Source organism: Methylocystis sp. B8 (assembly GCF_005771425.1).
In the GTDB taxonomy this organism is placed as follows: domain Bacteria; phylum Pseudomonadota; class Alphaproteobacteria; order Rhizobiales; family Beijerinckiaceae; genus Methylocystis.
In genome coordinates this window covers 1-57,671 of record NZ_VBTZ01000009.1, presented here as the reverse complement: position 1 = coordinate 57,671, position 57,671 = coordinate 1, and the positions used below count along the sequence as shown (strand labels likewise).

At 61.1% G+C, this 57,671-nt stretch carries 48 protein-coding genes, 1 tRNA gene, 1 pseudogene and 1 riboswitch; of the genes and pseudogenes, 16 read left to right on the top strand and 34 right to left on the bottom strand.

What is annotated here, in order from left to right; all coding sequences use genetic code 11:
* Window positions 1-159: 159 nt before the first annotated feature.
* The gene (locus FEV16_RS13745; RefSeq protein ID WP_246657344.1) at window positions 160-636 is read right to left on the bottom strand and encodes a L,D-transpeptidase; all 477 of its coding nucleotides are present in this window, start codon (window positions 634-636) and stop codon (window positions 160-162) included.
* Window positions 637-973: 337 nt separating this feature from the next.
* Here FEV16_RS13745 and FEV16_RS13740 point away from each other — a divergent pair, with 337 nt between their 5' ends.
* Window positions 974-1,843: a methyltransferase domain-containing protein gene (locus tag FEV16_RS13740; protein ID WP_138168195.1), complete on the top strand. Its 870-nt coding sequence runs from the start codon at window positions 974-976 to the stop codon at window positions 1,841-1,843.
* 2 nt (window positions 1,844-1,845) lie between these two features.
* On the opposite strand, the gene FEV16_RS13735 is transcribed toward FEV16_RS13740, so the two are convergent.
* Together FEV16_RS13735 and FEV16_RS13730 are read right to left on the bottom strand one after the other, a co-directional pair.
* Window positions 1,846-2,205, bottom strand: a complete 360-nt coding sequence (locus tag FEV16_RS13735) for a protease inhibitor I42 family protein (protein WP_138168194.1) — start codon at window positions 2,203-2,205, stop codon at window positions 1,846-1,848.
* A 47-nt stretch (window positions 2,206-2,252) separates the two neighbouring features.
* Window positions 2,253-2,912 carry an isoprenylcysteine carboxylmethyltransferase family protein gene (locus tag FEV16_RS13730; protein WP_138168193.1) on the bottom strand — a complete coding sequence of 220 codons (660 nt, stop codon included), beginning with the start codon at window positions 2,910-2,912 and terminating at the stop codon, window positions 2,253-2,255.
* A 656-nt stretch (window positions 2,913-3,568) separates the two neighbouring features.
* On the opposite strand from FEV16_RS13730, the gene FEV16_RS13720 reads away from it, so the two are divergent.
* Window positions 3,569-4,327 (top strand): DJ-1/PfpI family protein, encoded by a 759-nt coding sequence (locus FEV16_RS13720; protein WP_138168192.1) that lies wholly within the window; start codon window positions 3,569-3,571, stop codon window positions 4,325-4,327.
* Window positions 4,328-4,413: 86 nt separating this feature from the next.
* Window positions 4,414-5,400, top strand: a complete 987-nt coding sequence (locus FEV16_RS13715; RefSeq protein ID WP_138168191.1) for a GlxA family transcriptional regulator — start codon at window positions 4,414-4,416, stop codon at window positions 5,398-5,400.
* A gap of 279 nt (window positions 5,401-5,679) precedes the next feature.
* Here the strand turns inward: FEV16_RS13715 and FEV16_RS13710 are convergent, their stop codons facing one another.
* From FEV16_RS13710 to petA, 8 genes are all read right to left on the bottom strand, one after another.
* Window positions 5,680-6,099 carry a YciI family protein gene (locus FEV16_RS13710; RefSeq protein ID WP_246657339.1) on the bottom strand — a complete coding sequence of 140 codons (420 nt, stop codon included), beginning with the start codon at window positions 6,097-6,099 and terminating at the stop codon, window positions 5,680-5,682.
* Window positions 6,100-6,135: 36 nt separating this feature from the next.
* The gene (gene guaA, locus FEV16_RS13705) at window positions 6,136-7,740 is read right to left on the bottom strand and encodes a glutamine-hydrolyzing GMP synthase (protein ID WP_138168190.1); all 1,605 of its coding nucleotides are present in this window, start codon (window positions 7,738-7,740) and stop codon (window positions 6,136-6,138) included.
* 8 nt (window positions 7,741-7,748) lie between these two features.
* Window positions 7,749-9,050: an RsmB/NOP family class I SAM-dependent RNA methyltransferase gene (locus tag FEV16_RS13700; protein ID WP_138168189.1), complete on the bottom strand. Its 1,302-nt coding sequence runs from the start codon at window positions 9,048-9,050 to the stop codon at window positions 7,749-7,751.
* 27 nt (window positions 9,051-9,077) lie between these two features.
* A complete protein-coding gene (gene glpX, locus FEV16_RS13695) occupies window positions 9,078-10,067 on the bottom strand; it encodes a class II fructose-bisphosphatase (protein ID WP_138168188.1) in 990 nt (329 codons plus the stop codon).
* Between the two features lie 6 nt (window positions 10,068-10,073).
* Entirely contained in the window at window positions 10,074-11,372 is a 1,299-nt protein-coding gene (locus FEV16_RS13690; protein ID WP_138168187.1) for a homoserine dehydrogenase, read from the bottom strand.
* A gap of 173 nt (window positions 11,373-11,545) precedes the next feature.
* Window positions 11,546-12,502, bottom strand: coding sequence for a cytochrome c1 (locus tag FEV16_RS13685; RefSeq protein WP_246657338.1), 957 nt, complete (start codon window positions 12,500-12,502; stop codon window positions 11,546-11,548).
* On the bottom strand, window positions 12,495-13,733 hold the full coding sequence (locus FEV16_RS13680) for a cytochrome b N-terminal domain-containing protein (RefSeq protein ID WP_138168186.1): 1,239 nt from the start codon (window positions 13,731-13,733) through the stop codon (window positions 12,495-12,497). The genes FEV16_RS13685 and FEV16_RS13680 overlap by 8 nt, the downstream gene beginning before the upstream one ends.
* Before the next feature lie 56 nt (window positions 13,734-13,789).
* Complete coding sequence (gene petA, locus FEV16_RS13675; protein WP_138168185.1) at window positions 13,790-14,320, bottom strand: ubiquinol-cytochrome c reductase iron-sulfur subunit; 531 nt, start codon at window positions 14,318-14,320, stop codon at window positions 13,790-13,792.
* 200 nt (window positions 14,321-14,520) lie between these two features.
* Here petA and FEV16_RS13670 point away from each other — a divergent pair, with 200 nt between their 5' ends.
* The 3 genes from FEV16_RS13670 to hemF all read left to right on the top strand — a co-directional run bounded on the left by FEV16_RS13670 (window position 14,521) and on the right by hemF (window position 16,772).
* Entirely contained in the window at window positions 14,521-14,997 is a 477-nt protein-coding gene (locus FEV16_RS13670) for a tRNA (cytidine(34)-2'-O)-methyltransferase (RefSeq protein WP_138168184.1), read from the top strand.
* A 101-nt stretch (window positions 14,998-15,098) separates the two neighbouring features.
* Window positions 15,099-15,758, top strand: coding sequence for an rRNA methylase (locus tag FEV16_RS13665; protein WP_138168183.1), 660 nt, complete (start codon window positions 15,099-15,101; stop codon window positions 15,756-15,758).
* A 63-nt stretch (window positions 15,759-15,821) separates the two neighbouring features.
* Entirely contained in the window at window positions 15,822-16,772 is a 951-nt protein-coding gene (gene hemF / locus FEV16_RS13660; RefSeq protein ID WP_138168182.1) for an oxygen-dependent coproporphyrinogen oxidase, read from the top strand.
* A gap of 163 nt (window positions 16,773-16,935) precedes the next feature.
* Here the strand turns inward: hemF and FEV16_RS13655 are convergent, their stop codons facing one another.
* Together FEV16_RS13655 and FEV16_RS13650 are read right to left on the bottom strand one after the other, a co-directional pair.
* Window positions 16,936-17,310, bottom strand: a complete 375-nt coding sequence (locus FEV16_RS13655; RefSeq protein ID WP_138168181.1) for a GtrA family protein — start codon at window positions 17,308-17,310, stop codon at window positions 16,936-16,938.
* A 2-nt stretch (window positions 17,311-17,312) separates the two neighbouring features.
* Window positions 17,313-17,651: a cytochrome c gene (locus FEV16_RS13650; protein WP_246657337.1), complete on the bottom strand. Its 339-nt coding sequence runs from the start codon at window positions 17,649-17,651 to the stop codon at window positions 17,313-17,315.
* 418 nt (window positions 17,652-18,069) lie between these two features.
* Here FEV16_RS13650 and carB point away from each other — a divergent pair, with 418 nt between their 5' ends.
* From carB to FEV16_RS13620, 5 genes are all read left to right on the top strand, one after another.
* Complete coding sequence (gene carB, locus FEV16_RS13645; protein WP_138168180.1) at window positions 18,070-21,408, top strand: carbamoyl-phosphate synthase large subunit; 3,339 nt, start codon at window positions 18,070-18,072, stop codon at window positions 21,406-21,408.
* Between the two features lie 164 nt (window positions 21,409-21,572).
* On the top strand, window positions 21,573-22,049 hold the full coding sequence (greA, locus tag FEV16_RS13640) for a transcription elongation factor GreA (RefSeq protein ID WP_138168179.1): 477 nt from the start codon (window positions 21,573-21,575) through the stop codon (window positions 22,047-22,049).
* Window positions 22,042-23,055, top strand: coding sequence for a mitochondrial fission ELM1 family protein (locus tag FEV16_RS13635; protein ID WP_138168178.1), 1,014 nt, complete (start codon window positions 22,042-22,044; stop codon window positions 23,053-23,055). Before greA ends, FEV16_RS13635 begins: the two co-directional genes overlap by 8 nt.
* Before the next feature lie 86 nt (window positions 23,056-23,141).
* Window positions 23,142-23,217, top strand: a tRNA-Thr gene (locus FEV16_RS13630).
* A gap of 1,188 nt (window positions 23,218-24,405) precedes the next feature.
* On the top strand, window positions 24,406-25,275 hold the full coding sequence (locus FEV16_RS13620; protein WP_138168176.1) for a hypothetical protein: 870 nt from the start codon (window positions 24,406-24,408) through the stop codon (window positions 25,273-25,275).
* A 704-nt stretch (window positions 25,276-25,979) separates the two neighbouring features.
* Here FEV16_RS13620 and FEV16_RS13615 read toward each other — a convergent pair.
* From FEV16_RS13615 to FEV16_RS13565, 11 genes are all read right to left on the bottom strand, one after another.
* A complete protein-coding gene (locus FEV16_RS13615) occupies window positions 25,980-29,180 on the bottom strand; it encodes a CusA/CzcA family heavy metal efflux RND transporter (RefSeq protein WP_138168175.1) in 3,201 nt (1,066 codons plus the stop codon).
* Window positions 29,177-30,598: an efflux RND transporter periplasmic adaptor subunit gene (locus FEV16_RS13610; RefSeq protein ID WP_138168174.1), complete on the bottom strand. Its 1,422-nt coding sequence runs from the start codon at window positions 30,596-30,598 to the stop codon at window positions 29,177-29,179. The genes FEV16_RS13615 and FEV16_RS13610 overlap by 4 nt, the downstream gene beginning before the upstream one ends.
* Window positions 30,595-31,839, bottom strand: a complete 1,245-nt coding sequence (locus FEV16_RS13605) for a TolC family protein (RefSeq protein WP_246657336.1) — start codon at window positions 31,837-31,839, stop codon at window positions 30,595-30,597. The genes FEV16_RS13610 and FEV16_RS13605 overlap by 4 nt, the downstream gene beginning before the upstream one ends.
* A gap of 14 nt (window positions 31,840-31,853) precedes the next feature.
* Entirely contained in the window at window positions 31,854-32,258 is a 405-nt protein-coding gene (locus tag FEV16_RS13600) for a FixH family protein (protein WP_138168173.1), read from the bottom strand.
* 863 nt (window positions 32,259-33,121) lie between these two features.
* Complete coding sequence (locus tag FEV16_RS17300) at window positions 33,122-34,054, bottom strand: KTSC domain-containing protein (protein WP_246657335.1); 933 nt, start codon at window positions 34,052-34,054, stop codon at window positions 33,122-33,124.
* A 113-nt stretch (window positions 34,055-34,167) separates the two neighbouring features.
* Window positions 34,168-34,830, bottom strand: a complete 663-nt coding sequence (locus FEV16_RS17060) for an HGGxSTG domain-containing protein (RefSeq protein ID WP_281404859.1) — start codon at window positions 34,828-34,830, stop codon at window positions 34,168-34,170.
* A gap of 264 nt (window positions 34,831-35,094) precedes the next feature.
* The gene (locus FEV16_RS13585; RefSeq protein WP_348639990.1) at window positions 35,095-37,530 is read right to left on the bottom strand and encodes a YfjI family protein; all 2,436 of its coding nucleotides are present in this window, start codon (window positions 37,528-37,530) and stop codon (window positions 35,095-35,097) included.
* A gap of 438 nt (window positions 37,531-37,968) precedes the next feature.
* On the bottom strand, window positions 37,969-38,646 hold the full coding sequence (locus FEV16_RS13580) for a hypothetical protein (RefSeq protein WP_138168171.1): 678 nt from the start codon (window positions 38,644-38,646) through the stop codon (window positions 37,969-37,971).
* Window positions 38,643-38,861: a helix-turn-helix domain-containing protein gene (locus FEV16_RS13575; protein ID WP_210234891.1), complete on the bottom strand. Its 219-nt coding sequence runs from the start codon at window positions 38,859-38,861 to the stop codon at window positions 38,643-38,645. Before FEV16_RS13575 ends, FEV16_RS13580 begins: the two co-directional genes overlap by 4 nt.
* Before the next feature lie 101 nt (window positions 38,862-38,962).
* A complete protein-coding gene (locus tag FEV16_RS13570) occupies window positions 38,963-39,610 on the bottom strand; it encodes a hypothetical protein (RefSeq protein WP_138168170.1) in 648 nt (215 codons plus the stop codon).
* Window positions 39,607-40,923, bottom strand: coding sequence for a site-specific integrase (locus FEV16_RS13565; RefSeq protein ID WP_138168169.1), 1,317 nt, complete (start codon window positions 40,921-40,923; stop codon window positions 39,607-39,609). Before FEV16_RS13565 ends, FEV16_RS13570 begins: the two co-directional genes overlap by 4 nt.
* Before the next feature lie 378 nt (window positions 40,924-41,301).
* On the opposite strand from FEV16_RS13565, the gene FEV16_RS13560 reads away from it, so the two are divergent.
* Entirely contained in the window at window positions 41,302-43,296 is a 1,995-nt protein-coding gene (locus FEV16_RS13560; RefSeq protein WP_138168168.1) for a hypothetical protein, read from the top strand.
* A 108-nt stretch (window positions 43,297-43,404) separates the two neighbouring features.
* Here FEV16_RS13560 and thiC read toward each other — a convergent pair whose 3' ends face one another.
* Window positions 43,405-45,273 (bottom strand): phosphomethylpyrimidine synthase ThiC, encoded by a 1,869-nt coding sequence (thiC, locus tag FEV16_RS13555; protein WP_138168167.1) that lies wholly within the window; start codon window positions 45,271-45,273, stop codon window positions 43,405-43,407.
* A 98-nt stretch (window positions 45,274-45,371) separates the two neighbouring features.
* Window positions 45,372-45,465: riboswitch (TPP riboswitch) on the bottom strand.
* An 80-nt stretch (window positions 45,466-45,545) separates the two neighbouring features.
* Here thiC and FEV16_RS13550 point away from each other — a divergent pair.
* Together FEV16_RS13550 and FEV16_RS13545 are read left to right on the top strand one after the other, a co-directional pair.
* On the top strand, window positions 45,546-48,083 hold the full coding sequence (locus tag FEV16_RS13550; protein ID WP_138168166.1) for a cation-translocating P-type ATPase: 2,538 nt from the start codon (window positions 45,546-45,548) through the stop codon (window positions 48,081-48,083).
* A 190-nt stretch (window positions 48,084-48,273) separates the two neighbouring features.
* A complete protein-coding gene (locus FEV16_RS13545; RefSeq protein ID WP_138168165.1) occupies window positions 48,274-49,665 on the top strand; it encodes an outer membrane protein transport protein in 1,392 nt (463 codons plus the stop codon).
* Between the two features lie 88 nt (window positions 49,666-49,753).
* Here FEV16_RS13545 and FEV16_RS13540 read toward each other — a convergent pair whose 3' ends face one another.
* The 7 genes from FEV16_RS13540 to FEV16_RS13510 all read right to left on the bottom strand — a co-directional run bounded on the left by FEV16_RS13540 (window position 49,754) and on the right by FEV16_RS13510 (window position 55,927).
* Window positions 49,754-50,869 carry an Mrp/NBP35 family ATP-binding protein gene (locus FEV16_RS13540; RefSeq protein WP_138168164.1) on the bottom strand — a complete coding sequence of 372 codons (1,116 nt, stop codon included), beginning with the start codon at window positions 50,867-50,869 and terminating at the stop codon, window positions 49,754-49,756.
* A 52-nt stretch (window positions 50,870-50,921) separates the two neighbouring features.
* Entirely contained in the window at window positions 50,922-51,146 is a 225-nt protein-coding gene (locus FEV16_RS13535; RefSeq protein ID WP_138168254.1) for a GDCCVxC domain-containing (seleno)protein, read from the bottom strand.
* Between the two features lie 44 nt (window positions 51,147-51,190).
* Window positions 51,191-51,577, bottom strand: coding sequence for a VOC family protein (locus tag FEV16_RS13530; RefSeq protein ID WP_246657334.1), 387 nt, complete (start codon window positions 51,575-51,577; stop codon window positions 51,191-51,193).
* 53 nt (window positions 51,578-51,630) lie between these two features.
* A complete protein-coding gene (locus tag FEV16_RS13525; RefSeq protein ID WP_138168162.1) occupies window positions 51,631-52,566 on the bottom strand; it encodes a 2-oxo acid dehydrogenase subunit E2 in 936 nt (311 codons plus the stop codon).
* A gap of 2 nt (window positions 52,567-52,568) precedes the next feature.
* Entirely contained in the window at window positions 52,569-54,041 is a 1,473-nt protein-coding gene (locus FEV16_RS13520) for a pyruvate dehydrogenase complex E1 component subunit beta (RefSeq protein WP_138168161.1), read from the bottom strand.
* Window positions 54,042-54,053: 12 nt separating this feature from the next.
* Window positions 54,054-55,055, bottom strand: coding sequence for a pyruvate dehydrogenase (acetyl-transferring) E1 component subunit alpha (gene pdhA / locus FEV16_RS13515; RefSeq protein ID WP_138168160.1), 1,002 nt, complete (start codon window positions 55,053-55,055; stop codon window positions 54,054-54,056).
* Window positions 55,056-55,150: 95 nt separating this feature from the next.
* Window positions 55,151-55,927 carry a DUF1499 domain-containing protein gene (locus FEV16_RS13510; RefSeq protein ID WP_138168159.1) on the bottom strand — a complete coding sequence of 259 codons (777 nt, stop codon included), beginning with the start codon at window positions 55,925-55,927 and terminating at the stop codon, window positions 55,151-55,153.
* Between the two features lie 199 nt (window positions 55,928-56,126).
* Between FEV16_RS13510 and FEV16_RS13505 the strand changes: the two genes are divergently transcribed.
* The gene (locus FEV16_RS13505) at window positions 56,127-56,339 is read left to right on the top strand and encodes a hypothetical protein (RefSeq protein ID WP_138168158.1); all 213 of its coding nucleotides are present in this window, start codon (window positions 56,127-56,129) and stop codon (window positions 56,337-56,339) included.
* A 108-nt stretch (window positions 56,340-56,447) separates the two neighbouring features.
* Complete coding sequence (locus tag FEV16_RS13500; protein WP_138168157.1) at window positions 56,448-56,750, top strand: TonB-dependent receptor; 303 nt, start codon at window positions 56,448-56,450, stop codon at window positions 56,748-56,750.
* 55 nt (window positions 56,751-56,805) lie between these two features.
* On the opposite strand, the gene FEV16_RS13495 is transcribed toward FEV16_RS13500, so the two are convergent.
* Window positions 56,806-57,375 (bottom strand): NUDIX domain-containing protein, encoded by a 570-nt coding sequence (locus FEV16_RS13495; protein WP_138168156.1) that lies wholly within the window; start codon window positions 57,373-57,375, stop codon window positions 56,806-56,808.
* A gap of 118 nt (window positions 57,376-57,493) precedes the next feature.
* Window positions 57,494-57,671, bottom strand: a pseudogene (gene tuf / locus FEV16_RS13490) (elongation factor Tu); the annotation flags it as partial.

Sequence of the window (57,671 nt, the reverse complement as noted above, 5' to 3'; positions counted from 1 at the left end):
TCGCACGTCGACGTCCACGGCGCAGCGGACTCTTCCACAGGGACTCGCTTCAAAAAAATAGCTTTGGATAAAACGACGAGTCGCCGATACGTCGCGCGCAAAGAAAAACCTCGCCCGCTCAGCCGCGGACGAGGCTTGCGTTTTTTGAGCCCGCTTCTCCTAGCGTGTCATCATCACCGGAGACCCGACGCTCACGCGATTGTAAAGGTCGGAGACATCCTCGTTCAACATTCGGATGCAGCCGTAGGAGGCGGCGGTGCCGATCGATGCGCGCATCTTGGCCGTCGTGCCGTGAATCGCCACTTCGCCATGACTAAGGGTCAGCGCGCGCACTCCCATCGGGTTGCGCGGAGATCCGCCAGGAATGAAGTTCGGCAATTCAGGATGGTCGGCCTTCACCACCGCTGGCGGAACCCAGTCCGGATTCACATATTTTCCCTCGATGGACGTCTCGCCCGACCATTCTTTGCCGCGCTTCGGGACCGCCACGGGATAGCTGATGGCCACGCCGGTATCGACGACATAGAAGAGCCGACGCCGACCGGCGCTGATGACGATGGTCCCGGGGGCGACGCTTGGCGAAAAGGCGACGATGTTGCGCGCCGTCGCATTCTGTGGAAGCGCGGTCAGCGCCATTCCGCCGACCGCCGCAAGTATGAGTAATTTGAACACCCCCGCCGGCTTTGCGCTGCGGGATCGACGCGAAAGAGCAAACAGGTTACGCATGACGCTCACACCCTACTTACTGAAGCCTCGGCAGCGACTCGAACGCGCGCAGTCTAACTTTCGCCATGATCCTGTCGAAATCTTTCGCATTTTCAGGTTAGGGTTTAACGTTAAGATACTTCGTGAATTTCTAACCTTACGACCTCTCGCTTCAGATCATCGCGTCGTGATTGCGCCATCCTTTCGTCGAAATTCATGCGCGTTGCGCACTTGCTTTAGCTATCTGGCGCAGGCGTGGTCGTAAGGAATGAGCGAGACGGTGGGACCGCCAAAAATTTTTGATCGCGCACTGCTGCGCAGGCGGCTCAGTCGGGCGTTAACCAAGGGCGCGCCGGATTTTCTGATGAAGCGCGCCGGCGATGATTTGCTCGATCGTCTGCTGACGGTGAAACGCGAATTTCCGCGTTCGCTCGATCTTGGTTCGCCGAGCGCACATTTCTCGGAAGCCGTCGTGGCGAGCGGCCGTGCGCCGCCCTTGCGCGCCAGCGGCTTCGGAGGCGCCGCCATCATCGATGAAGAAGTTCCGCCCTTTGCGCCCGGCTCCTTTGATTTGATCGTCTCCGGCATGGCGCTGCAATGGGTCAACGACCTGCCCGGCGTGCTTGCACAGGCGAGACGCATGCTCGCGCCCGACGGGCTGCTCCTCGCCTGCCTCGTTGGCGGCGCCAGTCTTGTGGAGCTTCGCGCCGCGCTTGCTCAGGCCGAAGAAGAAATCACCGGCGGCGCAAGTCCGCGCGTGTCGCCTTTCGTCGACGTTCGCGATATGGGCGCACTGCTGCAGCGCGCCGGCTTCGCCCTGCCCGTCGCCGACGTCGACAGCTTCACGCTGCGTTACGACTCGATGTTTGCGCTAATGGGCGATCTGCGGGCCATGGGCGCCGCCAACGTCCTCGCAAAGCGCGCGCGCAGACCGTTGCGGCGCGACGTCGTCGCGCGCGCCGCGCAGATCTATGCCGAGCGCTTCTCGGACGCCGGCGGACGCGTGCGCGCGACATTCGAGATCGTCTGGGCGTCGGGCTGGGCGCCGCATGAGAGCCAGCAAAAGCCGGCGAAGCGCGGCTCTGCCACGATGCGTCTCGAGGACGCGATGAAGTCCGCGCGCGAGAGCGACGCCTGAGGCTAAGGCGTGACCTCAACGTCGACGCTGCGGGTTTGAACCGGCGCGGGCTCCCATGGCCGCTGATAGACGAAGATGATTTCGGCGCGGCCAGGCTTGAGCGCTTGAATCTTCCAGTGTCGGATGCTGGGGCTTCCGACCATACGTCTCTGGCCGCTGCTCCGGCCGCCATCCGATATCGACAGGATTTCGAGATTGCGGCTTGCGTTTTGATCGATGCGCCAGGAATAGCCGGTCGTCACATTCTCTTGCAGCGAGAATTGCGTGCTGGCGCCTTGCGTGAGCTTGATGACGTCGCCGGCTTGCGCAGAGGGCGAGATGAAAAGGCTGAGCAGCAACAGGCGCGACAACAGACGCTTCATGACGTGTCCCCGTTTTCGCTCTGTGTGATGCGGCGGCGAGCAAATCTTCAATACACGCCGGGAATGAGTCGGGCGGTATGTGCGCGATAGGCGTCATATGCCGCGCCGAACTCGGAACTCAGCAAACGTTCCTCGGCCTGCATCCTTGAGACGAGCGGCGGGATATTCAGCAGCGCGAGAAGCACGCCGACCGCGGTGTTGAACGCCAATCCCCAGCCAAGCGCCGTGATCAGCAGGCCGAGATAGCTTGGATGTCTGATGCGGCTATAGAGTCCGGTGGTCAGAAGTTCATGACCGGGCTGGATGGCGACAAGGCCGCTGAAACGCCGCCCGAGAATGGCGACCGGCCACAGTCGCAATGCGCCGCCCATAGCGAGAAGCGCGACCCCGAGCCATCGCACCGCGTCGCCATCCAATCTCCACACTCCCTCCCGGTCGGCCCAGGCCGGCAGATAGGCGCCGAGCAATCCAATCGCCACAAGGACCGGGATGACCCACCGATTGGCGCGGTCCTCACGCACGCCGGAGCTGAGACTGCCGCCGACAAAGAGCGAAGCGACCACCAATGCGAGAGTCACGACGACGACCGCCGTCCGCGCCGAGTTGGAAAAGAAGGCGTCAATCCCGCCGCCGCCGAGGATCGCCAGGCCGAGATAGAGGCCGGTCAGCAGCGCGGCCACCAAGGCGCGAACCAGCAGTGAACGCATGGAAACTCTGCTCCAACCTGCCGGATCATGCCTGAGTGATCGCAGCCGCAGGCGACGGAGCGACGATGCAACCTATTTGCGGCGCTTCGAAGTCGCCTGGGCGCGCGACGAGAACCAGACCGATGACTTTAACTGTCCGGGGCATTTTCCGCATGTCACGCGACCCTTCGTGTTGACGTAAGCGCAAAGCCCGCGCGAAAGGCAATCGTCCGTCGTTACGGGGCGCGCCATCGCCGAGGAGAGAAGGGCGCCGCCAATACATGCGGCGATCGCGAGAAGTCGGAAATGTGGCATAATAACCTCTTCAAATAGGGGATCGAACGCAGCGCTAAGTAGCGCAGCCAGCAATTTGTGGAAGCGGGCGGACGCTCTTCGTCGCATCACGGTCGCTTCGCAAAGCATCGGCATTGGCACCGTGCTTGTGCACGCCAAAGACGATGCGGCAAAGCTGTTTTATCTGCGATGGGGGAGCTCATCGAATATCCGGCCGATAGCCGGATTTTGTTTTTGCCGATTGAGATGGTGGTTGCGGGTTTCGGCTAGGCGTAACGCAATGTCCGAATCTACGTTTTTAATGTCCTTTCTGACGCATGAATAGAATGGCACTCTCCGCGTAGGCAAACTTTGCCTGTTGCTGTATACGCGGAGCATAAAATATGAACGGAAAGACAAACAAAAATAAACTTCCCTCATATGAGGGATTCGCTGAAGGAATGTCTCCTCCAGGAACGAAAGCGTTTCGCGTCGGCATTATTATCGGTCCTGGCTTCCTTCCAATGGATATGGTCGGAATCCATGCTGTATTTGGATTCTGCCCTGGAACGGAAATCCATTTACTTTGGAAGTCTCTCGATCTGGTAGAAGGCTTTCCCTCTTGGTGGACACGGCCAACGACAACTTTTGATAACTGTCCAGATCAGCTCGACGTTCTGGCTATTCCGATGTTGGCGCCGGAAACGACCAACGATCCTGACCTTATCGCCTTTGTGGCCGAGCAGGGACGCAAAGCAAAATACGTGATCGGCGTCTGTAACGGCGTTGTGGCGCTTGGCGCCGCTGGCCTGTTGAAGGGCAAGCGGGTGACGACGAGCATCAACTCCCTACCGCTTTTGACAAAGCTCGGCGCCGCGGAGGTTGTCACGACAGGGGGCGTCGTCGTCGATGGAAACATCTACACGGCGAGACCGAGCATTGGCAGTTTTGAGGCCGCGCTCATGGTCGCGGACCGGGCCCTCGGCCATCAGTCGGCGCAAATGGCCAATTTGATCGTCGAATATGATCCCCATCCGCCGATCGGTCCCGGGACGATTGAAAATGCTGGAAAGGAAATTACCGATCGATATGCGAGTTTGATCGCCGGCATCATCGACGGGTATAGACGTGGAGCGATCCCCGCTTACGAGGCGCAAAGGTAGGCCTCTGCGCCTTCCCACTTCAGTCGCCGTCGCCGAGGCAAACAGGCGGCGGCGATGCTTCGACGATCCGAATATGGCCCGGAGCCATGAAGCATAAGGTCACTTTTCTTGTGTATCCAAAATTCGAGTCGCTCGATTCGAGCGGCCCGTGCTCTGCATTTAATCTGGTGAACGAACTATACGACAGCCGCTATATTATAAATGTCGTTTCCGCCACCGGCGGACCGATAATTGATAGAGCCGGCGTAAGCATCAACTCCGAGAAATTCACGGACGTTGTCGAAGATGGGAAAATTCTGGCGGTTGGAGGACCAACGGCGCATCTCCTCGAGCTGGATTTGGCAACCAAGAGCCTTCTCAGCGAATGTGGCTCCCAGACCAGTCGCGTCGCGAGCGTTTGCACTGGAGCCTTTCTATTAGCGTCGGCGGGTCTGCTCGACGGCCGCCGAGCGACCACTCACTGGCGTTACGCCGGAACGTTGCAAACGCAATATCCGCGCGTGCAGGTGGACGCGGACCGCATTTTCATCAAGGACGGCAATGTCTGGACGTCGGCGGGATTGACGGCCGGCATCGATCTCGCGCTGGCCTTGATCGAAGCCGACTGCGGTTCCGAAATCGCAAAAGGGGTGGCGAGAGATATGGTCGTCTATCATCGTAGACTGGGCGGTCAGTCTCAGTATTCCACAATGTTGGAAATGATGCCGACCTCTGGTCGCGTCAGAGAAGCTCTTTGCTATGCTCGGGATCATTTGAACAAGCCCTTGCCTGTCGAAACGCTCGCAGATGCAGCGGGCGTGGGACTGCGCCAATTTAGCCGGATTTTTCTAAATGCGACGGGAACCACGCCAGCCAAAGCCGTCGAGCGGCTTCGATTGGAGGTGGCGCGTCCGAAAATCGAGGATGGAGCGGAGCCGATCGAGAGGATCGCACAAGATGTCGGTTTTGGGTCGGCGGAAACAATGTGCCGAAGTTTTGTCAAGGCGTTCGGCCGCACGCCGCAGGAGTTACGACGGTCAGCCCGTCAACAACCAGGCTCTGTGAGTTCGACGAGTTCGGTCGAGCGAGGGTAAGGACGCCTTTCGAAAGGCAAGCTGAAGACTCGGAATTACTCCCACTCGATGGTTCTATATGTTCACAATATGTTGAATTCCAAGTGCAGATTTCTTCTACGCACGACAAAGAACCGTCTTGCCGATCCGTCAGAAAATCGCGCTCTTGATTTCAAACACGAATTGCGACGGTCCGCGACTTACTCGGTTTCAGCAACTATCGGCGTCGATCGGCGGATCTTTTTAATTCTGCCTCGCGTGGATGGTTGCAGCGCAGCCTCGAAACTACCGTCACTTGCTTTACTCCATCGGCCATACCTCGACGACGCCGTGGGCGACGGCACACGGAACGTGCGAGACCTTTTCGATGGCTTCGGCCATGTCAGCCGCTTCTATCACGGCGAAACCAGCTATCGGCAAGGCGGACGACATGAACGGACCGCTGAGCGTTTCGAGTTGGGCCGCTTCCGGATTGCGCACCTGCACCGGTTTGCCGGCGATACCCATCAGAGCACCCTCTGAGCGCAATTTGGCGTCCTGTGCATGGGCGGCATCTCTCACAGCGCGAGGAGTGCGGTCGTATCCGGCCTGATCGCCATATCCGATCGTAACGAACTTAGGCATTGTTTGTTCTCCGTTCGACATTTCAGCTACAACAAGAGCCGGAGAAAAGCCGAGAATTATCGATAGCCTTCGTCGGTAAATATTGAACGACGCCATCCCACTCTATCCGGTGCTACTCCACAATGCTGCTCGTCACTCCCACTCGATCGTCCCTGGCGGCTTCGACGTCACGTCATAGACCACGCGGTTGACGCCCTTCACTTCATTGATGATGCGCGTCGCGGCGCGGCCGAGGAAACTCATGTCGAAGGGGTAGAAATCCGCCGTCATGCCGTCGCTCGATGTCACGGCGCGCAGCGCGACGACGTAATCATAGGTGCGCCCGTCACCCATCACGCCGACGCTGCGCACCGGCAGCAGCGCAGCGAAGGCCTGCCAGATGTCGTCGTAAAGCCCGGCCTTGCGGATTTCATCGAGATAGACGGCGTCGGCCTTGCGCAGGATAGCAAGCTTCTCGCGCGTCACGACGCCCGGGCAACGGATCGCGAGCCCCGGCCCTGGGAATGGATGGCGCCCAACAAAAGCTTCCGGCAGGCCGAGTTCGCGCCCGAGCGCGCGCACTTCGTCCTTGAAGAGTTCGCGCAAGGGCTCCACGAGCCGCATGTTCATGCGCTCCGGCAAGCCGCCGACATTATGATGCGATTTGATCGTCACCGACGGGCCGCCGGTGAAGGAGACGCTCTCGATGACGTCGGGATAAAGCGTGCCTTGCGCGAGAAACTGCGGCGCGCCGCACCCGTCCTGCGCGATCTTCTTCGCTTCGGCCTCGAACGTCTCGATGAAGAGCCGGCCGATCGTCTTGCGCTTCATCTCCGGATCGTCGACGCCTTCAAGCGCGCCGAGGAACAGCCCCTCCGCTTCGACGTGATGCAGCGGAATATTGTAGTGATCGCGGAAGAGCCGCACGACTTCTTCCGCCTCGCCCTGCCGCAGCAGGCCGTGATCGACAAAGACGCAGGTGAGGCGCTCGCCGATCGCTTCATGAATGAGCACCGCCGCGACGGCGCTGTCGACGCCGCCGGAGAGGCCGCAGAGCACGCGCCCCTCGCCAACCTGGCGCTGGATCGCCGCAATCGCCTCGCCGCGGAACGCCGCCATCGTCCAGTCGGACTTGAGCCCCGCGACCTTGTGCACGAAATTCGATAAGAGCTTGGCGCCGTCGGGCGTATGCACGACTTCAAGATGAAACTGCACGCCGTAATAGTGGCGCTGTTCATCGGCGATCGCAGCGAAAGGCGCATTCTCCGAAGCGGCGATGACGCGAAAGCCTTCCGGCAGTTTCGTCACCCGATCGCCATGGCTCATCCAGACGGGAAAACTGCCGCCTTTCTCCCACACGCCGTCGAGAAGGGCGCTTTTCTCCAGAGCGGTCACGTCGGCGCGGCCGAATTCGCGATGGTGCCCGCCTTCGACCATGCCGCCGAGCTGCATCGCCATCGTCTGTTCGCCGTAGCAGATGCCCAGCACCGGCACGCCGGAATCGAAAATGCTCTGCGGCGCGCGGGGAGAGCCTTCTTCGGTGACCGAGCAAGGGCCGCCGGAGAGGATCACCGCCCTGGGACGAATGTCGGCGAAGGCGCGCTCAGCGTTCTGGAACGGCGAAATCTCGCAATAGACGCCCGCCTCGCGTACGCGCCGCGCGATGAGTTGCGTCACCTGCGAGCCGAAGTCGACGATCAGCACCTTGTCATGGCGCTCGGCGATGTCGTGATGGAAGGCGTCGGCGGCGATGGTCATGTCCTGCCTTACGGGATCGGCCCCCTCCGATGCAACACTGCGATATAAAACCCGTCCGTTCCGCTGGTCGCTGGCGACAGGCGGATGCCGGGACCATGCGGTGAGGCGAAGCGCGCAAGCTCAGGCAGGCCCGCCTGTTCGGCCATTGCGGCGGCCGAGGGCGCGGTGAAATCGCCATTGGCCGAGAGAAAGGCGGCAATCTGCTCCTCGTTTTCGTCGCGCAGAACCGAACAGGTGACGTAAACGAGCCGCCCGCCGGCCTTCACGAAGCGCGAAGCCTTCGCCAGAAGTTCACGCTGCTCTTTCAGCCTCAACTCGAGCGCGCCGGGAGCGAGGCGCCATTTGGCGTCTGGATGGCGCCGCCAGGCGCCGACGCCCGTGCAGGGCGCGTCGATCACCACGAGATCGCAGCGCGCTTCGAGATCGGCGAGCACATCGACCTTGCCGCGCGGCGCCCGCACCTGAACATTGCGCGCCCCCGCCCGCTCCAGGCGCTCATGAATCGGCGCGAGCCGGCGCCCGTCCGAATCATGGGCGTAGATCTGACCGCGGTTATGCATTTGCGCCGCGAGCGCCAGCGTCTTGCCGCCGCCGCCGGCGCAAAGGTCGAGAACCTGCTCGCCGGGCGCCGCTGCGCAGAGCAGCGCTGCAAGCTGAGACGCTTCGTCCTGAAGCTCGACGAGACCCTTTACATAGGCGGTTTCGGCCGTCAGCGCCGGCCCCCGTCCCTGCCCCACGTCGATGCGCAGACCAATCGGCGACAGCGGCGTCAGCGCAGGAGAAAGATGCGCAAGTTTTTCGAGCGCCTGCTCGCGCGAGCATTTCAGAATATTAACCCGAAGATCGACCGGCGCGCGTGACGCAAGCGCCGCGCCCTCTTCAGTCGCGCGAGCGCCGAAGGCGGCTTCGAAACGCGATGCGAGCCATTCCGGATAGTCGCCGCGCACATGGTCTGGCGCAGCGTCAAGGGAGGCCGTTTCCAGTCCGTAGCGCTCATCATCGGAAAGCAGCGCCGGCGCATGACCTGCGCCGGAGCAGAGCGCGGCAATCGCCTCGACGCCAAGGCCGCGCGCTTCGCGCAGCGCCCCGAGCATGATCGCGCGCGGCGCGTCCGAACCCATGATGAAGGCCGCCGAAGCGCGCTTCCTCAACGCGTCAAAGACGAGGCTCGCGATGGCGGCGCGATCCTTCGAGCCAGCGAAGCGATGCGCGAGGCCCCAATCCTTAAGCGCCTCGGCGGCGGGGCGTCGGCGCTTCGCAAGGTCGTCGAGCACTTCAATCGCGGCGGAGACATGAGCGGCGGGAGTCATGACGTGCTCGCGCGCGGCGGACCGATCTTAATCAAACTTCCCCGCCACGCGGTGCATCGCATGGATGCGTCGGATCGTGCCGGTCGCAGAGCGATAGACGATGGTTTCGGTGTCAATCGTCGTCTGGCCGAGCGATACGCCGCCGACAAGCGGCCCTGCGGTGACCCCCGTCACGCAGACGACGACATCTCCAGCCGCCATATCGCCGACTGAATATTTGCGACGCGGATCAAGAAGGCCGAAACGCTGCGCCTGCGCGATTTGATCACGATTTTCGAGCGCCAGCCGTCCTTGCATCTGGCCGCCGGCGCAACGCAAGACGCAGGCGGCGAGCACGCCCTCCGCAGCGCCACCGCGGCCAAGATACATGTCGACGCCGGTTTCCGAGGGATGGGTGGTGAGAATGATCGCCGCCACATCGCCGTCGGTGATGAGGCGCACGCAGGCGCCCGCATTGCGGCATTTCTTGATGATTTCGGCGTGGCGCGGCCGGTCGAGAATGCTCACGGTAATTTCACTCGGCCGCACGCCTTTCGCGATCGCGAGCGCTCTGACGTTGTCGCCGGGGTCGCGATCAAGATCGATCGTGCCCTCGGGATATCCAGGACCGATGGCGATCTTGTCCATGTAAACGTCAGGCGCATGCAAGAGCGAGCCGGCCGGCGCCATAGCGGCGACGGAGATCGATCCCGGCATATCCTTGGCGCAAAGCGTCGACCCTTCGAGAGCGGCGACGCCAAGATCGACGCGAGGCCCTATGCCCGCCCCGATTTCTTCGCCGACATAAAGCAGCGGCGCTGCGTCCTCGTCGCCCTCGCCGATCACGACTCGCCCGCGCACGGGAAGCCGCGACAGTTCCTCGCGCATCGCTTCAGCCGCAGCGAGGTCGGCGGCCATTTCGTCGCCGCGTCCGCGTAGCCGCGCGGCCGCGACCGCGGCGCGCTCCGAGGCGCGCGCGAGTTCCAGCGTCAAATAGCGGTCGATTTGCGACGCGTCGGTTTCGGATTGTTGCGTCATGTTGCGCTACTCGCGTTCGATGCGGATGACCTGCGCCCGCGAGACGATGACGCCGTCCTGGTAAATCATATCCAGGGCTTCGCGCACGAGATGTTCGCTCGTCGCATGGGTGATGAGGATCACGTCGACGATATCGCCCGGCGCGCCCCGCCTACCGCGCTGCACGATGCTTTCGAGCGATATGCGGCGCTCCGCCATGCGTGTCGCGATCTTGGCGAAGGCGCCGGCGACGTCGCGCACCGACATGCGGATGTAGTAGCCGCCTTCATGGCGTTGCATCGGCGTGCGTTTGAGCTCCGCGAGCTTCGCCGTCGGCAGCCCGAAGGGCGCCGAACGCACGCCCTTGGCGATGTCGGCGATATCGGCGACGACCGCCGAGGCGGTGGCGTCGCCGCCGGCGCCGGGCCCGACGAGCGTCAGTTCGTGCACGGCGTCGGCGTCGATGGTGACGGCGTTTAAGACGCCCATCACCTGAGCGATGGCGGATTTTTTGCTGACCATTGTGGGATGCACGCGCTGCTCGACGCCGTCGGCGGTGCGCTGCGCAACGCCGAGCAGCTTAATTCGGTAGCCAAGCTCAGCCGCCGCGTCGATATCGGCGAGCGTGACGCGCTCGATGCCCTCGATATCGATGGCGTCAGCGGCGATGCACGTGCCGAAGGCGAGCGAGGTGAGAATCGCAAGCTTGTGAGCGGTGTCGAAACCGCCGATATCGAAAGTCGGATCGGCCTCCGCGTAGCCGAGCCTTTGCGCCTCCTCCAGACAGTCCTCGAAGGAGAGCTGCTCCTGCTCCATCCGCGAGAGGATGTAATTGCACGTGCCGTTGAGAATGCCATAGACGCGCTCGATCGAATTGCCGGCGAGCCCCTCGCGCAGCGTCTTGACAATCGGAATGCCTCCGGCGACAGACGCCTCGAAAGCGAGCGCCGCATGTTTCTCCTCGGCAAGCGCCGAGAGATGCAGGCCGTGGGCGGCGAGCAAGGCCTTGTTGGCGGTGACAACCGGCTTGCCATGCGCGAGCGCCGTTTCGATGCTGGCGCGCGCCGGCCCTTCGGAGCCGCCGATCAGTTCGACGAAAAGGTCGATCGACGGCGAAGCCGCGAGCTTGACCGGATCATTAAAAAATTCGGCACCAGAAAGGTCGGCGCGCCGCTCCTTAGCGGCGTCGCGAGCCGAAACGCCCGCCACAACGATCCGCCGTCCTGTCCTAGCCGTCAGCGCCTCGGCCTGCCGATGGAGCAAACGCGCGACCGCCGCGCCGACGGTGCCGAGCCCCGCGATGCCGACGCGCAAGATCTCCGACATTGCCACCTTTCCGGAAAATCGCGGGCGATCAAAGCCCACAAGACGTCGCGCCTTGTGCCCGATTTAACGCCTTTGATCAAGGAATCGCGGACGCTGCAAACCTCATTAGGCGTCGGCCAAAGCCGCCAATCTATGGTCAAGTCGGCGCGACGCGCGCTCCTAGCAAGCCGCGCCTAATGCGGCACGTCCGACCAGATCTTGCGCTTCGTGTAATAAAGCAGCCCGACGAAGACGAGCAGGAAAGCGATCACGCCGAGTCCGATCCGCTTGCGGGATTCAAGATGCGGCTCGGCGACCCACATCATGAACGCCGCAACATCCTTGGCGTATTGGTCAATCGTCTGCGGCGCGCCGTCGTCGTATGTCACCACGCCGTCCGAAAGCGGCGGCGGCATGCCGATGCGCCGCCCCGGCATATAGGGATCGTAGAACTGGCCTTCCGGTAGTTTCACGTCGGGCGGCGTATTCTCATAGCCTTCCATGAGCGAGACGATGTAATCGACGCCGTGCTCTTGGTAAGAAAAGCCAGGCAAGGCGTCGAACAGAAAAAGCGGAAAGCCGCGCGAATAGCCGCGCGCCTTGGCGAGAACCGACATGTCCGGCGGATAATTGCCGGCAAGCGCGGCGCGCGCCGCCTGTTCATTGGCGAAGGGCGGCGGAAAGCGATCGCTCGGACGCCCCGGCCGATCGTAATATTCGCCCGACTCGTTCGGCCCGTCCTTGATCTTGTAGCTCGCAGCGAGCGCTTCGACTTCCTTCTCGGAGAACTCCGGACCGCCGGGCTGCGAAAGATTGCGGAAGGCGAGCATTTTGATCGAATGGCAGGAGGAGCAGACCTCCTTGTAGACCTTGAAGCCTCGGCGCAACTGCGCCTTGTCGTAACGGCCGAAAGCGCCAGCGAAGCTCCAATCAAAACGCTTGGGCTTTTGCTCATGCCGCTCACTTTCGTGACGCGCTTCCTTTTCCTTCGCTGAAGGCGCGGCGACCTGATCATTTGCAGACGGCGGCGCCTCCTGCTGCGCCCAGGCGGGCGCGACTAACGCCATCGTCGCGACGATCCCGAAGGTAACGAGCGACCAACCCTTGGTCGACGAAACCAACCGACGTGATTTTGCATGCGCCTCAGACATGGGAGGTTTCCCCACGTATGATCGAAGCCTCGATCGACTCAGGCGCCTGCTCCGGCTGCTCGATCCTGCCTATCACCGGCAAAATGACGAGGAAGTGCAAGAAATAATAGGCCGAGAACAGACGCGCGAACCATAGGTAAGCGCCTTCGGCAGGCTGCGCGCCGAGATAGCCGAGCCCAATGCACACGGCGAGAAAGACCCAGAACTCTTTGCGAAACAGCGGCCGATACACGGCGGATTTGACCTTCGACGTGTCGAGCCATGGCAGCGCCGCGGTGATCAAAATCGACGAGAAGAGCGCGATAACGCCGAGCAGCTTGTTCGGGATCGCCCGCAGGATCGCATAGAATGGAAGGAAGTACCACTCCGGCACGATGTGCGGCGGCGTCACGAGCGGATTGGCTTCGATGTAATTGTCAGGGTGGCCGAGATAATTCGGCACAAAGAACGTCAGCCACGCATAGACGACGAGAAAAGCCGCGATGCCTACCCCGTCCTTCAAGGTCGCATAGGGCGTGAAAGGAACGGTGTCCCTCTTGATATCCTTCACTTCAATGCCGGAGGGATTGTTCTGACCGGTCACGTGAAGCGCCCAAACGTGAAGAGCCACGATCGCGACGATGATGAACGGCACCAGATAATGCAAGGCATAGAAACGGTTGAGCGTCGGATTGTCGACCGAATAGCCGCCGAGCAGCCAGGTGGTGATCGACGTGCCGACGACGGGAATGGCGGAGAAGAGATTGGTGATGACCGTCGCCGCCCAGAACGACATTTGTCCCCAAGGCAAGACGTAGCCGAGGAACCCTGTCGCCATCATCAGCATGAAGATGATGACGCCGAGAATCCACAATACTTCACGCGGCTCCTTGTAGGAGCCGTAATACATGCCGCGAAAGATATGGATGTAGACGGCGAGAAAGAACATCGACGCGCCATTGGCGTGCGCGTAGCGCAGCATCGTTCCCCAATTCACGTCGCGCATGATTTTCTCGACGGAATCGAAAGCGAGCGTCGTTTCCGCAGTGTAGTGCATCGCCAAAACGACGCCCGTCGCAATCTGCGCGACCAGCATGAAACTCAAAATCGCGCCAAACACCCACATGTAGTTGAGGTTCTTTGGCGTCGGATAGGCGATAAAAGAATCATGAATAAAACTCAAAATCGGAAGCCGACGCTCCAACCAGCGAGCAAAGCCGCTTTTAGGCGTGTATTGGGAATGTCCTTCCATGGGCTTGGTGCTCTCGGAATTTCGCGCGGGAAAATTGAAAGGCGCTTCCGCCTTGGTTAGCCGATCTTAATTTTGTTGTCGGCGATGAAGGCGTAAGGCGGCACTTCCAGATTCGTCGGCGCCGGGCCGCTGCGAATCCTTCCCGACAGGTCGTAGACCGAGCCATGGCAGGGACAGAACCAGCCATTGTATTCGCCTTCCTTGCCGGTCGGGATGCAGCCAAGATGCGTGCATACGCCGATGACGACGAGCCACTGGGGCTTTTGAACGCGCTTGGAGTCGGGCTCCGGGTCGGGAAGGTCGGCCAGAGGAACGTCTTCCGCCGCCTTGATTTCGGCAGGCGTCCGGTGGCGCACGAAAACCGGCTTGCCGCGCCATTTCACCGTGACAATCTGGCCTTCGGGAACTGCCGATAGATCGACTTCCGTTGAGGCCAGAGCAAGGGTGGACGCGTCCGGATTCATCTGCGCGATCAGCGGCCAAACCATGCCGGCTGCGGCGCCCGCAGCAGCGACCCCCGTGGCGATGTAAAGAATATCCCGCCGGCTCGGCTCCGCCGGTTTCGCGGCGGCATCTCTGCTTGTCACGCTCGAACCTCTCCCAACGCTCTCAAGTCTTCGCGGCTGAGGCGGCGGCTGCGCCTAAGGCGATCCGTTTTACGCGAATCTCCGCCGCTGTCCACAAGCCGCGACAGGGAAATTTGGCTATCCCAACTGCGACACAAGACCATGGCGCCTTTCGCGGCGATATGCCGCAAATTCGCCATTTCCTCCTACTGCAAGGGCGAATGGCTCCTCTTACGCTTGCACTATATCAGCCCGACATTCCTCAGAACGCTGGGACCATGTTGCGAACCTGCGCTTGCCTTGGCGTCTCGGCGGCGATCATCGGGCCCGCCGGATTTCCCACAAGCGACCGTGACTTCCGCCGGGCCGGCATGGACTACCTCGACCAGGTGACAATCGACCGACATGCGTCTTTCACGGCCTTTCAAGCTTGGCGCGCCGCTTGCCGCCAAGCGGGCAATCCGCGCCGCCTGCTGCTGCTCTCGACGCATGCGACGGCCTCCTATCTCGATTGCGCCTATCGTGAAGGCGACATTCTGCTCGTCGGCCGGGAATCTGCGGGTGCGCCGGAAGAGGTCCACGCCGCCGCCGATCTGGCGCTGCGCATCCCGATGCGTCCCGGCATACGCTCACTAAACGTCGCCGTGGCCGCAGCGATGGTCTTGGGCGAAGCGTTGCGGCAGTTGCGCGTGCTTTGAACACGTGCGCCGCCGCACAGCGCGTTACGAAACGACCCCTTTTAGTCTGCGATCGTCGCCGCATATAAAGGCGATATTCATTGATTTTTAGGGAGGGCGATATGACCCACCAGACAATTCGCTTTTCGCTCATGCTTTGGGAGCGGCTGCTCAAATCCTTTAATGCGGCGCTGTTGACCGCACTTCTTGGCGTCGGCCTCTATGCGCTCGTGACCAATTTCGCCGAGGCGCGCGGCGCTGTAGGCAAGATCTTCGTGAAACTCACGCAAATCGAGAGCTTTGAAGGGTTCAATGTGAAGGCGGCGTTCAAGGTCGATCAAATCGCGGAATCGACCCCGATCTATCAGGCTCTGCCAGCGGAAATGAAGGACATGCTGCCCGACGACATCCGGTCGCTCCGCGCGAACTGGGTGGAGCGGCTTCTCTATGTTGGCGACCAGGGAAAGCTGTGCGACTTCGAGTTCGCCGATCAGAAAATGATCGAAGATTACAATTCGGATCGGCATTTATCCGCCGACGGGCTCATCACGATGAAGGACTCGCGCGAGATCAAAGCGCAGGTGCTCGAAGACATGCGCCAGGCGAAAGCCAGGAACCATGATTGGCGAAATGGCGAGCCGCGCTCCTGCTATGTCACCGAGCTCACCGAGCGGGGCAGAAACGTCAAGACCGCTCTTGTGCAGTTCCTGCGCGCCGGCTTCGCGGCGGCGACTGCGCCAGCCGTGCGGCGCGACACGAAGGTCGCTGATATGGCGCGATAGACGTCCTGCTGAATTGACAAGGCGCGGCGCCGGCGGGATTGAAGCGGCGACAAGGAGACGTCGATGAACGCCGCGCCCGATCAGCTCGAAGCCCGTAAGGACGCCGCGCGCGCCTGGTTCGAATCTCTGCAGTCGCGCATCATCGCCGCCTTCGAAGGGCTGGAGGACGAGGCGCCCGGACCATTCGCGCCTGACGCCGATGCGCCTGGGCGGTTTGTTCTCACTTCGTGGAGTCGAACGGATCACAGCGGCGCGACTTTAGGAAGCGCCGCTCGAAACATCGGCGGCGCGCCGGGCGGCGGCGGACGTATGGGCATGATCAGAGGCCGCGTGTTCGAAAAGGCCGGCGTGCATTGCTCGACAGTGTTTGGAACCTTCGCGCCCGAATTCGCCAAGCAGATTCCCGGCGCCGCGGAAGACCCTCGATTTTTCGCGACCGGCATTTCGCTCATCGCGCATCCCTGGAACCCAAACGTTCCAGCCGTGCATATGAACACGCGCTTCGTCGTGACGACGAAAGCGTGGTTTGGCGGCGGCGCAGATCTGACGCCGGTGCTCGACGCGCGCCGCACGCAGGACGATCCAGACACGATCGCCTTTCACGCGGCGATGCGCGACGCCTGCAAGCGCCATAAGGTCGCCGACTACGCGCGCTTCAAGCAATGGTGCGATGAATATTTCTTTCTCGCTCATCGCAATGAGCCGCGCGGCATCGGCGGCATTTTCTATGATTATTTCAACAGCGCGGGAGACGAAAGAAATTCCGCTTGGGATGAAGATTTCGCCTTCACCCGCGACGTCGGCGAAAGCTTCATCGACATTTATCCCGAACTGGTGCGGCGTAACTTCGCCAAGTCATGGAGCGAATCGCAACGCGACGAACAGCTCGTGCGACGCGGCCGCTATGTCGAATATAATCTGCTCTATGACCGCGGCACAATCTTCGGATTGAAGACCGGCGGCAATGTCGACTCGATCCTCTCCTCCATGCCGCCTCTGGTGAAGTGGCCATAGCGCGCACAGCGAATTACAGCCACGTCATGGCCAGGCTTGTGCCGGCCATCCACTGCGATCCGGCGCTCGCAATCCTTCATTAATCATTACGATGTCTTGGCGTCATGCCCGCGACGAGCGCGGGCATGACGCGCGAAAGCCCGGCCATGCCGCGGGGGAAGTTTCAACCAAAGGTCCATCGCCGATTGAGCACGAAGGTCACGAACATCGCCAGCACGGTCGTGACCATCTGCGCCGGCAGATAGGGCGCTCCCCAGCGGTCGACGAAAAGGCTCATCAACACAAAAGTGACGCAGAAGCCGACGAAAGCGACGAGCGCAAAGCGCCACGTCGCTTCAGCATGCGGCCGGTCGCTCGCAAAGGTATGACGTCGGTTCAAGAGATAAGCCACGACGCCGCCGACCACATAACCACAAAGCGTCGCCGGCACCGCGCGCCACCCCCCGGCTTCAACCAATGCGATGAGAACCGCGTAATGCGCGAGCGTCGCGCCGACGCCGACCGAAGCGTAAGTCGCCAGCTGGCGCGTCGTCGACATGCTCAGCGCGGCATCGCGGCGTAATGGCGCGCGATTTCCCGCATCTCGGCCTCGGAGAGTCGACGACTCATGTAGCGCATCTCCTTGTGCGGCCGGCCGCCGGAGCGAAAGGCCTTGATCTGATTGAAGAGATAAAGCTCCTGCTGTCCTGCGAGATGCGGAACGTCGGCGCTTTTCGCAATCCCATCGACGCCGTGGCAGGCAGCGCATTGCGTTAGAACTTCGGAAAGATCCCCCGCCCACGCAGACTCTGCGCCCGGGACGAGAAGCAACATCGAGAAAAGGAAGAAGGCCGCAATCCGCATGGGCGTGATTTGGAGAGGACGAGGAACCGCGATCATACCGCAATTCGCCGCGCCGCGCCGCGATTCCGCCGCTGGGAGGCGCCTATCCCCACCCTCCCCGCGCCTCTTCACATGACCGTCATTCTCGTCTAGACAATCGGCGACTTTCGAGCCGGGCGCGCCCCGCTCGCCGCCCGCATCACCGGTCCGCCGACGAAATGACGGGCAAGTTGGGGACGCGTTCCGGTCCAGGGGCCGGAATCGCGGCCCTTTTTTATGCGCGCTCGCCCTCCCGCGCAGGGCGGCCGAGACGGAAGAGAGGTTTCCTCATCCTGAGGAGGCGGCCCAGCCGCCGCCTCGAAGGACGAGGAAAGCGCCGAACATAGCTACGCCCTCGTGCTTCGAGACGCGCCTTACGGCGCTCCTCGGCATGAGGCGAGGATAACGCTGACGAGCGGATGAAAACTGAGGCGGCATGCCGAAAAGAACCGACATTTCCACGATTATGATCATCGGCGCCGGTCCAATCGTCATCGGCCAGGCGTGCGAATTCGATTACTCAGGCACACAGGCCTGCAAGGCGCTTAAAGCGGAAGGCTATCGGATCGTTCTCGTCAACTCCAATCCGGCGACGATCATGACCGATCCGGACATGGCCGACCGCACCTATATCGAGCCGATCACCCCGGACATCGTCGCCAAGATCATTGAGAAGGAGCGCTATGCCGCGCCGGGCGGCTTCGCGCTGCTGCCGACGATGGGCGGCCAGACCGCGCTCAATTGCGCCCTCAGTCTGGAAAAAATGGGCGTGCTGAAAGAGTTCGACATCGAGATGATCGGCGCGACCGCCCACGCGATCGACAAGGCCGAGGATCGCGAATTGTTTCGCGAGGCGATGACCAAGATCGGCCTCGAAACGCCGCGATCGCATCACGTCAAGACGCTCGCCACGGCGCTCGACGCGCTCGACGACATCGGCCTTCCGGCGATCATCCGCCCCTCATTTACGCTCGGCGGAACCGGCGGCGGCATCGCCTATAACAAGGCGGAGTTCATCGAGATCGTCGAACGTGGCATCGACGCCTCGCCGACGAACGAAGTGTTGGTCGAAGAAAGCGTTCTCGGCTGGAAGGAATACGAGATGGAAGTCGTCCGCGACAAGGCGGACAATTGCATCATCATCTGCTCGATCGAGAACGTCGATCCGATGGGCGTGCATACCGGCGACAGCATCACCGTCGCGCCGGCGTTGACGCTAACCGATAAGGAATACCAGATCATGCGCGACGCCTCGATCGCGGTGTTGCGCGAGATTGGCGTCGAAACCGGCGGCTCGAACGTGCAATTCGCGGTCAATCCCGCAAACGGCCGGATGATCGTCATCGAGATGAATCCGCGCGTGTCGCGCTCGTCGGCGTTGGCGTCAAAGGCGACCGGCTTTCCGATCGCCAAGGTCGCGGCGCGGCTCGCGGTCGGCTACACGCTCGACGAGATCGCCAACGATATTACCGGTGGCGCGACGCCGGCTTCATTCGAGCCGACGATCGATTATATCGTCACCAAGATTCCGCGTTTCGCCTTCGAGAAATTTCCGGGCTCGGAGCCGATATTGACGACCGCCATGAAGTCGGTCGGCGAAGCCATGGCGATCGGCCGGAATTTCGCCGAGTCGCTACAAAAGGCGTTGCGCTCTCTGGAGACCGGCCTGTCCGGCCTTGACGAGATCGAGATCGACGGCCTCGGCAAGGGCGACGACATGAATGTGCTGCGCGGCGCGCTCGGCACGCCAACCCCCGACCGGCTGCTCGTCGTTGGCCAGGCGCTGCGGCTCGGCATGACCACCGAAGCCATTCACGAGGCAAGCAACATCGACATCTGGTTTATCGAGCGCATCGCCGAAATCATCGCGCTTGAAAGCAAGGTGAAGACATACGGCCTGCCGGAAGACGCCGAAAATCTACGTAAGCTCAAATTCGCCGGCTTCTCCGATTGCCGTCTCGCGACGCTCGCCGGCGTCGAAGAAGAAGCCCTGCGCGAGATGCGCCATCGTCTCGGCGTGCGTCCCGTCTACAAGCGTATCGATACTTGCGCGGCGGAATTCGCCTCGCCCACAGCCTATATGTATTCAACTTATGAGGCGCCGTTCATCGGCGTTTCCGCGAATGAGGCGCATCCATCCGACAGGAAAAAGATCGTCATCTTAGGCGGCGGACCGAACCGCATCGGACAAGGCATCGAATTCGACTATTGCTGCTGTCACGCCTGCTTCGCGCTCGCCGAAGCCGGCTTTGAAACGATCATGATCAATTGCAATCCGGAGACGGTGTCGACCGATTACGACACCTCCGACCGACTCTATTTCGAACCGCTGACGAATGAAGACGTCGCCGAAATTCTCGACGTCGAAAAGTCGAACGGCCAGCTCGTCGGCGTCATCGTGCAGTATGGCGGGCAAACGCCGCTGAAGCTTGCACATGGCCTCGAGCAGGCTGGCGCGCCGATTCTCGGCACGCCGGTCGATTCAATCGACCTCGCCGAGGACCGCGATCGCTTCAAGCGGCTTCTCGACAAGCTCGGGCTGAAACAACCCAAGAATGGCATCGCCTATTCAGTGGAGCAGTCGCGCATCGTCGTGCAGGAACTCGGACTGCCCCTCGTGGTGCGTCCAAGCTATGTGCTTGGCGGCCGCGCCATGGCGATCATCCGCGACCAAAGCGATCTCGATGATTATCTCCTTGGCACGCTGCCGAGCCTTGTACCGTCGGAGATCAAGGCGCGTTACCCGAACGACAAGACCGGGCAGATCAACACAGTGCTCGGCAAAAATCCGCTGCTCTTCGACCGCTATCTGACCGACGCGATCGAGGTTGACGTGGACTGCCTCGCCGACGGCGACGACGCCGTGATCGCAGGCGTCATGGAACATATCGAAGAGGCGGGCATCCATTCGGGCGATTCAGCCTGCTCCCTGCCGCCGCGGTCGCTCGCGCCCGAGACGATCGCGGGGCTCGAGGCGCAGACGACAAGTCTCGCTAGGGCGCTCGGAGTGGTCGGCCTGATGAATGTTCAGTTCGCGCTCAAGGACGGCGAGATTTACGTGCTCGAAGTCAATCCTCGCGCGTCTCGCACCGTGCCCTTCGTCGCCAAGGTCATTGGCAGGCCGATCGCGAAGATCGCGGCTCAGATCATGGCGGGCGCGAAGCTCGCCGACTTTGATCCGCTTCAGACAAGGCCGGAGCATGTCGGGGTGAAGGAAGCCGTCTTCCCCTTCGCGCGTTTTCCGGGCGTCGACACTGTCCTTGGCCCCGAAATGCGCTCGACCGGCGAAGTCATGGGACTCGACAGCTCCTTTGACGCCGCATTCGTCAAGAGTCAGCTTGGTGGCGGCACAAAGGCGCCGCGCCAGGGCGTCGTTTTCGTGTCCGTCAGGGACGCGGACAAGGGCCGCATCATCCCCGCGGTCCGCCTGTTGAAGGAAGTCGGCTTCTCGGTCGTCGCCACTGGCGGCACGGCGCGCTATCTCGTCGAGCGCGGAATCGCCGCCCAAAAACTGAACAAGGTCTCGGAAGGGCGGCCACATATCGTCGACGCTATCAAAAACGGCTCGATCGCGCTTGTTTTCAATACGACTGAGGGGGCGCAGGCGCTCGCGGACTCGCGCTCCTTGCGCCGCGCCGCGCTTCTGCATAAGGTTCCCTATTATACGACCCTGGCGGGAGCGGTCGCGGCGGCCCAGGGGATACGCGCCTATGTGTCGGGGGACCTTAAGGTCCGGGCGCTGCAGGATTATTTTCCGCCGAATGCGACCAAGTGAAAATTGGAGAGTTTCGCGACGCAATCGGCGGATGCGTTAACCTTTGGCCTCGATTGGACGGCTTAAGCTTTAATGCAGTGCGAAGATGACTTGGCGGCGCGCTGACCACGCCGCCGATGCGCCGCACGAGGGCGAAACTTAAGAAAGGCGAGAAAGCGAGAGCAATGGTGGACAAGGTGCCCATGACCGCCGGCGGCTACGCCGCGCTCACAGAAGAATTGCGACGTAGGCAGCAGGAAGACCGTCCGCGCATCATTCAGCAGATCGCTGAAGCGCGCGCCCATGGCGACCTTTCGGAAAACGCCGAATATCACGCCGCCAAGGAGGCGCAGTCGCTCAACGAAGGCCGCATCGCCGAACTCGAGGACAAGCTGTCGCGCGCCGAGGTGATCGACGTGTCGAAGCTCAACGGCTCGACGATCAAATTCGGCGCGACCGTCACGGTCGTCGATGAGGACACCGAGGAGGAGAAGGCCTATCAGATCGTCGGCGAGACCGAGGCAGATGTGAAGAGCGGCCGGGTTTCGATCACAAGCCCCATCGCCCGCGCGCTGATCGGCAAGACGGTCGGCGACACCGTCGAGGTGACGACGCCGGGCGGCGGCAAGAGCTACGAGATCTTGAAGGTCGCCTTTGGTTGACGTCGATTACTCCCTCTCCCGCGAAGCGGGGGAGGGTTGGGGAGGGAGCGTTCCTCCGCTCACGACGATCCGCGTTCTCTCCGACGGCCGCGCCGGACATGAAGCGCAAACGCTCGGCATCGCCGAAGCGCTGGGCCTGACGCCTGACATTCGCCACGTCGCGTCCCGCGTCCTCTATGCCGCGCTTGCCCCTTTCGCGCCGGCCGATCCGCTTGACGCGTTCGCATACGGCCCGCCCTACCCAGACATCGCCATTGCCGCGGGACGGCGGACGATTCCTGCGCTCAAGCGATTGAAACGCGAGTCCGGCGAGCGAACCTTCACGGTCTATGTGAACAAGCCCGCGAATGGGCACGGCGTCGCCGATCTGATCGTCGCGCCCCGCCATGACGGCATTCGCGGCGAGAATGTCTTATCGCCGCTCACGCCAGCGAATCGCATGACGCCCGAGCGGCTCGCCGCGGCGCGCGCGGCGCCCGATCTCCGCCTCGCCGCGCTGCCCTGCCCGCGCGTGGCGCTGCTCGTCGGCGGCGACAGCCGGCATGGCGCCTATGGCGCGAAAGAGATTGCGGAGCTCGCACAGATCGCGGCGTCGCTTCTTGCGGCCGGGCGTTCCGTCATGGCGACGGCCTCGCGCCGCACGCCGGCCGCTTTGCGCGACGCGCTGGCGTTGGCGCTCGCCGCGCCGGGCGGGTTCCTGTGGGACAGCGCCGGAGAAAATCCATATGTCTCGATGTTGGCGAACGCCGAGGCGATCATCGTCACGGGCGACAGCGTCAATATGGTGGGAGAAGCGGTCGCGACCGCTGCGCCGGTCTATGTCGTCCCGCCGCCGGGACGCCGAAACAAGATCGAAGCCTATCTCGCCGCCTTGCGCGACGCCGGCGCCATCCGCATCTGGAGCGGCGAGCTTGAGGACTGGCGCCGCGCGCCGTTCAATGCGACGCCCGACATCGCGCGCGCCGTCGCCCGCGCCTATATGCGCTTTGCCGTTTCGCGCCCTTAATTGCGAAGACCCGCGAGGCTGCTTGAAAAAGCCGGCGCGCGCCGATAAGAGTGACCCGCCGCACGCCCTGAGAGCGTCCGCCAATCGCCGCAATAGCTCAGCTGGTAGAGCACATCATTCGTAATGATGGGGTCGGGGGTTCGAATCCCTCTTGCGGCACCAATAAAAACAATAGCTTACATTGAGAAAATCGAAGCCTGCGATGCGTTTAAGCGGCGTGTATCGCCACGGTTGACGCCACGACGCTCTGGCTTCGTGGGTCATCGCGCGCTACCTCCCCTGCATCGCATAGCGCACGTTACGCGCCCTCTCGCCTTGCCGGCGTAACCGGCCGCCCTCGACTGACTGGCCGTAAGCCGTTGCACGACTGGCGCTCGTCACTGCGCTGCCCCGACGTGATCGTTTGACCGCTCGCCGCCTTGTCGCAGCGGCACGATTAATTTTGCGCGACGCGTGCCGACGGCCGCCGCCCCAGCCAGACAATCGCCCATGCTCACAATCGAGGAGCTTCACGACGACGTGTGTCGATGGCCGCTCTCGCCCGAGATCGAGCGCGGCGTCTTCTTATATTGCGGCGAGCCTGTCATTACCGCGCCGTCGGGCAAGCAACGTCCCTATTGCGCCTGCCATGCGGCATTGGCCTATCGACAGCCGAGCGGGAGCGAGAAAGCGGACGAGCGTGATGCTGGTCGAGTGGAGCGTGGCGCTGCAAGCGTGCAGACACAACGTCGGTCAACAGAAGCGCGTGCGATCGTAGCGCGCCGAGACTAACTCGGGATTTGGGTCCCATCCGTCGGGGTTAAACTTCGTTTTTTCTAGGCTTGCCTCCGAAAAACGCGGCCAAAAATGAAATTCGGCCACTTCGATTTGCCGCCACAGACATCAAGGGCTACGCGATGCGTCACAATCTCGGTAATTTTTAGCGCGCGTGGAAGACTGCGCAACCGCCCGTCCCACGCTCACGGACGATTCGTTGCCGTTCACGATCCGAACAGGGATGGTGGCCCAAAAGAATTATAGCCCTGGACGGAACGAGCGCTTGGATTGCGCGCTTAGCGCCATTTCCAGACCTTCGTTCGGGTCCCATAATGGGCTTTATGCGAGTCCGGCGTTAATGACAATGTGGCGCTGTTATAGAGGCGGGCATTCGCGCGACCGCGCCCCGCCATGCGCGGCTTGCTCGCAACTTTACGTGACGAGCGGCGCGGCAGCGGTGCGTGGAATCATCGAGCGGGGCAAACGCCGTCGAAGGTCGCGACGCAGGCCGACTTGGCGCGGCGTTTCAACGTCAACCGGAGCACGGTTTCGAGGCTTGCCCCATGAGCAACGAAAGTCGTCATAGAGGGTGAAATGATTCTCGCTATATTCCAGAACGAGCGAGTCTACGAAGGGAACATCAATTTCCTGAAGGCGATCTATCCGATGCCGTGCCTCTCAAGGGTGATGGTGGATCAAGACCCGGTCAGGCAAGCGGGATTAAGAATTCTTCAGGGCCCATCGTCAAATACGCCACCGCTGTTCCGCGAGGATTCATTTGATCCAACGACTCGGATAAGGCGGGGGCGTTTTTACGTCGCAATGAGCCCAAATCGCCGTCATTGGAACGCTGATCGAGTCAATCACTATCCGTATGCGAAACCACACGCCGTCGACACTCAAAATTACGATATGGAAGTCTATGATTCTTTACAGAACATAAGCGGTGCAGTGGACGGGAGACCGCCTATTTTTCTCGGCGACCCCGGCTTCAATACTGCGTGGCATATTCTGAGCGCCGAGCGATTGTTCAACGGAGAAACTCTGTTCACACTCAAGTCAATAAGTGCTCTCGGAGTTTTGCCCGACCTGAACGAAGGTGCGCTGCCGCCAGACAGCGCTAAACAGATTCGAGATGGGTTCGAGAAGGTGGCCGATGCAGTCCACAAATATATGCCCGTGCCTATAGTAGATGTTTGCCGCGAATTTACCCGTGTCACACTTGCCGCTTGGCTTCACACCATCGGAGTGGATTCGAACGGAGATTTAGCAAGTTTGATCAATAGGATTCCTGCAACGCACGTGGGCGTAATGTCTGCCGCTAGAATTGTTAATCGGCTGCACCCGCGCGGAAAGTCGTCCGAACGAGAAAGGCGCGATATTCGCGACGTCTCCGATGAAGATGGAGAGCTATCTGTTTCGCTAGTGGCGTTTCTGCTCAGAGAATTTAATTGGGCCAGATGAGAGAGCGTTGCGCCTTGCAAAAGGTAGAGGTTTTGCAAGGCTCCATAACGAGCATTAGTGCCAACGCCGCAATAGATTGCCTAGTCCAAAGCGAAGCGGCTGGGCGTTGGAAAATCCGAGCAGTTCTGATGATCGACGGGGCGCGCGATCGGAATGTCCGCTTAGGGTCAGGAGCGGTCATGGCTTCAATGACTGCTTCGCGCCAGAAGCGGACCTTTTGCTCGCGCAGCGCGCAGCAATGTCTTCCCGAATGGCTAAACTTTTGAGGGCGCTATCTAATAACGTCAGTATGGCCGAGCGGCGAGTATGTTGCGAGCCGGGGCTTCGCATTCCATCACGAGCGGCGCTTATCACCGGATCTCCATCGCTCCTGCGTCTGCCTATGGAAGACGGCCCGACAGCAAATCGCTTGCGGGCCGCTCCATGATCGCCGACGGAGACTACGGTATCCGCGAGTTCGTATTGCGCATCCGTTAAGTCACCAAGCTCTCGCCATTAGCGACAGACCCACACCCATCTTCCATGATGGAGGTGCCAGCACACGTTATGTCTGTGCTGACCTGGAGCGCTCCAATCCCGATGCATGTGCCTCCCGTGTCCACCAGGGACCATCCCATGAGTCTGCGGATCGTGCTCCTCCATGTCTTGCGCCATCACGGGAATGGACAAGGCTAGCATTGCCGCTAAGGCAATACAGAATCTAGTCATTGGTCTTTCCTCCTGTGCAGATTGTTTTGCACTCTTCTAGGAGTTGCGCGGATAGTTCCCGCCAACTCCTGTTTGACCTCTCCTTTCTTAGACAGCCCAAATCCCTTGATCAGCGCATAGATCGCCGGAATGACGACGAGCGTCAGAGCCGTCGAAGACACCATCCCGCCAATCATCGGAACGGCGATGCGCTGCATAACTTCTGATCCTGCGCCCGTGCTCCAAAGGATCGGCACGAGTCCCGCCATGATCGCGACAACCGTCATCATCTTCGGCCGCACGCGTTCGACCGCGCCGAGCATAATCGCTTCTCGCAAATCGGCACGAGTGAAACTCTTCCCTTCGGCCGCGCGCTTGGCCGCAACCTCGCGCATCGCCGCATCGAGATAAATCAGCATGACGACGCCGGTCTCGGCGGCGACGCCGGCGAGCGCGATGAAGCCGACCGCCACCGCGACCGACATGTTGAAGTTCAAGAGCCACATCAGCCACACGCCGCCGACGAGCGCGAAGGGCAGCGACAGCATGACAATCAATGTTTCGGTCAAACGGCGGAAATTCAGGTAGAGCAGCAGAAAGATGATAAGCAGGGTCAAGGGCACGACCAGCCGCATGCGCGCGTCGGCGCGCTCCAGATATTCGAATTGGCCGCTCCAGGTGACATAAGAGCCCGGCGGGAAATCGATCGCTTCTGCGACCAATTTGCGCGCTTCCGCGACATAGCCGCCAAGATCGCGGTCCCGGATATCGACGAAGATGTAGACAGCGAGCTGGCCGTTTTCGGTGCGGATCGAGGTTGGACCACGAACGAGTTCGACCCTCGCAATCTCGCCGAGCGGAACCGTCCCACCGCCCGGCAGAGGAACTAGCACTTCGCTCGCGACCGCTCTCGGATTAGAGCGAAAGTCGCGCGGATAACGGATATTGACGCCATAGCGTTCACGCCCCTCGACCGTCGTGGTTATGGTCTCGCCGCCGAGCGCCGTCGCGATAACCTCCTGCAGGTCGCCGATCATGAGGCCGTAGCGCGCGAGCATCGCGCGGTCGGGAACAATATCGAGGTAATAACCGCCGATGACGCGTTCGGCGTAGGCGCTCGATGTTCCGGGCACGCGCTTCAAGACGGACTCGACTTGGCGCGCCAATTCTTCCATTTGTGACAAATCGCGGCCAAAAATCTTGACGCCGATCGGCGTTCTGATTCCGGTCGCCAGCATGTCGATCCTGTTTCGGATCGGCATCGTCCAAGCGTTCGACACGCCTGGGAATTGCAGGGCCACGTCCAATTCCGCAATGAGCTTGTCGATCGTCATTCCGGAACGCCACTGATCCTTTGGCTTCAACTGGATGACGGTCTCAGACATTTCGAGCGGCGCCGGATCGGTTGCTGTCAAGGCGCGTCCCGCCTTGCCATAGGCGGACTGAACCTCCGGAAAGGATTTGATGATGCGGTCCTGCGTTTGCAGGAGTTCGGCGGCCTTTGTGACGGAGAGTCCTGGCAGCGTCGTCGGCATGTAGAGGAGCGCCCCCTCATTGAGAGCGGGCATGAATTCGCTACCAAGTTGGCGCGCCGGAATGATGGTTAGCGCGAGCGCTCCCAACGCCAACAGAATCGTGGCGACCTTTGCTTGGAGCACGAGACTTATAATTGGCCGATAGAGCCAGATGAGCGCGCGATTGATTGGGTTTCTTGCCTCGGGAACGATTTTTCCGCGCACGAATACGACCATCAGCGCCGGCACGAGCGTCACGGAAAGGAGCGCCGCCGCCGCCATCGCGAAAGTCTTCGTGAAGGCGAGCGGGCTGAATAGGCGCCCTTCTTGCGCTTCGAGCGTGAAGATCGGTAGGAACGAAACCGTAATGATCAACAGGCTGAAGAACAGCGCGGGACCAACCTCGGTCGCGGCGTCGATCAGTATCTCGATGCGCCGCTTATCCGGATGCGCGCGCTCCAGATGCTTGTGTGCATTTTCGATCATGACGATGGCGGCGTCCACCATTGCGCCGATCGCGATGGCGATCCCGCCCAAACTCATGATGTTCGAGCCGAGTCCCAGCGCCTTCATCGCGGCAAAGGCCATCAAAATGCCGACCGGCAACATGATGATCGCGACGAGAGCGCTGCGCATGTGCAAAAGAAAAACCACACAAACGAGCGCGACAATGACGCTTTCCTCCACAAGCGTGCTCTTCAATGTTTCGATGGCCGCGTGAATAAGCTGTGAGCGATCGTAAACCGAAACGATTTCGACGCCCTTGGGCAAGCTCGTCGCCATCTGAGCAAGGGTCGATTTGACATTGTCGATCACTGTGAGCGCATTGGCGCCATAACGTTGCAGCGCGATGCCGCTCGCGACCTCGCCCTCGCCGTTAAGCTCCGTAACGCCGCGCCGTTCGTCGGGACCGAGTTCGATACGAGCGACGTCCTTGAGGAGTAGCGGCGCCCCGTTCTCGACGCGAAGAACGATACTCTCGAGATCGCCCACGCCGCGCAGATAGCCGCGTCCGCGAACGATAAATTCGAACTCGGACAATTCAACCGTGCGGCCGCCAACATCGGCGTTGCTCGCTCGAATGGCGTTGCGCACTTTCGACAGCGGGATGCCGAGCGCACGCAATCTGCTCGGATCGACAATGACGTTATATTGCTTGACAAAGCCGCCGACGCTGGCCACCTCTGCAACGCCTTCCGCTTTGGCGAGGCCGTAGCGAATCGTCCAATCCTGAATCGAGCGCAATTCGGCGAGCGTCATCTCCTTGGCGATGAGCGCGTATTGATAGACCCACCCAACGCCTGTCGCGTCGGGACCTAGAACAGGCGTCACGCCCGCCGGCAATTTCTTGCTGGTAGCGCTCAAATATTCGAGCACGCGCGAGCGCGCCCAGTAAATATCCACGCCGTCGTCGAAAATGACGTAGACGAAGGATACGCCGAAAAACGAGAATCCGCGCACCACTTTAGAGCGCGGAACGGTCAACATCGAACTGGTGAGCGGATAAGTGACCTGGTCCTCGACGACTTGCGGCGCCTGGCCAGGATATTCGGTATAGACGATCGCCTGCACGTCGGAGAGATCGGGAATGGCGTCGAGCGGTAGCGTTCGCAAAGCATAGACGCCTGCCGCAATCGCAAAGGCCGTGCCGACGAATATGAGCACAAGATTGCGCGCCGACCATGCGATGAGACGACCGATCATTTGCCAGCCTCCCCTTGGTCGAGCGCGCGCAACGCCGCTTTGAGATTGCTCTCGGCGTCGATGAGGAAGTTCGCGGCCGTGACGACGCGTTCGTTTTCGTTCAGGCCGCTTTTGATTTCGACGAAGCCTTCGCCGCGTCGGCCGATCTTGATTTCGCGCGGCTCGAAACGCCCTTCGCCCTTGTCGACAATCGCCACTTGCCGCTTGCCGGTGTCGATGACGGCGCTTTCGGGCACGGTAAGCGCCTTCTCATTGGCGCCGGCGGCGATCTCCACCTCGGCGTACATATCTCCCCGCAACAGCCCATCGGGGTTCGGCAGTTCGATCCTCACGCGCGCCGTGCGGGTCTCCATGTTGAGATGGGGATAGATCAGCGCGACCTTCCCCTTGAAGGTTCGATCCGGGTAAGCTCTTGGCCGGACGTCGACCTTTTGTCCGGGCGCAATCAAGGCGATATCCCGCTCGGCGATGTCAGCCAACACCCAGACCACCGAATGGTCGACGATGCGAAACAGCGTGTCGCCCGGCGCCGCGCGCATGCCATTGAGCGCCGTTCGCTCTAGGATGTGCCCGTCTTGAGGCGCCGGCCAACTGATCGTGCGCGGAACGCTGCGGGCGCGCCCGATCGCCGAAATGGTGCCTTCGTCAAGACCAAGATTGGCAAGCCGTCGCTTGGCTCCCTCTAAGCGCTGAGCGTCGATTGAGCCGCCGCGCCGTGCGTTTAGAACGGCGACATATTCGGCCGCTGCGCTCGAAAGGTTCGGTCCGTATACGCGGAATAGCGGCTGGCCTTTGCGGACATAGTCGCCTTCAGCGAACTTCTCGACCGATTCGATGAAACCTTCGAAACGAAGCGCAACAACCGAGATACGGCGCGGGTCAAATTCGATCCGGCCCGCTGCGCGCACGGGAACGCTCATCGTCCGACGTTCGACTGGTTCGGAACGAACCCCTGTTTTTTGCAGCTTGCCGGGAGCGATCGTGACGATCGAGCCGTTCTCCGCCTCGTCCTCGTAGACAGGTATATAATCCATTCCCATCGAATCCTTCTTGGGAACGGGCGAGGTGTCGGGCAGGCCCATCGGATTGCGATAGAAGCGCACGCGCCGCTTGCCGCTTGCGGCGGGCGCGGGCGGCGGCTTGTCTTCGAAACTCACGTCCTCGCTCGCGTGCACTGGCAGATAATCCTTGCCAGCCGATGTCTTTTTGGGCGTGAGCGAATAAGCCGGGCGACCGTCGGGATCGCGGTAATAAATGATCGGGCCTGTCGACGCGGGCGCTTTGCCCGAGATGTTAGGCTCGGCCTCGCCCGGCGTTTCTGAAGGTGTGACCCATTTGAAACGTCCCGCGACCAACCAAGCGAGGCTAGCCGCGACGACGACAAAGCCCAAAAGAATAAGGATGTGACGGCGGGTCATAGAGAGCCTCCAGCCAAACGTTCAAGCTCGGCGTATCGGACTTGCTCTTCGACTTTGAGCCTAAGGATTTCGAGTTCGATCGCTCGCAGTCGTCGTTCGGCTTCCAGAGATGTCGCCAAATCGGCGGTTCCGGCCGCAAAGCCGCTTCGCGCCGTTTCTACCGACAGTCGCGCCGGATTGAGCTGGCGTTGTTCGACGATGCGGATCGCCTTGCGCACGGCCTCCAGCCCATACCACGCTTCGGCGACATCGCCGTCGAGCCGGATTCGGATGGCGTCATAGCGCATCTGCGCGGCGCCGAGTCGTGAGCTGGCGGCGCGCTGTTCGGCGTCCTTCGCCTCATATTGCAGCGGCACTTTGAACCCAAGCATGAACTGCCCGGTGTTGTCGCCTGTGGGACGCTGCACAAAGGTCGCTCCAACGGTAACATTTGGGTAGTAATTCAGGTCCGTGAGCTCTTTAGTCCCGGTCGCCGCGCGGACCTGCGCGCTAGTCGTGGCGAGGGCTGGATTGGCGACTCTCGCGAGCTCCTGAACGCTAGTGAGCGTCAGCCTTGTCTTCAGCGGCCGAAAGCCTCTGGGAATAGCGAGCGGCTCTTGCGAGCCGCGACCGACCAATGCATTTAAGCGAGCGGCGGCCGACTTTGCCTCGCCTTGACGGCGCGCGACCTCTGTTTCAGCTGTTGCCGCCTCGATCTCGGCCTTGATCACTTCCTGCTGGTCGACGGAGCTTGCGCCATACCGCAAGCGCAACAAGCGGAGAATTTCATCGAGCCGGCGCTTCAATCCAAGCGAGAGGTCAATTGCCCGATGCGCAGCTGCGTATTGCGCATAAGCGCTCTTGACGCGTGCGATCAAATCTGTGGCGACGGCGCGGCTCTGATGCCTCGCAGCCTCGGCGTCGGCCTCTGCGACGCCGCGCTCCAGGTCGAGTTTGCCCCAAAGTTTGAACTCCTGTTCGAAGCCGATCCAACGTTGGCCGACGCCTCGCCCATTCACGTCCCACGCTTGGAGCGTGACTGTCGGATCGGCGAGGACGCCAGCCGCGCCCACTCTGTGCGCTGCCGCATCGGCATCCAGCACGGCCGCCGCCAGTTCGGGGCTTAGCTGATTTGCAAGGGCGACAACGCTTTCGATGGAGGCGCCAGGCAGCTGACGCCGCTCGACTTGACGCTCTTGCGCTTCGACCTGAAACAACCACGACGACGCCGTGATTGCGCCGATCATAGCGAGCCGACACATTCGGCTCGCCGGCCTCATGGCAAAGCCTTCAGCATCAGCTTACTTTCGAGCGTGCCGTTTTCGCCTTGCAGCTTGGCTGCCAACGATAGCCGCCACCTGCCGGCCATTGTTAGAACCGTCTTAAATCGGTAGACCCCGCGCTCCGTACTCGGCAGAGGTTCGATGTCGGTCGTCATCATTTCCATAGCGTCGGGCGCCATGTCGAGCCGAGTCGCGAATATTACCGCGTCAGGAACAAGCTTGCCGTCGGGTTTGTGAATAAGGCGCACCGAGACGATTGCGTCACCCTTCTTGATTTCCTTCTCGATAAGAGTGAATTCGTAATCGTTGATGTTGGCGCGAGCGAACGGCGCCACGCCCAACGCGGCGAGCGCGACCAGCGCGAATAAGCGCGCCTTGCCCAAAGTCGCGAGAATCATCAGACTCTCTCCATGTCCCTCTAGTTCGTCTGGTCGGCGCGCGAATCGCGGCGTCGATCGGTTCCGATTGAAAGCGTCGTCCGCCTCAGCCGATGCTGGGTTTTCGCGGGAATTGGATCGCGATATCGAACTCCCGTCGAATCAGCCGGCGGTCATATGAACCGCGACTAACGGCGCATCTGCGAGCGACTGGACTTTCGACGTTAGACGATAGGAGGTCGGAGGGCCGGCGGGCTTCGCAATCCGCCGCGCTCAATGTCGTCGGAGGGAATTAGCGACGGCGCGCACGCCCAAAGAACGGCATCAACGAATGGTTGAAACTGCGGAAGCGTCGCCTGACTTGGCCCGCACAGGATGTCGCTGCACACGGGGAATGCTGCGCCATCATCGCCGTGGTGGGCGGGACAATCAACCATGCCCATTTCGACGCATGGGTGATTCATCTTCGCGGCAAAAGCTCCACCCGCGCCAGCTAAAGCTGTAGCGAGAATAACCGCAGAGATAATAAGGCGAAGGCAGCGGAGCATCGTTTCTACCGTGATGGCAGCAGCTTACCACGACGGACGTCACGCCCCAATCCGTTTTTTGATTACCGGCCCAGGGATGCGAACCGCAATGTTCGACTTAAGGGAGCCAAAATCAGCCCCCAAAAGTCTTCTATGGGTCACGAGCAGACGAACGCGACGTGAATTCCCCCTCCTGAGACATGAGCGAAATTCCCGCGGAGCCGACACTCTTTTGCGTAGGAGCTTGCCGGCGCTTCGGTCAAGGCCAGCCGTAAAGCCGCGGACCTCAGTCTCCGCCTAAAGTTCATGCCGCTATTACTGAGCTTAAGTTGAAGGGTCTCCGGCCAACGCGAGGCGTCAATAAGCTGGAACGCGATGCGTCCGGCAGTCAAATCGTCCTTTAATTGAAGCATTGAAGTAGCGGCCCATCGAGTCGGCGGAGAGAAGTTCGTCCACCGTGCCCTTGTCGATCTCGCAGTAGTGATACCACGTGCCGTTAAGACTGATGAGCATGTAGCTGTTGCTCGCGTCATAGCAGACGCGCTGAATGAAGCTGCTGCGCGTGATCGTGTCGCAATTGAATGGCGCGAGGTTTACGGGGCCGCGATATTTCACGTCGACGGTTTCCGCTGCGGCCGCCTTTTGAGCAGCAGCTCTTTCCCACGGGGCGACTTCTTCCAGAAACGGATTACCCTGTACGGGAATGAGTTTTAGCCCGCTCATATCCTTAGGGCCGCCAGGGCCGCCGGAGGGAAGTGATGGTTCCTTATTCTTGGTAGCAGAACCTTGCACAGACGCAGGCGCAACAGACACTTCCGTTTTGGGCCGAGTTTCGGTCCAAGGATCGCTTCTCTCGGATGTGCCGAGCTTGCCCGGCGACGGTTTCGAATTCTCCGGCTCAATATCCGATCGACGCTTTCTCAGCATAAAACGCGTTAGCTCATAGGCGGCTTTCCGAAAGTTGTCGGTTGGATGTTCAGCACAGTAGTTTCGGACCCAGGCGAATGCTCCATCCATATCCGTCCCGGCGATAATATCGTCAACACCGACTGCCTCTTCGTTCTTAGCGGTGAGATACCCGGCAAACCAAGCCAAATACGAATTCTGCGCAGCTAAACGTGTTAACTCGTTGTAATCCGAAATCTGGCTAAGAAACTTGCCGCAAGAATTACCTCCGCGGCCATAAAACGTAAAACCGCCTCCAGAGTCAGTGGCGCGCGAAGTTGTGGCGCTCAGAATCAAAGCCGCAAAGAGCGAGAGCGCAGTCGAAATTCGGAGCGCGAAAGCCACGAATGACTCCAACAAGAATGCGCGCAAAAAGGGGCTAGGAGTATAGTGGATCCGCCGGTGCGAAGCCAGGCTTCCGCAAAATCAGACAGAGAGGGAGCTTCGCGATCTACGGATCAATCGTCAAACTGTTCGGCGAGTATCCGTCGCGCATCCTCGAAGGTGATGATCTCGACTTCAGGGGACGCATTCCGCTTTGCGCGCCGTATCGCCGTCGCTCGGTCCTCCGCGGCGAACCGCTCAAATTTCTGTGCGCGTCGCTCTCGTCGCGCTTGCCATTCGCGCTGCGTTACAAGTCCCGAAAGTTTCAGAATGAGCGACCTCGGAGCGTCGGGCGGGAGATCATAGCCGAGCCGCTTCGCTTCCGCGGCTGCCCTCTCGCGCATCCTCGACGTGATCCACGCGCCGCCGCTCTTGCGGCCGCAGGAGAATTTTCCGCCCTCGGTTTTCTTTTGCTCAACCCATTTGCGGCGCCCTTCGACCATCGCTGCGATCGCGCGTTCGGCGCCCTCGTCCGTCTTCCAGCCGGTGGACAAGCCGCCGTGCATTCGACAGCGGCCGTTGGCCATAGCCCATTGCCGGCATCTGGGGGCGCGGGTCCGTTGAATGCCTTTCTTGTCGACGTAGACGATTTGCTTAATACGCGCGTCACACCTCTTGCGACGACCTCCGCGGATGCGCGGTCTTTTATTTTTTGACGGCGGACGACCAATACGACCCTTGCGTTTAGGAGCAGCGTCGAAAAGCGCAGCGAGGATCTCGGGTGTCGAGAGAGGCACAGGACAGTTCCACCGTCTTGGAATGTGGTATCATAATACCTCACGCGGTTGGCGAGAAAGAAGATTAGAAAAGGCGCGCTCCTCATCGTGTCGTCAAACTACCACTTTAACGCTTGTCCGGCATTTAGGCCAAAAACGCGGATTGCGGCTACTTTGGTCACTGACAAAACTGACAAAAGTGGCATTTAGTGGGAAAGTGAATACTTTCGTCAGTTTTGTCAGTTCCTCAGGTAGGCGCATTTTCAATTTTCGACGAGGGGTAGCTCATGCCATCCCCCGTGGATTAATCGAATAGGTTGTGCTTGGGCGACCCATTGACTGGATAATTCTCGGAGCGATCCAGCCGAAATCGGCGAGCAGATCGAGTCCCGCTTTAACTTGATCGGCACCTGCCAAGCCAGACCATTCCTTGCGCCGTATGTCTCGCGCCGTGAAGCCCTCACGCAGATCGCCCTTGCGGATGCGGGCGAGGATGACCTTCGCCGCCGCTGTCTCGGCTTCAATCCCCGCCCCATATGCGCGCCGCGCGTGAGTTTCGAGGTATTTAGAGAAGTGGAGGGCGCGAGACACGGCGCTTTGCGAAATTGGCCCTATCCCTCCATCGGACAAGTGATTGATAAGCGCCAGCGCCGGAACGAGCTTGCGGTACTTCGCCAAGTGACTCTCAAGGGCTGGCGACATGTCCGCGCTACGAAGCCGCTTCTCTAAATCGGCGCGCCAGTCTTTGAAGAGTCCTGATGCGCGATCGTCGAACCGCAGGAACGGGAGAGACTCAAACGTGTCCGCTTCGGCTTTGATCTTGTCCGCCGTCAAATCGCGAAGTCGACAGATAGCCTCCCACGCGCTGGTCCTGTGTTCAGTGTTCGCATAGCGATCGACCTCTCGCCACTCAGGACTTTGGTCCGGCCAAACGAGTAAGCCGAAACGCTGTATAAGGCCGTCGTCGCCCGCCCCTCCCGACATTGCTCGGCGCATGTATTCAGCGAGCCGGCCGGGCTGCGTGCCTCCAAGAAGCGAAAGACATGCCGCGTCGATGCGTGTTTTGCCACGCATGATCCTATCGAAAGTATAGCCACTGGTTCCATTCCATGCGGTCAGGAAGAATCCGCGCGCAGCAGCGTGTTCCTCTCTATCGAGGGTTTTCAGAAGCGACACCAGCTCGTCACGGAAGGCGAGCACACCGTTCGGATTATCGGCGAGGATTTCGCCGAGCGCCTCATACGACGTGTCGTTGACGACGTAGCGTCTGGCCTTGGGCTCTTGTGGTTTGAGGAGAGGCCCTGCGTCGTGCGGCCTATTCTTCGCCGCATCCTTGAGATTTTTGTAACTCTCGACGGCGCTTGCATATGCCCTCATCGCTGCCTCGTGCTCTTGGTTCGCCATCGCGTCCAACCGATGTATAAGTTTGAGCGCCTCTTGCATCGCCGGGCTTTTCAAAGTGCCCGGCCGTCCAACAATGCACCCCCATAGATTCGGGACCTCACACCAGTCATTTTCGCGCTGCGGCCGGATCGCTACTCTTCGACCGATGACAGCGCCGAGCGAGATGATCGCGGGAACCCCGACGAAATCTTGCGGGCACTGCATCCGTTCAGCGATGTCTGCGACCCAGTGGCCGATGCTTTCAGGCAGGAACGCAATATCGAACGTCGCGACGGGCGACAGCCCCTCGGGCAGAGCCATCGGCTCCGGCCACTCGACTTGTGGTGCGGGGCCGTGCGACGCGAAAACGGGCGCACTATGGTCACTGACAAAACTGACACAAGTATTCATTTGTGTGTCATCGGAGGGAAAGACGAAACCGGCGTCGATTGCCGCTTTGACAAGCGTCGCGACCGCAACGTGGCCCGGACGCTGCTCGGAGGCGAACGACTCCCATTGCGCGGGCGCGTTGGCGCGGGCGTTATCGTCTCCGTGTATGAGCGACCAGAGGTCGCAACCCGCCTTGTCGCCATAGGCTAACTTCAAGGCCATTCCACAATCAATCCATCCCACTTTGACGATGCGGCCGTCCCCGCCCTTTTCGACCCCTTTTCGTTCCGTGAAACAGTCTCGCGCATTCAAATGCAGAAGGATCGCGCGCATTGTCTCGACGGGCGGCGTCCGAGGGCTGATTGCTCCCGTTTGAACAGACGGCAACGTCGTCGCATCGCGAAGGTAAGCAGGCGGCGCGCCAAGAGTTTCAAGCAGATTTGTCGAACGGGGAGCCTTATCCCCGCCCGCCGCAAGCCCGTTTTGCGCTTCAATCAACCCTAAAGGGCTGAGCGCTTCTGCAATCTCGTCATGCAGCCTCCGCAAGTCGTCGGCGCTGACAAGGGGCAGTTCGCTCAACGCCACCGTTTCGGGCGAGCGGCCGTCAGCCCACAGATACGGCTCGCCACTCGGATGGATTGCGTAAGCTGCGAACTGCCGCCCGCTTGCGAGAAGTTCAATCTCGATCGCGGGCTTTCCATCGCGATAGAATTTCCACGCGGGGGAGTTTGAGATCGAGCCATCATTACGCAAGGCGAGGACGAAATTGGCGGCGCTCGTGCGCTCGCGCAACAGTCCTCCGCTAAGCAGCCGCTGCATCATGGGGGCCCCTTCGATCGCGCGCCGTGCGGCCCCTTGCTCCTCATCCGACAGCGTCGGCGCTTTAGCCTCTTTGGCCTTTTTGTTGAGGTCGAGGTCGAGCGCAAATGCACCTTCTTTGACGACCACTGACTGCCACGGGTGCCTCGCATCATCGGCGGGTATGGCGCTTCCACACAGCAAACCAACGTTTGGGTCGCGCGTTGCCCAGCGAAGCTCTCCCCTTGCAGCTTTAAGCGGCCAGGCTTTGATGATCGGGTTTTTTTCGCCGGGCTGAAGCGGCACGGGGAGGTAGCCGTTCGCACGCAATGTGCTCCACAGGCGCTCCCCCTCGTCGGGTGTCAACGGTTCCGTCCGATGCGGGCGGCAGAATAATGTCGTGACGGGCACGCTCGGCGTTGCGCCACGGGGAGAAAAGTCTTGTTTCGCAACGCCGAAACTCGGCGCAAACACGGACGCAAATTGATTTTCGTTCGTCGAAGGCGTATTCATTGTTCTGCCTGTAAGTTAGAATTTGACTTGAAGCCGCCGCGCGCCAACGCGGCGGTATTCTTTTGGGAAAGCGAATTAATGGCCGGGGTACAAGTCGACGTTCGCCGCGTCGATATTGTCGAGGTTCAAAGGTGGCTCGCGCAGCGAAATGCGTGTCCAGCCCCGCCGCGGCAGAAAACCTCCCGCGGTCCCAGCGAAACGTCGCGCCAGAAAAGAATCGTCGCTATCGGCAAAACGCCCCCAAGCACCCTCGACATCGTTTACGGTGACCACTTCGTCGGCTGCTTCCGCCGGATACCAAAAGTCGTTACGCGGAATATCTGGCGCGAACGCCAAGAAGATAGGCTTGCCAGCCTTCCATGCATGCCCAAGCTCGAAGACCGTTCCGGTGGGGTTAGGGCCATCTAAGTAAGCGAAGACCGCATCAGCACGTTCGAGACGCCGCTCGTTGATCTCAAACGCACGCACGCGGCGCCAGCGAACATCATCTGGGAGATCGACGGCGCCATCGCATTTATAGCCATTAGCGAAACCGCCGATGCCGTGACTTCCATCGCCACGAAAACAGCCATGGTCACACGAGATGGCGAACGGCCCGCTCATCACAACTTCCGGCGTAATGGTTTCGAGTTCTAACTCGCTGTCGTAGAAGGCCTCTGTATCGCTAACCGAGCGATAGCGCGGGGCTATCTTGCACCGCCAGCCGTTCTTCGTGATCTTGCCTGCGAGATAAACTCGGAATGGTCGGTTCATTGGTCGCCCTCCCCACTTGCTTCGCTCGTCGAACGCAGCGTGGGAAGCTCTTGCAACCAATTCTCGACATCGCTCATGCGATAGCGCACGAGCCGTCCGACTCGAACAAAGGGGATTCCGCGCCCGTAAAGGCGATCTTTTTGGAGGGTGGGTCGAGCGCGCTTCGTAATCCGCGCGACTTCGCGGTCGTCGATGAGTTGGTCAGCAGTTGGCATTGAGGAGGCTCCTCTTGCTTTAGGAGTCTCCTAATAATCTCTCCTTTCCGGGGAGAGAAAAATATAGCCCGCACTTTTTGGGTCAAAAATCTGCGGGATAATTACTCGGGATAGGCTCTAAGGGAATCCTGGCTCGCTATGGCGTCGTCGAGATAACCGCGCGCGCGGTCGAATTTGCGACCTCTCACTTCGGCGTTTTCTATTTCGGGAAACAACCAGAGCGCCAACTGTGTGCGCTCTCCGTCGAGGTTGTAGCCCATGAGGCGCAGGTCAAAGAGCGCGAGAATTCGATGGTCAGTCCAAGCCGAAAAACGGCTACGGCGCGGGCGCTGCGCGCGCCGTCCATCGATGACAGCCTTTAGCGAACGTATAAGCACGTCGTCGTGCACGTTCACGTCTATCTCGACGACTAGCCGATCGTTGCAGTTCGCGATTCTTAAATCCTTTGCGTCTCTGACCACTGCGACCGGCTCGGTTCGATACATGAACCGATCTATATCCGTCGGGTCTTCGTAGGGCGCGAGCCCTTGTTCTTTCCAACCCCGTAATTCTTCGTCGCTGTAACGTTGGGCGATAACCTCCCGACGGAGCCGGGCGGCTATTTCTTTATACCAGCCATAGGCATTTAACCCTTGCATAAGTTCATCATAGTGCTCGAAGCCGTTGGGCGTCGCCGCCACCGTCTCTATTGCCGGTCGGCCGCGCCGCGCACCGTCATCGCCGACAAACGGTATGACTTTGCGTTTCATCGGCCGCCTTCCTGTCGCTTCGGCATAGGTAAAATCTTTGCTCCCCGGCCACCGTCCATTGCCGCAGCGATCGTCGTGCCGATGGCGTCTGCCGCACGGCGAAGTGGGTCCGCGTCGAGATGCGCGTATCGTTGTGTCGTAGTCGCCTGTGTGTGACCGAGAAGCTTTCCAATGATCGGCAGGCCGAGCGAAGCACCAGCGCCGAAACTGGCGAAGCTATGACGAAGATCGTGAAGTCGGACACCCTCAAGGCCGGCGGCTCTTGTCACTGCCGCCCATGGCTTTTTTAGATCGGCGCGCGGCGCGCCGTCCTTGGCTCCCGCGATAATATGCGGGTTACCTTTGATACGTGGTAGAGCGGCCAGCACGACTTGCGCCGCGGCAGATAAGTAAATCGGCTTCTTGCCCGTCTTGGAGTCGGGCAGGAAAATGACGCCCCGCTCCAAATCGACTTGCTCCCACTTCGCATCGAGAATTTCACGAAGGCGCGCGCCAGTGAGGATCAAGAGCCGAATGGCGGCGACGGCAAAGGGATCAAGCTTCACGCGGCGATTATCCGCTTTGGGCGCGTGCTTCGCCTTTGCCTTAGTTTCATCGATGGTATACGCGAGGCCGATCGTCTCTGCCTCGGCCAGCGCCGCGCCAAGGCGCGCCAGTTCGTCGCTCGTTAGATAGCGCTCACGCCCCTGCTCACGATAGCGCTCAATTTTGGCGGCCGGGTTAGGGTGCGTCTCGGGCAACAGCTCCCTGTTCGACGCCCACGAAAACAGTTTCGAGACGACAGCCAGAAACCTGTTCGCCGCAAACGGAGCGTTCGAAAGGCGGGTGTGCAAAAGAGCGACTTGGCCTCGGGTCAGCGCATCGGCTTTTAGTGAGCCGTGCGCCACGCGCAGGCGTTCGAGAGCGACTTTATGCGCTTCCGCCGTAGCTGATTTGCATTTCGTCTCGACGTGTTCGGTCATGAACGCGTCAATCAATTTTGAGACTGTCGCCGCGGCCCGCCTCGCGCTTCTGGCGGCTTGAGGGTCGCCACCGTTTCTGATGACCACCAGCGCCTCCGCCGCCCTCCTACGCGCTTGCTCAGCAGTGACCGGCCCGTAAGTTCCGAGCGAATAGCGCTTCTTGTGGATGGATCGACTGGCGGCCTCTCCAGCTTCGCGAGGGCGGTATTCGAGAATGAAGCCTTTATGGCCAGAAGGCATGACGCGCACGCCGAAGCCGGGTAAGTCACGGCCTCCGTCAAAGACAGTGAAAGGCTTCTCGCGGGGTTGAAGAGCGTCCAGCGTCCGCTTGGTCAAAGGGATCGTCGCCATGTCGTGTCGCCACCGTTGTCGCCACCAGAAAAGAATATACGGGCGACTCTCGGAAACAAGATACTATTCAAATTCTATAAAAACAACGAATATGGTGACTTAAGGAAATAGCAGGAGAGTAGAAGAAAGTATGACCGTAGCATTCGTAATGATGGGGTCGGGGGTTCGAATCCCTCTTGCGCACCAGTAAAGTCAATAGGTTAGGAAGTGGCGCAGACGCCGCCATTTTGACCCATTTTTTTCGAACATAAGGCCGTCGCGATCGGCAGCTGCGCAAAGTCGCGCTCAAGTTCCGCAGCCTGAATGCCACTTCGTATCCTGCATACCGGCCTCTGAGTGGGAAACGAGTCGAGGACCGTCCAAGAGAGGGAATCGAAAATGTTTACAGCGCGCCGATCTGCTGCGTCGCTGGCTATCGCCGGCGCCTTTTTCGCCCTCTTCTTTCCGCTATCCCAGGCCCAGGCCCAAGTTTTCTCCGCCTGTGAAGATTCCGCTGAGGTCGCCGTTCTGCCCTCGCCGGCCGCGCCTTGGACGGGCGCGCCTTTGCGCGTCCTTGTCGCCGCGGAGAAGCCGCTCCAAGGCGAGCTGTCGCTGATTTCGCCCGATGGCAGGGTGGCGGCCAGATCGCACGGACAGCGTGGCGGACCGCCTTATGTCTGGTTCGCCGAGGTCGCGTCGCCAGCCCCCGGCGCATGGCGCGCCACGCTCGACACCGGTTCATTCGCCTGCGGCGCGATCACAAAGGAAATCGACGTAAGCGCGCGCAAGCAATCCGCGTCGCAGGCCACGGAAGGCGGCGTCTGGCGCGTGCACAACACATGGAACCGCGCGACGGAGAATTTGTATTCGGCGTGGGTCGCCAAGCTTTTTGATGCGCCACTCGAAGCGGAACAGTCGTGGAAGACGTGGCATGAAGTGCTGCGCAATCCGTCGCGCAATGTGTTGTTCAATTATCTCGGAACGAACGAAGACGGCCTCACCCTGTCGCTGAAGCCCGACTGCGCCGATTTCGTCTACTTTCTGCGCGCCTATTTCGCCTACAAGATGGGGCTGCCTTTCGCCTATTCGAATTGCTCGCGCGGGGCCGGCGGCGCGCCGCCGCGATGCAATGAGCGCTTCGATGTTCTGCATCCCGAGCTGACCCGACCAGCGCCGCCACCCGAACAAGCCGTAGCGTCCGCCGCCGCTGGGCCGGCCGCGACCCCGGCGGCGGCGCCTACGAATCTCTTGCAGCAACTGTTTTCACAGCCGCAGCAGGTCCAGCCTGGGGCGCCGGCTCCGACGGCCGCGCCCGCGAAACCGCCTGCCCCGAAGCGGCCGGCTGGCGTTGCCGGATATTTCCGGGCTGTGGGCGACGTCGTTCATTCCGGTTCGGTGCGCGCATCGGCAAACAGCGATAAGGGCGATTTCTATACCATCCCGCTGACGCAGGAGACTCTGCGTCCCGGAACCGCCTACGCCGATCCGTACGGGCACGTCATGATGCTCGTGCAACGCGTCCCGCAGACGCCGGACGCGGCGGGCGTGTTTCTTGCCGTCGACGCCGAACCTGATGGCACCGTCACCCGCAAGCGGTTCTGGCGCGGCAATTTCCTGTTCGCCAACGAACCTACGCTCGGCAGCCCCGGCTTCAAGCGTTTCCGGCCGATCATGCGCGAAAACGGCGCGTTGCATGCGCTCACCAATGCGGAAATCGCCAAAAATCCGGATTATGGCGATTTCTCGCTGGAGCAATCGCAACTCAGCATGGAGGAATTCTACGACCGCATGGATCAGGTCATGTCGCCTGAGCCGCTCGATCCGACGCGGGCGATGATGGCCGCCATTACTGCGCTTGAAGAACAGGTGAAGACGCGCGCGGTTGCGGTCGAAAACGGTCGAAAGTTCCAGAACGGCGGGCGCGGCGAGGCATCGATGCCTGACGGTCCGGCGATCTTCGCGACCTCCGGCGCGTGGGAGGACTTCTCGACGCCGGCGCGCGATCTCCGCCTACTGATTGCGATCGATGTGGTGCGCGGATTCCCCGATCGCGTCGCGCGGCGCAGCGAGCGCTACGCGCTACCATTTGGCGGCAGTCCGGCGGGCGTGCAGACGCAATTGCAAAGCGCGCTTGCGAGCGAACTCGCGGCACGCACGTTTTCCTATACGCGCAGCGACGGCTCCGCCTGGACGCTCTCACTCAAAGACGTCATGGACCGCGCGGCGGACCTTGAAATGGGCTACAATCCCAACGACTGCGTCGAAATGCGCTGGGGGGCGTCGGACGGGAGCGCCGAGGCGGCGACGTGCGGCCGGCGGGCGCCAGCCGCGCAGCGCGCGAAAATGACGGACTATCGCAACTGGTTCCGCGAACGCCGCTGGCCGCACGCGTAGCGGAAAGAGGTTCGCCCTGGCCCCGTAGCTTATGTCGATCTTCGCCCCGAAGCGGTCGGAACCTCGGGTCTGGCGCGATGACGCTCTGCCGCCATCGTGCAAAGCAGCTCAATCTTTATCCGAGAGTTTTGCATTAATATCATTGAGAGGGCTTTCGAGCACATAGATCTCCGCGCCCCTTTCTATGAACTCAGCGCTCTTTTCAGCCATGCCCTGCTCACGCGTGGCGATTTGCGCCGCCTCCTCGCGCAGATCGCGGGTGATCTGCATCGAGCAGAATTTCGGTCCGCACATCGAGCAGAAATGCGCGACCTTATGCGCATCCTTCGGTAGCGTCTCATCGTGGAATTCACGCGCCGTGTCGGGATCGAGTCCGATCTCGAACTGATCGTCCCAGCGGAAGTCGAAACGCGCTCGGCTCATGGCGTCGTCGCGCTCACGCGCCGCGGGATGCCCCTTGGCGAGATCAGCGGCATGAGCGGCGATGCGATAGGTGATGACGCCGGTCTTGACGTCGTCGCGATCCGGCAAACCAAGATGCTCTTTAGGCGTTACGTAACACAGCATAGACGTGCCGAACCACCCGATCATCGCGGCGCCAATGCCTGACGTGATGTGATCGTAACCCGGCGCGATGTCGGTGACGAGCGGTCCAAGCGTGTAGAACGGCGCCTCGCCGCAGGCCTGAAGCTGCTTCTCCATATTGGCTTTGATCTTGTGCATCGGCACATGGCCAGGGCCTTCGATCATCGTCTGACAGCCCTTGTCCCACGCGATCTTTGTCAGCTCGCCAAGCGTCTCCAACTCCGCGAATTGCGCCGCGTCATTGGCGTCGGCGTTTGAGCCTGGACGCAATCCGTCGCCGAGCGAGAAGGAGACGTCATATTTGCGCATGATGTCGCAAATCTCGTCGAAGCGCTCATAGAGGAAGCTCTCCTTGTGCTTGGAGAGACACCAGCGCGCCAAGATCGAGCCGCCGCGCGAGACGATGCCGGTGACGCGGTTGGCGGTGAGCGGCACATAAGCGAGGCGCACGCCGGCGTGAATGGTGAAATAATCCACCCCCTGCTCCGCCTGTTCGATCAACGTATCCTTGAAGACCTCCCAATCGAGTTTCAGCGCGTCGCCGCCGACCTTCTCCAAAGCCTGATAGATCGGCACTGTGCCGATCGGGACCGGCGCGTTGCGAATGATCCAATCGCGGATGTTGTGAATGTTGCGGCCGGTCGAAAGATCCATCACCGTATCGGCGCCCCAGCGGATCGCCCACACCATTTTCTCGACTTCTTCCGCGACCGACGAAGTGACGGCGCTATTGCCGATGTTGGCGTTGACCTTCACGAGGAAATTTCGGCCGATGACGACCGGCTCGAGCTCCGGGTGATTGACGTTCGCAGGGATGATGGCGCGGCCGCGAGCGACCTCTTCGCGCACGAATTCCGGCGTGACGAATTCGGGAATGGCGGCGCTGAAGCTCTCGCCGTCAGCGATGCGTTCTTTCGCGACATCGAGCGCGCGTTCGCGACAGAGGTTCTCACGATGCGCAACATAGATCATTTCTTCGGTCACGATGCCGGCGCGGGCGAATTGGAGCTGAGTCACGGGCTGCGCGCCGGCGGCGTGATATAGCTTGCGCTCGGCCGGACACGGGGGCACGAGACGCTCGCCTTCGGCGAAACCATTGTCCTCGGGCTTAATCGCGCGGCCTCGGTAAGGTTCGAGACCGGGACGCGAAGCGAGCCAGGGACGCGCAGCGGGTAGCCCCGCCGAAAGGTCGGGCGTAAAGGACATGCAGGTATAGGGGCCTGAAGGATCGTAGACCCGAAGCGGAAGCTCGCCTGAAGAGGGATGCAGCGGGATTTCGCGATAAGGCACGCGAATGTCGTCGCGCCCCTTCGGCGATGAATAGATTTTGCGCGACTTGCCGATCGGCCCGGTGGTGACGCTCGCCGGCATGCGCTTGTCGTGGACGTTCATGATCGCGCTCCTTCATCACGCTTCGTCAAGTGAAGCGGACGCGAGTCAGGAAGACGAAGGAGGGATGCGCTGTGATTGCGTCGACGTTTCCGCGTCGTTCGCTCTTTCGCTGGCCTTCCCTACGCCGGCATGACCCGGATCAGGTTCGACGGGTGCTTCTCAGCCGCGCTTGCGGCGCCCCTCGCCATTGTGGAAAAATTACCGCGTTCACACTCGTGTCGCAAGTTCGCGTGGCGATACCGGCAAATAGCGGCCACGACGAGCCTAGACATATGCGAAACCTAAATTTCCAGGGTCTGACGTCTGAGGAAGCGGCCAGACGTCTTGCCGAGTTCGGGCCGAACGAGCAGCCAAAGCCGCCCCCGCCGGGCATATTCGCGATCACGCTGCGCACGCTGAAAGAACCGATGTTCTTTCTGCTCGCCGCAGCCGCGCTGCTTTATCTTTTCGTCGGCGATCTTGGCGAAGGGCTGTTCATGGTCGTCGGCGCCGGCGCGTCGATCACCCTGGTCATTCTGCAGGAGCTGCGGACCGAGCGCGCGCTTCAAGCGCTCAATCGACTCGCGCAGCCGACCTCAACCTGTCTGCGTGATGGCGTGCAGCGGCGCATCCCTGCCCGCGATCTTGTTCCCGGCGACATTATTTTCGTCGGCGAAGGAGAGCGTGCGCCGGCTGACGCGTTGCTGATCGACGGCGACGCGCTGGTCGTCGACGAGTCTCTTCTCACCGGCGAGTCAGCCCCCGTGACAAAGACTCTCGCGAGTGAGGAAAACTCGGAGGAATTTCTCGATCCGGGCGGCGAACACACGCCGTTTCTTTTTGCGGGAACCATGATCGCGCGTGGATCGGGACTGGCGGAGGTCGTCCGCACCGGCGCGCGCACCGCGATGGGCAATCTCGGCGCGTCGCTTGCAGCGATCGAGAGCGAGCCAAGTCCTCTGCAGCAAAGGACCGGCAGGCTGGTCGCAACGCTCGGCGTCTTTGCTCTCATTTTTTGCGTGTTGGTGTTCCTTGCCTATTGGCTCGTGCATGGTGACTGGTTCGAGGGCGCCCTCGCCGGCATCACGCTCGCCATCGGCCTTTTGCCCGAAGAATTTCCGATGGTGCTGGCGATTTTTCTCGCGCTCGGCGCCTATCGGCTGGCGCACCGCAACGTGCTCGTGCGTCGTTCTTCAGTGACTGAAACGCTGGGTTCAACGTCGATACTTTGCGTCGATAAGACGGGAACGCTCACGCAAAACCGCATGCGCGTGGCCTTCGCTGTCGCCGATGGCGAAACGACGATCGATGCGCCGCATCATGAGGATTTGACGCGCATGCTGATCCGCGCCGCCTTGCGCGCCTCATCGGTCAACCCCGTCGATCCCATGGATCGCGCTGTTCACGCCTTCGCAGCCGACGCCGGCGTGGCGCCGGAAGCCGCGCCCATTCGCAGCTTCCCGATCCGCCCCGACCTCCTCGCCTTCATTCAATGCTGGGGCGACGAGTCAGGGGAGAGCTACGCTGCGAAAGGCGCGCCGGAAGCGATCTTTAAGCTTGCGCGAGTCTCTGACGAAGACCGCACACGCCTTCAGCTTCAAATCGAGGATCTGGCGCATCGCGGCCTGCGCGTGCTTGGCGTGGCGACGACGCCGCCGCTGCCGCGTTTGCCGCCGCCGGAAGCGGCGTTATTCGACTTCGTCGGATTGCTCGCCTTTGAGGATCCGCTGCGCGAAGACGTCCCCGCCGCCGTCGCGGCGGCCCAGCGCGCGGGAGTCGCCGTCGCGATGATCACCGGAGACTACCCTGCGACGGCGCTCGCGATCGCGCGCCAAGCAGGCCTTGATTCCGCCACCGGCGTGATCACCGGCGCGGAGATCGCTGCAACGCCGCAGGAACTGCTGCCCGAAAAAATCCGCAACGTACGGGTCTTCGCCCGAGTGACGCCGACAAGCAAGCTTGCGCTCGTCGAAGCCTTCAAAGCCGACGGCCATATCGTCGCCATGACTGGCGATGGCGTCAACGATGGGCCGGCGCTCGCGGCAGCGCATATCGGCATCGCCATGGGCCAGCGCGGCTCGGATGTCGCCCGCGAAGCCGCGCATATTGTTTTGCTCGACGACAGCTTCACGTCGATCGTCGCCGGCGTGGCGCTGGGCCGGCGCATCTTCGCCAATCTCCGCCGCGCGCTCACCTATGTGACCGCAATTCACATTCCGATCGCCGGCGTCGCCCTGACGCCAATCCTGATGGGCCTGCCGCCTCTACTGCTGCCGGCGCATGTGGTGCTGATGGAGCTGATTATCGACCCGACGTGCGCGCTTGTTTTCGAATCGCAGCCCAATGAGGCGGACGCCATGCTCAAACCGCCGCACAGGCGCGATGAGCCGCTTTTTGGCCAACGCGAACTTTGGCTCGGTTTCGCGCAGGGGTTCGTCGTCTTCCTTGCCGTGATGTCGGTCTATGTCATCGACAACGGGCTGGGCGCCCCCGAGCCGCAGGCGCGCGGTCTCGCATTCGCGACACTTGTCGTCAGCAATCTCATCCTCGCGCTTTCAGATGCGCTTCCGCGCGGCGCTTCGCTGTTTTCGCGCGACAATCTGGCGTTCTGGCTCGTCGCCGGCGCGGCCAGCGCGATGGTGGCGGCGAGCCTTTACGCGCCTCTGGTGTCAGAACTTCTTCGCTTCGAGCCGCCCAGTTGGCCAAAACTCGTACCGGCTCTAACGCTCGCCGCGATAGCGGGAAGCTGGTACGGAGTTTGGCGCCGGCTACTCTATCCGACGCCGCCTGGGCGGCGCGGGGACGCCGCGCTGACCGCCGACTTACGTTAGGATACGCAATCAGACTCCGACGACTAAAGCGTTTGTGTTGCAAAGACGTTACAGAGGGAAGAAATCTGTGAATGCGCAGGGGAATTTAGCCCTCAAGGCGGGAGGGTCTGTTAATCTGTAAAGCTGTGTGACAGGCGAACGCTCGCCAGCGCGGGGGTTTAGAGACGATTCGCCTCGGGACTCGCCGCTGATGAAAAAATTGATTTCCCGCAGCCTCCTCTTCGCGCTGACGACGGGCACAGCGCTCGCGCCATCCCTCTCCTTAGGCGCCGACGGCTATTTCCTCACCGGTTTCGGTCCGCGTCAAAGAGCCTTAGGCGGCGCTGGCGTCGCGGATTCGCGAGACGCAATGGCCATGTCGATCAATCCGGCTGGCATTGTCGGACTCGAACGGATGTTTCAGGCAGGCCTCGCCGCGACCATGCCCGAGCGCGGGTATTCGACCATAGGACAACCGGTGGTCCTGGCGCCTGGCGATGTGAGGAGCGGTCGACCCATCTTTCCGGTGCCAAACGCCGGCTATGTCCAGCCGATCGACGCCGAGTCCGCATGGGGCGTCGCCACTTACGCCAACGGCGGACTCAACACTTCTTATGACTTCGGGCATTTCAAGCCACCGAACAAAGCCGGCCCGGGAGGCGTGATCACTGTCACTCCGTCGCTTGGCGGCGTCCTCGGCGGCGGCGCGGCGGGGCTCGATCTTCAACAATCCTTTATTAGCGCCACCTACGCCAGAAAATTCGGTCCGATCACTGTGGGCTTCTCACCCACTTTGGCGATACAGATGTTCAACGCGCAAGGGCTGAAAATTCTCTCCCCCTACTCCTCCAACATGTTCAACTTCACCGACATGGCCTACGATTGGTCGGTCGGGGGCGGCTTCCGCGTGGGCTTAGTGTGGCGCGCGACGAATGAACTGCGGTTTGGCCTCGCCGGCGCGACGCCCATGTTCATGTCGAGTTTTCAGAAATACAGAGGACTTATCGCGGATCAGGGCAGTTTCGACATTCCGGCGAACCTGGTCGCGGGCGTGGCCTATGATGTGCTGCCCAACCTTACGCTAATGGCCGACTGGAGACACATCTTCTACTCGGCGACCACGGCCGGGTACTCGAGCTTTCCCATCTGGTACGGGTCATTCGGCTCATTCGGCGGGAGCGGCTTTGATTGGCATGACACCGACTCCGCTTCCTTCGGCGCAGAATGGCGCGCCACGCAAAGCCTGATCTTGCGTGCGGGCTACCACTACTCAACCATACCGGTGAGAGAGCGCGCCGCCACGTTTGCGGCGCTGGCGCCCGCTGTCGCCGCTCACTCCGTCACCGGCGGCTTCGGCTATCAGCTGACGAAGAATTCATCGATCGATTTCGCGGCCATTTACGACTTCAAAAATTCGGTCAGCTACTTCGAAGACGTTCCCTTTGTCGGTCAGGCGTTCTTTCCTCCAATTCCACTGAATGTCCTTCCTCACTACAACACGAACGCCGTAATCACCGCCTGGGGACGCGCCACCCAGTTCACCATCGGTTACAACTACAAGTGGGATGCTGGCGACAATTCCTGGATTCCAAGCCATTTCTGAAACATAGCGCTCCCTGACGGCCGGCGACGATCGGCCCGCCTGGCGCGCCTCCTAAAACTGGAGGCGCGTCTTTTTTGTGCGATCCGCCTCAGCCGACGACGATCTTTGGCGCCGCGCGTTGCTTTTGCGTTTCAAGCAGCGTCTTCACTTTCGCCGCGAGATTGAGATAGACGGCGGCTTGGGGACTGTCGGGTTCAGCAGCAACCACGGGGCGGCCGGCATCCGAAGTTTCACGAATTTTGATGTCGAGCGGCGCTTCGCCAAGAAAAGGCACGCCCATCTGTTCGGCGTCGTGGCGCGCGCCGCCATGCGCGAAGATTTCCGAGCGCCCGCCGCAATGCGGGCACAGGAAGTAGCTCATATTTTCAACGACGCCGAGGATCGGCGCCTCGACTTTCTGGAACATGGCGACGGCGCGGCGCGCGTCGATCAACGCCAAATCCTGGGGGGTCGAGACAATCACCGCGCCGGAAAGCGGGACCTGTTGCGCAATCGTCAGCTGAACGTCGCCGGTTCCCGGCGGCATGTCGATGACGAGCGCGTCGAGCTCTCCCCAGACGACTTCGCCGAGCATTTGCGAAATCGCCTGGGACACCATCGGACCGCGCCAGACCATCGGAATATTTTCGTCGACGAGAAAACCCATCGACATGATCTTCAAGCCATGGGCTGCGAGCGGCACGAGCTTGCCGCCTTCGACTTTCGGCTTATCGGTAAGCGCAAAAAGCCGCGGCATCGAGGGGCCATAGACGTCGGCGTCGAGGAGGCCGACGCGCCACCCCTGAGCCGCGAGGCCAAGCGCGAGATTGGCTGACGTCGTCGATTTGCCGACGCCCCCCTTGCCAGAGGCGACGGCGATGATGAAGCGGATTTTCTCGAGCGCCGGGATGCCGGCTTTGTGCTGAGGCGGCGCGCCATGCGCGTGCGCCTGCGCCTGGCCTCGTGGAGGCGAAGCTTCGGCGCCCGGCGCCCGCTCGGCGGTCAAAGTCACGACCGCTTGGTCGATGCCCGGCGCAGCTTTGATGGCGCGCTCGGCCGCCACCCGCGCCGCTTCCCAGGCCTGCGACTGGCCTGGATCGCCCGCGAGAGAAACGAAGGCTTTCCCGCCTGACAGATTGATTCCGGACACGGCGTGCACGAGCGGCGTCCCGCCGGGTCCGTAGAGCCCTTCCAGAGCCTTCAAAATGTCAGCTTCCGTCGCCACGCGCCCGCTCCTTGCCTCTTTAGAGCTGTTCCAGGCAAGGCATATGCCGCGATCAGAGCCCCTCGTCCATCGGGGCGCCGCAACAATCACGCGCCCGCTGCACAGGCGGGCACGGAACGTCGCCATAGGAGCAGAAGACGCAGCAGTCGCCGATTTTTGGCGTAAGCCGCGCGCCGCATCCCGCGCAGAGATGCACGACGACGCAGGCGTTCTCCGGCATCTCGAGCGTTTCCGCGTGAGCGCAGTGGGGGCATGTCAAGGTCGACTGCAGCTGCAGGCCGTCCTCTTTCTGCGCCCGCCCAGAATTTAAGTTTAGCGGCATCAGGCGGTCGTTCCCACCACGCAGAACCCATTGCCGAACGGGTCGCTGCAAAATGCTATGGGCGGATGCTCGCCGCCGTCGAATTTCTGCTCACATTTCGCTCCAGCGTTCAACGCCGTTGTCAAAAAGGCTTCAAAATCGTCGACGTGAAAGTCGATATGAACTGGCGTCCAGTGTCGCTCATACCGACGAACCTCGTCAGTTCCCTTGGCCGGTTTGCTTCCAGCTGATTTCTCGATCAATCCAATTTCGGCGTTTCCACATTTGAGAAGGGCATATGTCGGCACAGGTCGAGCGATCTCGGCAAGTCCCAAGGCGTCGCGATAAAATCGCAAGCCGTCTTCAAGCAGCGGAACGTCGATCGAAACTGAGTATTTCATGCTCATGCCCTGTTAGCCCGGCGCTCAGCAATCACTCAGAACAATTTCGAATTGGGCTCTCAGACGAACATCGTCGCCGGATGTTCTATGACATGTTTGAACTCAGCCAAAAGCTCGGCGCCGAGCGCGCCGTCGACGGCGCGGTGATCGCAGGAAAGCGTGACGCTCATCATTGTCGCGACAACCGGCGCGCCGTTCTTCACGATCATACGCGGCTCGCCCTGCCCGACCGCAAGGATCGTCGATTGCGGCGGATTGATCACCGCCGTGAAGTCTTTGATCCCATACATGCCGAGATTGGACACGGCCGACACGCCGCCTTCATATTCATGCGGCTTCAGCTTGCGCGCCTTAGCGCGGCCGGCAAGCTCCTTGATCTCATCGGAAATCTCGCGGACGGATTTCGCCTCAGCATTGCGGATGATCGGCGTCACGAGGCCGCCGGGGATCGAGACAGCGACGCCGATATCCGAGGATTTGTGGCGCAGCAGCGCGTCGGGCGTAAAGGTGACATTCGCCTCGGGCTTGCGCTGAAGCGCGAGGGCGAGCGCCTTGACCACGTAGTCGTTGACGGACGTCTTCCAGGTCGGCTTGCCGTCAGAACCAAGCGGCGCGGCGGAATTATAATCCTCGCGCAGTCGCAGCAACGCGTCGATCTCGCAGTCGACGTTGAGATAGAAATGCGGAATGGTCTGGATGGCTTCCGTCAGCCGCCGCGCGATCGCCTTGCGCACATTGTCGTGCGGGATTTCCTCGTAAGAGCCGGCTTCGAAGAATTTGCGCGTGACGTCGGCGGATGGAGCTACGGCAAGCGGCGCCGCCTTCGATGGGACGCCGCGCGTGAGCGCCGTTTTCACGTCGCGCTCGACGATCCGCCCATGCGGGCCTGTGCCCTGTAGCGACGAAAGATCTAGGCCGCCCTCCCGCGCCAGTCGTCGCGCGAGCGGCGAAGCGAAGATGCGTGGCGCGCCGGTGTCGGGCGTGACGAGTGCCATCGTCAGGACCTGTAAAGGACGGCTTTCGCCGCCGTGACGACTTCCGCCGCGCTCGGCAGCGCGAGCTTTTCAAGATTGGCGGCGTAAGGCATCGGCGTGTCCTTGCCGGTGACGCGCAGCACCGGCGCGTCGAGATAGTCGAAGGCCTCCTGCTGAACGCGCATCGCGATCTCGGCGCAAACACCGCTCTGCGGCCAGCCTTCTTCAATCGCGACGCAGCGGCCGGTCTTTTTCACCGAGTCGATGATCGTCGCCGTATCCATCGGCCGCAGCGTGCGCAGATCGATCACCTCGGCTTCGATTCCTTCCTTGGCGAGTTCTTCCGCGGCGTGCAGCGCATAGGTCATGCCGATGGAAAACGAGACGAGCGTGACGTCCTTGCCGGGCCGGGCGATGCGCGCCTTGCCGATCGGCAAGACAAAATCCTCGAGCGCCGGCACTTCCGAAGTCTTGCCGTAGAGAATCTCATTCTCGAGAAAGACGACCGGATTGTCGTTGCGGATCGCGGCCTTCAGCAGGCCTTTCGCGTCGCTGGCGTTTGACGGCGAAATCACGATCAGTCCCGGCACCTGCGAATACCAGGCGGAATAATCCTGGCTGTGCTGCGCGGCGACGCGCGCCGCCGCGCCGTTCGGTCCGCGGAAAACGATCGGACAGCGTATTTGTCCGCCCGACATGTAAAGAGTCTTCGCCGCCGAATTGACGATGTGATCGATGGCCTGCATCGAAAAATTGAACGTCATGAATTCGACGATCGGCCGCAATCCCGCGAAAGCGGCGCCGACGCCGACGCCCGCGAAGCCATATTCGGTGATGGGCGTATCGACGACGCGCTTGGAGCCGAATTCCTGCAGAAGACCCTGCGTCACCTTATAGGCGCCCTGATATTCGGCCACCTCTTCTCCGATCACAAAGACTGTCGGGTCGCGCCGCATCTCCTCCGCCATGGCGTCGCGCAAGGCTTCGCGCATGGTCATCGAGACCATCGCCGTCCCTGGAGGAATCTCTGGGGCGATCGTGGGCGAAGGCTGTTCGGCGACGCTCGTCGGCTTGGGGGCTGGCGCCGCCGCCTCCACCGCAGCTTTTGTCTGCGCCTTATTGGCTTCTCCGGGTTGCTCTTGAGGCGCTGTCTGGCCGGGCGCAGGCGCCGGCGCTTCGGCCTGTTTCTCCGCTTTGTCTTCCTCGCCAGTTCGATTAATTGGCGCGTGGTCCGCCGTGTCTGCTACCGACTCGCCCTCCTCGGCGATCACGGCAATCGGCGTGTTGACCGCGACGTTCTCCGTGCCGCCGGGAACGAGGATGCGCGCCAGCACGCCTTCGTCGACGGCCTCGACTTCCATCGTGGCTTTGTCGGTTTCGATTTCCGCGATGACGTCGCCAGCCTTAACTGCGTCGCCTTCGCTCTTGAGCCATTTGGCCAGCTTGCCCTGCTCCATCGTGGGCGACAGCGCAGGCATGAGGACGTTGACGGTCATTGAATCAATTCCTCACGCCAGAACGTCCGTCCACAATTCGCTCGGATCCGGCTCCTTATCCGCCATTGCGAAATCGGCTGCTTCTGAGACGGTTTTACGGACATTGGCGTCAATTTTTTTAAGTTCGTCCTCGCTCACGCCACTGGCGATCAGCCGCGCGCGGACCTGCTCGATCGGATCGTGCTCCTCGCGCATCTTCTGCACTTCTTCCTTGGAGCGATATTTCGCGGGATCGGACATCGAGTGGCCGCGATAGCGATAGGTCTGCGCCTCTATGAGATAGGGACCATTGCCCTTGCGACACCAATCGATCGCCTCATCCGCCGTGGCCTTGACGATGCGCACATCCATGCCGTCGATCTGCTTGCCTGGGATGGCGAAAGCGTCGCCCCGTTTTGAGAAGTCGATCTGCGCCGAGGCGCGGGAAATCTCCGTGCCCATCGCATAACGGTTGTTCTCGACGATGAAGACCACCGGCAGTTTCCACAGCGCCGCCATATTGAAGGCCTCGTAAACCTGGCCTTGATTGGAGGCGCCTTCGCCGAAAAAGGTGAGCGAGACGCGGCCATCGCCGCGGTAGGCGTTGGCGAAGGCGACGCCGGCGCCAATCGGCGCAGGCGCGCCGACGATGCCATGTCCGCCGTAGAAATTCTTCTCGCGCGAGAACATGTGCATCGATCCGCCCTTGCCCTTGGAATAGCCGTGACGCTTTCCGGCAAGCTCCGCCATGACGCCTTTCGGGTCCATGCCCGAGGCGAGCATATGTCCGTGATCGCGGTAGCTGGTCGTGAACTGGTCTCCGTCTTGCGCCGCCATTTTTACGCCGACGACAACGGCTTCCTGACCGATATAGAGGTGGCAAAATCCGCCGACGACGCCCATGCCGTAAAGTTGTCCGGCCTTTTCCTCAAAGCGCCGGATGAGCAGCATCTCGCGAAAGGCGGTGAGGTCTTGCTCGCGGGTGAAGGGCGGAACGGTTGGCGCGTTCGTGGCGCCGCCGCTTTTCTCGACCATTTTCACCGCTCCCGTCGCTAAGCTTTGCCGTGCAGGATAATCGAAGACGCCGCCAAACACGAGCGTCTTACCTGCCGTTCAATTTGGGAAGCGCGCTAGTGCGTGTCGAGCTGCGACTGGAGTTCCTCTGCGAAGGCCGTGATTCTTTTGGCGTTCGCGCCAAAGTCATGGCGTCCGTAACGTGACGCTGAGCGCAAATCGATGCGGGTCTGGCCGGGCAGCGGCTTGAAGCGGACGGTAATGTCGTCGTCGAATCCCATGACCAGCGTTTTATCGATGAAGTCGATATGCCCGTCGCCGCTGCGTCCGCCCGGCGGCCGCTTGTCGACAAGCGTCCAGCCGCGGGCGTTGGCCGTTTTCAGCACCAGCGCGAAAGCTTCGTCGGTATCCAGATCGACGACAATCGGCTCGACGTCCGGATAGGCTGGCCGCTGCGCCTCGCGCGAACGGGCCGGCAACCCCGGCGGCTGAAAGCCGTTCCGGGCCTCAAAGGCGGCTTTTGAGAAGGAGAACTGGGGCGGATTGGCGATGTCGGTCGAAATGTCGGACAGCACCGGCAGACGAACCGCCTCAAAAGCGAGATAGGCCGGGTAGCCAAGAGTCAGGGCCGCCAGCAAAAACGCCGCCGCCGCGGCGCCGGCCCCGCGCCGACCTTCCCGCCAAATCACGTTGGAGGCGGCGAAAAACAGCAGCAGCGCAATGAGCGCCAGGGCCATAGAGCCGCCAAGCGAAGCTAACGCTGAAGGCGGATCGATGGCGCCAAGTCGCCCCAAAAGAATCGCCAAAATCGCCACAGTTGCGGCGAATATCGCGAAGCGTCGGCTCCAGAGCGCGACTTTCGACCAGGGCTCGGGCGGAAGCTGACGTCGCATTGGCAAGAAACTCGCGTTATCCCGCCTGACGGCGGCTAGGCGCATTCTTCGCAAATTTAGGGCGAATGCAACGCCCTCGCAAATTGGAAAAAAAATCGGGCGGAAGCCGCCCCCGCCTCTATTTCTTAGCGGCTCGTTAACTTGCTCAGGACAATCCTAGCCATCGCCATTGAGTCACCTTCTAGCGTCGAGCGAATCCATGTCGGACAAGTATTCCGTCGAGTTCAACGAGCCCCAGTCCAGCGGCCATCCCCATGACCTTCTCGCACGTCTTTACCGCGAGATCGGAATCTCCGCCGTCGCAGCGGCGCTGGAAGTGGAGCAGTTCGCTCAGCACGAGGGAGCGTCGATCGAACGTCTCGACGAGCGCCGCCTGCCTGCGGTGCTATTGGGCGAAGAACTCGCCGCCTGAGCGCTCATACCGGCGCGGCAGCCCTTATAGGCGGTCTATCGGCGCCTTCGCTGAGAACGCTTCCTCGCCACGGCCAATAGCTATATGCTTGGGCAGGAGGACAAAGCCATGCGCAAGGCTGTCGCCCTGTTCCTGCTCATCGCCGTCGCTTCGGTCGGTTTAACAACCGCCGCCGCGGATGTGCGTGTGCGCGGCTCCCGCGCCCGAGTTCATCGCGTCGCGCCGCCGCCATATTATGATGACGGCTATTTCTCCAACTATGTGACCGGTCCGACGGGCGCGCCGACGCCGGTCATGCAAGTGCCGGGCTCGACCAGCGTCATCACGCGGAAAATGATGGACGACTTCCAGTCGCGCGACCTCTGCGGCGCGCTGCGGCTAGCGCCCGGCGTTACGGGCGGAGGCTGTTAGAGGTCGCCGTCGTTCGCTTACGGCGGCTTTCTTAAAGCCGTTAAGTCGACTTGCGTCAGCCGAAGAGTTCAGGCCGGCGAAGCTGCAGGGCCTGAACTAGCGCGAGCGTTTTCATGTCAACGAGGCCGCCAGCGGCCATGAGCGCCGCGAGTTCCCTGAGTCCTATCTCGACGACTTTGACTTCTTCCTCGTCATGCGCGACGCCGCCGCCGTCGGCGACGCGGTCCTCGGCGCGGTACTCAGCGAGGTAAAGCGCCATGCGCTCGGTCGAGACGCCCGGCGTCGACCAGGCGGTCGCGACATGCTCGAGCGCGGCGAGCCGCAAGCCGCCCTCCTCAAGCGCTTCGCGTCTCGCCGTGTCAGTGGGGTCATCCTCGCCGTCGACGAGACCCGCAATCGCTTCGAGCGTATGCGTTGCGCCGGCGGCGACTAACGCCGCGGCGCGCAGCTGCTCGACAAGCAGCGCCGTCCTGCGCAGGGGATCATAGGGCAGCACCGCGGCCGCGCGGCCATGGTCCTCGACGTCGCGCAACAAGGTTCTACCGTCCGGCATGCGGATGGTCGCGATCGACATGGTCGCCCAGCGCTTATGCGTGCGTTCGAGCTTCACGACGGAAGGCTTCATCGCAGGTCAATCCTATGACGTCCTAAGCGTTTCACATGCAATCGGATCAGATCCAAAAGCAAAGGGGCAAGAGCGCGGCTCCTGCCCCTTCTATATTTTCAACTTCCTTTAGCGCCGATCACTCGATGATGCTGGCGACGACGCCGGCGCCGACGGTTCTTCCGCCTTCGCGGATGGCGAAGCGCAGCTTCTCCTCCATGGCGATCGGCACGATCAGCACCACGTCCATCGTCACATTGTCGCCCGGCATCACCATCTCGACGCCGTCGGGAAGCGTGACGATCCCCGTCACATCC

Coding starts and splice junctions, on each gene's coding strand:
- FEV16_RS13615 (WP_138168175.1), bottom strand. CDS start 29,180: ATGATCGGTCGTCTCATCGCATGGTCGGCGCGCAATCTTGTGCTCATA.
- FEV16_RS13550 (WP_138168166.1), top strand. CDS start 45,546: ATGCGAAACCTAAATTTCCAGGGTCTGACGTCTGAGGAAGCGGCCAGA.
- FEV16_RS13520 (WP_138168161.1), bottom strand. CDS start 54,041: ATGACCGTCAACGTCCTCATGCCTGCGCTGTCGCCCACGATGGAGCAG.
- FEV16_RS13735 (WP_138168194.1), bottom strand. CDS start 2,205: ATGAAGCGTCTGTTGTCGCGCCTGTTGCTGCTCAGCCTTTTCATCTCG.
- FEV16_RS13740 (WP_138168195.1), top strand. CDS start 974: ATGAGCGAGACGGTGGGACCGCCAAAAATTTTTGATCGCGCACTGCTG.
- hemF (WP_138168182.1), top strand. CDS start 15,822: ATGAACGCCGCGCCCGATCAGCTCGAAGCCCGTAAGGACGCCGCGCGC.
- FEV16_RS13545 (WP_138168165.1), top strand. CDS start 48,274: ATGAAAAAATTGATTTCCCGCAGCCTCCTCTTCGCGCTGACGACGGGC.
- FEV16_RS13605 (WP_246657336.1), bottom strand. CDS start 31,839: ATGTGTCGGCTCGCTATGATCGGCGCAATCACGGCGTCGTCGTGGTTG.
- FEV16_RS13745 (WP_246657344.1), bottom strand. CDS start 636: ATGGCGCTGACCGCGCTTCCACAGAATGCGACGGCGCGCAACATCGTC.
- FEV16_RS13690 (WP_138168187.1), bottom strand. CDS start 11,372: ATGTCGGAGATCTTGCGCGTCGGCATCGCGGGGCTCGGCACCGTCGGC.
- FEV16_RS13650 (WP_246657337.1), bottom strand. CDS start 17,651: ATGATCGCGGTTCCTCGTCCTCTCCAAATCACGCCCATGCGGATTGCG.
- FEV16_RS13655 (WP_138168181.1), bottom strand. CDS start 17,310: ATGTCGACGACGCGCCAGCTGGCGACTTACGCTTCGGTCGGCGTCGGC.
- FEV16_RS13530 (WP_246657334.1), bottom strand. CDS start 51,577: ATGAGCATGAAATACTCAGTTTCGATCGACGTTCCGCTGCTTGAAGAC.
- FEV16_RS13495 (WP_138168156.1), bottom strand. CDS start 57,375: ATGAAGCCTTCCGTCGTGAAGCTCGAACGCACGCATAAGCGCTGGGCG.
- FEV16_RS13510 (WP_138168159.1), bottom strand. CDS start 55,927: ATGCGACGTCAGCTTCCGCCCGAGCCCTGGTCGAAAGTCGCGCTCTGG.
- FEV16_RS13670 (WP_138168184.1), top strand. CDS start 14,521: ATGGCTCCTCTTACGCTTGCACTATATCAGCCCGACATTCCTCAGAAC.
- FEV16_RS13505 (WP_138168158.1), top strand. CDS start 56,127: ATGTCGGACAAGTATTCCGTCGAGTTCAACGAGCCCCAGTCCAGCGGC.
- thiC (WP_138168167.1), bottom strand. CDS start 45,273: ATGAACGTCCACGACAAGCGCATGCCGGCGAGCGTCACCACCGGGCCG.
- FEV16_RS13680 (WP_138168186.1), bottom strand. CDS start 13,733: ATGGAAGGACATTCCCAATACACGCCTAAAAGCGGCTTTGCTCGCTGG.
- glpX (WP_138168188.1), bottom strand. CDS start 10,067: ATGACGCAACAATCCGAAACCGACGCGTCGCAAATCGACCGCTATTTG.
- pdhA (WP_138168160.1), bottom strand. CDS start 55,055: ATGGTCGAGAAAAGCGGCGGCGCCACGAACGCGCCAACCGTTCCGCCC.
- FEV16_RS13715 (WP_138168191.1), top strand. CDS start 4,414: ATGAAGCATAAGGTCACTTTTCTTGTGTATCCAAAATTCGAGTCGCTC.
- carB (WP_138168180.1), top strand. CDS start 18,070: ATGCCGAAAAGAACCGACATTTCCACGATTATGATCATCGGCGCCGGT.
- FEV16_RS13570 (WP_138168170.1), bottom strand. CDS start 39,610: ATGAAACGCAAAGTCATACCGTTTGTCGGCGATGACGGTGCGCGGCGC.
- FEV16_RS13665 (WP_138168183.1), top strand. CDS start 15,099: ATGACCCACCAGACAATTCGCTTTTCGCTCATGCTTTGGGAGCGGCTG.
- FEV16_RS13500 (WP_138168157.1), top strand. CDS start 56,448: ATGCGCAAGGCTGTCGCCCTGTTCCTGCTCATCGCCGTCGCTTCGGTC.
- greA (WP_138168179.1), top strand. CDS start 21,573: ATGGTGGACAAGGTGCCCATGACCGCCGGCGGCTACGCCGCGCTCACA.
- FEV16_RS13580 (WP_138168171.1), bottom strand. CDS start 38,646: ATGAACCGACCATTCCGAGTTTATCTCGCAGGCAAGATCACGAAGAAC.
- FEV16_RS13730 (WP_138168193.1), bottom strand. CDS start 2,912: ATGCGTTCACTGCTGGTTCGCGCCTTGGTGGCCGCGCTGCTGACCGGC.
- FEV16_RS13685 (WP_246657338.1), bottom strand. CDS start 12,502: ATGTCTGAGGCGCATGCAAAATCACGTCGGTTGGTTTCGTCGACCAAG.
- FEV16_RS13700 (WP_138168189.1), bottom strand. CDS start 9,050: ATGACTCCCGCCGCTCATGTCTCCGCCGCGATTGAAGTGCTCGACGAC.
- FEV16_RS13565 (WP_138168169.1), bottom strand. CDS start 40,923: ATGGCGACGATCCCTTTGACCAAGCGGACGCTGGACGCTCTTCAACCC.
- guaA (WP_138168190.1), bottom strand. CDS start 7,740: ATGACCATCGCCGCCGACGCCTTCCATCACGACATCGCCGAGCGCCAT.
- FEV16_RS13710 (WP_246657339.1), bottom strand. CDS start 6,099: ATGGCGTCGTTCAATATTTACCGACGAAGGCTATCGATAATTCTCGGC.
- FEV16_RS13560 (WP_138168168.1), top strand. CDS start 41,302: ATGTTTACAGCGCGCCGATCTGCTGCGTCGCTGGCTATCGCCGGCGCC.
- FEV16_RS13525 (WP_138168162.1), bottom strand. CDS start 52,566: ATGGCACTCGTCACGCCCGACACCGGCGCGCCACGCATCTTCGCTTCG.
- FEV16_RS13575 (WP_210234891.1), bottom strand. CDS start 38,861: ATGCCAACTGCTGACCAACTCATCGACGACCGCGAAGTCGCGCGGATT.
- FEV16_RS13720 (WP_138168192.1), top strand. CDS start 3,569: ATGAACGGAAAGACAAACAAAAATAAACTTCCCTCATATGAGGGATTC.
- FEV16_RS13620 (WP_138168176.1), top strand. CDS start 24,406: ATGATTCTCGCTATATTCCAGAACGAGCGAGTCTACGAAGGGAACATC.
- FEV16_RS13600 (WP_138168173.1), bottom strand. CDS start 32,258: ATGATTCTCGCGACTTTGGGCAAGGCGCGCTTATTCGCGCTGGTCGCG.
- FEV16_RS13610 (WP_138168174.1), bottom strand. CDS start 30,598: ATGACCCGCCGTCACATCCTTATTCTTTTGGGCTTTGTCGTCGTCGCG.